The 57084-nt window shown below is 48.3% G+C and carries 60 protein-coding genes and 2 pseudogenes (1 of these 62 only partly in view); 31 read left to right on the top strand and 31 right to left on the bottom strand.

Features of this window, described 5'->3' with window-relative positions; translation table 11 throughout:
* From rnb to fabI, 3 genes are all read right to left on the bottom strand, one after another.
* Positions 1 to 996, bottom strand: the 5' portion of a protein-coding gene (gene rnb / locus A1WG_RS01190) for an exoribonuclease II (RefSeq protein WP_001516485.1). 939 nt of this gene lie to the left of the window's left edge; only the first 996 of its 1935 coding nucleotides appear in the window; the start codon lies at positions 994 to 996; the stop codon falls past the left edge of the window.
* A 67-nt stretch (positions 997 to 1063) separates the two neighbouring features.
* Positions 1064 to 2203, bottom strand: coding sequence for a CMD domain-containing protein (locus A1WG_RS01195; protein WP_001516484.1), 1140 nt, complete (start codon positions 2201 to 2203; stop codon positions 1064 to 1066).
* Positions 2204 to 2345: 142 nt separating this feature from the next.
* Positions 2346 to 3134, bottom strand: a complete 789-nt coding sequence (fabI, locus tag A1WG_RS01200; RefSeq protein WP_000506507.1) for an enoyl-ACP reductase FabI — start codon at positions 3132 to 3134, stop codon at positions 2346 to 2348.
* A gap of 423 nt (positions 3135 to 3557) precedes the next feature.
* Here fabI and A1WG_RS01205 point away from each other — a divergent pair, with 423 nt between their 5' ends.
* The 5 genes from A1WG_RS01205 to A1WG_RS01225 all read left to right on the top strand — a co-directional run bounded on the left by A1WG_RS01205 (position 3558) and on the right by A1WG_RS01225 (position 11050).
* Positions 3558 to 4124 (top strand): TetR/AcrR family transcriptional regulator, encoded by a 567-nt coding sequence (locus A1WG_RS01205; protein ID WP_000202112.1) that lies wholly within the window; start codon positions 3558 to 3560, stop codon positions 4122 to 4124.
* 148 nt (positions 4125 to 4272) lie between these two features.
* On the top strand, positions 4273 to 5394 hold the full coding sequence (locus A1WG_RS01210; protein WP_001516483.1) for an efflux RND transporter periplasmic adaptor subunit: 1122 nt from the start codon (positions 4273 to 4275) through the stop codon (positions 5392 to 5394).
* Positions 5394 to 8501 (top strand): efflux RND transporter permease subunit, encoded by a 3108-nt coding sequence (locus A1WG_RS01215; protein ID WP_001516482.1) that lies wholly within the window; start codon positions 5394 to 5396, stop codon positions 8499 to 8501. Before A1WG_RS01210 ends, A1WG_RS01215 begins: the two co-directional genes overlap by 1 nt.
* Before the next feature lie 3 nt (positions 8502 to 8504).
* Entirely contained in the window at positions 8505 to 9878 is a 1374-nt protein-coding gene (locus A1WG_RS01220) for an efflux transporter outer membrane subunit (protein WP_000946209.1), read from the top strand.
* A gap of 8 nt (positions 9879 to 9886) precedes the next feature.
* Positions 9887 to 11050: a multidrug effflux MFS transporter gene (locus tag A1WG_RS01225; protein ID WP_000135008.1), complete on the top strand. Its 1164-nt coding sequence runs from the start codon at positions 9887 to 9889 to the stop codon at positions 11048 to 11050.
* Between the two features lie 61 nt (positions 11051 to 11111).
* On the opposite strand, the gene sapF is transcribed toward A1WG_RS01225, so the two are convergent.
* The 7 genes from sapF to pspF all read right to left on the bottom strand — a co-directional run bounded on the left by sapF (position 11112) and on the right by pspF (position 18144).
* Positions 11112 to 11918, bottom strand: a complete 807-nt coding sequence (gene sapF / locus A1WG_RS01230; protein WP_000573415.1) for a peptide ABC transporter ATP-binding protein SapF — start codon at positions 11916 to 11918, stop codon at positions 11112 to 11114.
* Position 11919: 1 nt separating this feature from the next.
* The gene (sapD, locus tag A1WG_RS01235; protein ID WP_001128856.1) at positions 11920 to 12912 is read right to left on the bottom strand and encodes a peptide ABC transporter ATP-binding protein SapD; all 993 of its coding nucleotides are present in this window, start codon (positions 12910 to 12912) and stop codon (positions 11920 to 11922) included.
* Positions 12912 to 13802, bottom strand: coding sequence for a peptide ABC transporter permease SapC (gene sapC, locus A1WG_RS01240; protein ID WP_001146144.1), 891 nt, complete (start codon positions 13800 to 13802; stop codon positions 12912 to 12914). Before sapC ends, sapD begins: the two co-directional genes overlap by 1 nt.
* Positions 13789 to 14754 (bottom strand): putrescine export ABC transporter permease SapB, encoded by a 966-nt coding sequence (gene sapB / locus A1WG_RS01245; RefSeq protein ID WP_001516481.1) that lies wholly within the window; start codon positions 14752 to 14754, stop codon positions 13789 to 13791. Before sapB ends, sapC begins: the two co-directional genes overlap by 14 nt.
* On the bottom strand, positions 14751 to 16394 hold the full coding sequence (gene sapA, locus A1WG_RS01250; RefSeq protein ID WP_001516480.1) for an ABC transporter substrate-binding protein SapA: 1644 nt from the start codon (positions 16392 to 16394) through the stop codon (positions 14751 to 14753). The genes sapB and sapA overlap by 4 nt, the downstream gene beginning before the upstream one ends.
* A gap of 300 nt (positions 16395 to 16694) precedes the next feature.
* On the bottom strand, positions 16695 to 16940 hold the full coding sequence (locus tag A1WG_RS01255) for a YmjA family protein (RefSeq protein ID WP_001015094.1): 246 nt from the start codon (positions 16938 to 16940) through the stop codon (positions 16695 to 16697).
* 226 nt (positions 16941 to 17166) lie between these two features.
* Positions 17167 to 18144, bottom strand: a complete 978-nt coding sequence (gene pspF / locus A1WG_RS01260; RefSeq protein ID WP_001516479.1) for a phage shock protein operon transcriptional activator — start codon at positions 18142 to 18144, stop codon at positions 17167 to 17169.
* A gap of 165 nt (positions 18145 to 18309) precedes the next feature.
* Between pspF and pspA the strand changes: the two genes are divergently transcribed.
* The 8 genes from pspA to tyrR all read left to right on the top strand — a co-directional run bounded on the left by pspA (position 18310) and on the right by tyrR (position 24499).
* Positions 18310 to 18978, top strand: coding sequence for a phage shock protein PspA (gene pspA, locus A1WG_RS01265; protein WP_000511027.1), 669 nt, complete (start codon positions 18310 to 18312; stop codon positions 18976 to 18978).
* 54 nt (positions 18979 to 19032) lie between these two features.
* A complete protein-coding gene (gene pspB / locus A1WG_RS01270) occupies positions 19033 to 19257 on the top strand; it encodes an envelope stress response membrane protein PspB (RefSeq protein ID WP_001274965.1) in 225 nt (74 codons plus the stop codon).
* Positions 19257 to 19616 carry an envelope stress response membrane protein PspC gene (pspC, locus tag A1WG_RS01275; protein WP_001516478.1) on the top strand — a complete coding sequence of 120 codons (360 nt, stop codon included), beginning with the start codon at positions 19257 to 19259 and terminating at the stop codon, positions 19614 to 19616. Before pspB ends, pspC begins: the two co-directional genes overlap by 1 nt.
* 8 nt (positions 19617 to 19624) lie before the next feature.
* Positions 19625 to 19846 (top strand): phage shock protein PspD, encoded by a 222-nt coding sequence (gene pspD / locus A1WG_RS01280; protein ID WP_001516477.1) that lies wholly within the window; start codon positions 19625 to 19627, stop codon positions 19844 to 19846.
* A 74-nt stretch (positions 19847 to 19920) separates the two neighbouring features.
* Positions 19921 to 20235, top strand: coding sequence for a thiosulfate sulfurtransferase PspE (pspE, locus tag A1WG_RS01285; protein WP_000473116.1), 315 nt, complete (start codon positions 19921 to 19923; stop codon positions 20233 to 20235).
* Positions 20236 to 20354: 119 nt separating this feature from the next.
* Positions 20355 to 21752 carry a YcjX family GTP-binding protein gene (locus tag A1WG_RS01290; protein ID WP_001516476.1) on the top strand — a complete coding sequence of 466 codons (1398 nt, stop codon included), beginning with the start codon at positions 20355 to 20357 and terminating at the stop codon, positions 21750 to 21752.
* Positions 21749 to 22810, top strand: a complete 1062-nt coding sequence (locus A1WG_RS01295; protein ID WP_000138736.1) for a YcjF family protein — start codon at positions 21749 to 21751, stop codon at positions 22808 to 22810. Before A1WG_RS01290 ends, A1WG_RS01295 begins: the two co-directional genes overlap by 4 nt.
* A 147-nt stretch (positions 22811 to 22957) precedes the next feature.
* Entirely contained in the window at positions 22958 to 24499 is a 1542-nt protein-coding gene (tyrR, locus tag A1WG_RS01300; protein WP_001516475.1) for a transcriptional regulator TyrR, read from the top strand.
* A gap of 44 nt (positions 24500 to 24543) precedes the next feature.
* On the opposite strand, the gene tpx is transcribed toward tyrR, so the two are convergent.
* A complete protein-coding gene (gene tpx / locus A1WG_RS01305; protein WP_001516474.1) occupies positions 24544 to 25050 on the bottom strand; it encodes a thiol peroxidase in 507 nt (168 codons plus the stop codon).
* Positions 25051 to 25168: 118 nt separating this feature from the next.
* Here tpx and ycjG point away from each other — a divergent pair, with 118 nt between their 5' ends.
* Positions 25169 to 26134, top strand: a complete 966-nt coding sequence (ycjG, locus tag A1WG_RS01310; RefSeq protein WP_001516473.1) for an L-Ala-D/L-Glu epimerase — start codon at positions 25169 to 25171, stop codon at positions 26132 to 26134.
* On the opposite strand, the gene mpaA is transcribed toward ycjG, so the two are convergent.
* Positions 26109 to 26837, bottom strand: coding sequence for a murein tripeptide amidase MpaA (gene mpaA, locus A1WG_RS01315; RefSeq protein ID WP_001516472.1), 729 nt, complete (start codon positions 26835 to 26837; stop codon positions 26109 to 26111). The two genes, ycjG and mpaA, sit on opposite strands and share 26 nt — an antisense overlap.
* A gap of 182 nt (positions 26838 to 27019) precedes the next feature.
* On the opposite strand from mpaA, the gene mppA reads away from it, so the two are divergent.
* The 3 genes from mppA to A1WG_RS01330 all read left to right on the top strand — a co-directional run bounded on the left by mppA (position 27020) and on the right by A1WG_RS01330 (position 31833).
* On the top strand, positions 27020 to 28633 hold the full coding sequence (gene mppA / locus A1WG_RS01320) for a murein tripeptide ABC transporter substrate-binding protein MppA (protein ID WP_000682983.1): 1614 nt from the start codon (positions 27020 to 27022) through the stop codon (positions 28631 to 28633).
* Between the two features lie 188 nt (positions 28634 to 28821).
* Positions 28822 to 29904, top strand: a complete 1083-nt coding sequence (locus A1WG_RS01325) for a glycoside hydrolase family 25 protein (protein WP_233432056.1) — start codon at positions 28822 to 28824, stop codon at positions 29902 to 29904.
* A gap of 3 nt (positions 29905 to 29907) precedes the next feature.
* Complete coding sequence (locus A1WG_RS01330; RefSeq protein ID WP_001516471.1) at positions 29908 to 31833, top strand: GH25 family lysozyme; 1926 nt, start codon at positions 29908 to 29910, stop codon at positions 31831 to 31833.
* A gap of 58 nt (positions 31834 to 31891) precedes the next feature.
* Here the strand turns inward: A1WG_RS01330 and ynaI are convergent, their stop codons facing one another.
* Positions 31892 to 32923: a low conductance mechanosensitive channel YnaI gene (gene ynaI, locus A1WG_RS01335; protein ID WP_001516470.1), complete on the bottom strand. Its 1032-nt coding sequence runs from the start codon at positions 32921 to 32923 to the stop codon at positions 31892 to 31894.
* Positions 32924 to 33167: 244 nt separating this feature from the next.
* On the opposite strand from ynaI, the gene A1WG_RS01340 reads away from it, so the two are divergent.
* A complete protein-coding gene (locus A1WG_RS01340) occupies positions 33168 to 33425 on the top strand; it encodes a DUF2534 family protein (RefSeq protein ID WP_000605648.1) in 258 nt (85 codons plus the stop codon).
* A 51-nt stretch (positions 33426 to 33476) separates the two neighbouring features.
* On the opposite strand, the gene uspE is transcribed toward A1WG_RS01340, so the two are convergent.
* The 4 genes and pseudogenes from uspE to A1WG_RS25445 form a co-directional block, all read right to left on the bottom strand.
* Positions 33477 to 34436 (bottom strand): universal stress protein UspE, encoded by a 960-nt coding sequence (gene uspE, locus A1WG_RS01345; protein ID WP_001516469.1) that lies wholly within the window; start codon positions 34434 to 34436, stop codon positions 33477 to 33479.
* Positions 34437 to 34587: 151 nt separating this feature from the next.
* Positions 34588 to 35340: a fumarate/nitrate reduction transcriptional regulator Fnr gene (gene fnr, locus A1WG_RS01350; RefSeq protein ID WP_000611910.1), complete on the bottom strand. Its 753-nt coding sequence runs from the start codon at positions 35338 to 35340 to the stop codon at positions 34588 to 34590.
* Between the two features lie 194 nt (positions 35341 to 35534).
* Positions 35535 to 36050, bottom strand: coding sequence for a methylated-DNA--[protein]-cysteine S-methyltransferase (gene ogt, locus A1WG_RS01355; protein WP_001516468.1), 516 nt, complete (start codon positions 36048 to 36050; stop codon positions 35535 to 35537).
* Between the two features lie 10 nt (positions 36051 to 36060).
* Positions 36061 to 36215: pseudogene (locus tag A1WG_RS25445) on the bottom strand (p-aminobenzoyl-glutamate transporter); the annotation flags it as partial.
* 447 nt (positions 36216 to 36662) lie between these two features.
* On the opposite strand from A1WG_RS25445, the gene smrA reads away from it, so the two are divergent.
* The gene (gene smrA, locus A1WG_RS01360) at positions 36663 to 37226 is read left to right on the top strand and encodes a DNA endonuclease SmrA (RefSeq protein WP_001516467.1); all 564 of its coding nucleotides are present in this window, start codon (positions 36663 to 36665) and stop codon (positions 37224 to 37226) included.
* 30 nt (positions 37227 to 37256) lie between these two features.
* Here smrA and A1WG_RS01365 read toward each other — a convergent pair whose 3' ends face one another.
* Positions 37257 to 38489, bottom strand: a complete 1233-nt coding sequence (locus A1WG_RS01365; RefSeq protein ID WP_000207190.1) for a sensor domain-containing diguanylate cyclase — start codon at positions 38487 to 38489, stop codon at positions 37257 to 37259.
* Between the two features lie 195 nt (positions 38490 to 38684).
* On the opposite strand from A1WG_RS01365, the gene A1WG_RS25035 reads away from it, so the two are divergent.
* The 4 genes from A1WG_RS25035 (at position 38685) to dbpA (ending at position 41580) form a co-directional block, all read left to right on the top strand.
* Entirely contained in the window at positions 38685 to 38732 is a 48-nt protein-coding gene (locus tag A1WG_RS25035) for a hypothetical protein (protein WP_214678597.1), read from the top strand.
* A 13-nt stretch (positions 38733 to 38745) separates the two neighbouring features.
* Positions 38746 to 39729: a zinc transporter ZntB gene (gene zntB / locus A1WG_RS01370; protein ID WP_000452014.1), complete on the top strand. Its 984-nt coding sequence runs from the start codon at positions 38746 to 38748 to the stop codon at positions 39727 to 39729.
* A gap of 274 nt (positions 39730 to 40003) precedes the next feature.
* A complete protein-coding gene (gene ynaL / locus A1WG_RS24925; protein ID WP_001296046.1) occupies positions 40004 to 40177 on the top strand; it encodes a proline-rich small protein YnaL in 174 nt (57 codons plus the stop codon).
* Positions 40178 to 40206: 29 nt separating this feature from the next.
* Positions 40207 to 41580 carry an ATP-dependent RNA helicase DbpA gene (gene dbpA / locus A1WG_RS01380; protein WP_000123768.1) on the top strand — a complete coding sequence of 458 codons (1374 nt, stop codon included), beginning with the start codon at positions 40207 to 40209 and terminating at the stop codon, positions 41578 to 41580.
* 94 nt (positions 41581 to 41674) lie between these two features.
* On the opposite strand, the gene ttcA is transcribed toward dbpA, so the two are convergent.
* The 10 genes from ttcA to kilR all read right to left on the bottom strand — a co-directional run bounded on the left by ttcA (position 41675) and on the right by kilR (position 48891).
* Positions 41675 to 42610 (bottom strand): tRNA 2-thiocytidine(32) synthetase TtcA, encoded by a 936-nt coding sequence (gene ttcA, locus A1WG_RS01385; RefSeq protein ID WP_016242657.1) that lies wholly within the window; start codon positions 42608 to 42610, stop codon positions 41675 to 41677.
* A gap of 51 nt (positions 42611 to 42661) precedes the next feature.
* Entirely contained in the window at positions 42662 to 43897 is a 1236-nt protein-coding gene (locus A1WG_RS23965) for a tyrosine-type recombinase/integrase (protein ID WP_000040852.1), read from the bottom strand.
* Between the two features lies 1 nt (position 43898).
* Positions 43899 to 44114, bottom strand: coding sequence for an excisionase XisR (gene xisR, locus A1WG_RS01390; RefSeq protein ID WP_000079604.1), 216 nt, complete (start codon positions 44112 to 44114; stop codon positions 43899 to 43901).
* A gap of 78 nt (positions 44115 to 44192) precedes the next feature.
* Complete coding sequence (rcbA, locus tag A1WG_RS01395; RefSeq protein WP_000276809.1) at positions 44193 to 44402, bottom strand: double-strand break reduction protein RcbA; 210 nt, start codon at positions 44400 to 44402, stop codon at positions 44193 to 44195.
* Positions 44395 to 44589, bottom strand: coding sequence for a type I toxin-antitoxin system endodeoxyribonuclease toxin RalR (ralR, locus tag A1WG_RS0122530; protein WP_001317028.1), 195 nt, complete (start codon positions 44587 to 44589; stop codon positions 44395 to 44397). The genes rcbA and ralR overlap by 8 nt, the downstream gene beginning before the upstream one ends.
* A gap of 56 nt (positions 44590 to 44645) precedes the next feature.
* Positions 44646 to 45455, bottom strand: coding sequence for a recombination protein RecT (gene recT, locus A1WG_RS01400; RefSeq protein ID WP_000166319.1), 810 nt, complete (start codon positions 45453 to 45455; stop codon positions 44646 to 44648).
* Entirely contained in the window at positions 45448 to 48048 is a 2601-nt protein-coding gene (recE, locus tag A1WG_RS01405; RefSeq protein ID WP_000105139.1) for an exodeoxyribonuclease VIII, read from the bottom strand. Before recE ends, recT begins: the two co-directional genes overlap by 8 nt.
* 101 nt (positions 48049 to 48149) lie before the next feature.
* Positions 48150 to 48425 carry a protein RacC gene (locus A1WG_RS01410; RefSeq protein WP_000632297.1) on the bottom strand — a complete coding sequence of 92 codons (276 nt, stop codon included), beginning with the start codon at positions 48423 to 48425 and terminating at the stop codon, positions 48150 to 48152.
* A gap of 74 nt (positions 48426 to 48499) precedes the next feature.
* Positions 48500 to 48670, bottom strand: a complete 171-nt coding sequence (locus tag A1WG_RS01415) for a YdaE family protein (RefSeq protein WP_001352098.1) — start codon at positions 48668 to 48670, stop codon at positions 48500 to 48502.
* A complete protein-coding gene (gene kilR, locus A1WG_RS01420) occupies positions 48670 to 48891 on the bottom strand; it encodes a killing protein KilR (protein WP_000560223.1) in 222 nt (73 codons plus the stop codon). The genes A1WG_RS01415 and kilR overlap by 1 nt, the downstream gene beginning before the upstream one ends.
* A 441-nt stretch (positions 48892 to 49332) precedes the next feature.
* Between kilR and A1WG_RS0122525 the strand changes: the two genes are divergently transcribed.
* A complete protein-coding gene (locus tag A1WG_RS0122525; RefSeq protein WP_001312793.1) occupies positions 49333 to 49821 on the top strand; it encodes a superinfection exclusion B family protein in 489 nt (162 codons plus the stop codon).
* Here the strand turns inward: A1WG_RS0122525 and A1WG_RS22695 are convergent.
* The 3 genes from A1WG_RS22695 to racR form a co-directional block, all read right to left on the bottom strand.
* Positions 49818 to 49973 (bottom strand): YdaF family protein, encoded by a 156-nt coding sequence (locus A1WG_RS22695; RefSeq protein WP_001169151.1) that lies wholly within the window; start codon positions 49971 to 49973, stop codon positions 49818 to 49820. The two genes, A1WG_RS0122525 and A1WG_RS22695, sit on opposite strands and share 4 nt — an antisense overlap.
* A 10-nt stretch (positions 49974 to 49983) precedes the next feature.
* Complete coding sequence (locus A1WG_RS25220) at positions 49984 to 50118, bottom strand: phage protein (RefSeq protein ID WP_000233809.1); 135 nt, start codon at positions 50116 to 50118, stop codon at positions 49984 to 49986.
* Positions 50119 to 50426: 308 nt separating this feature from the next.
* The gene (racR, locus tag A1WG_RS01425) at positions 50427 to 50903 is read right to left on the bottom strand and encodes a DNA-binding transcriptional repressor RacR (RefSeq protein WP_000948460.1); all 477 of its coding nucleotides are present in this window, start codon (positions 50901 to 50903) and stop codon (positions 50427 to 50429) included.
* A gap of 123 nt (positions 50904 to 51026) precedes the next feature.
* On the opposite strand from racR, the gene ydaS reads away from it, so the two are divergent.
* From ydaS to A1WG_RS0122520, 7 genes and pseudogenes are all read left to right on the top strand, one after another.
* On the top strand, positions 51027 to 51323 hold the full coding sequence (gene ydaS, locus A1WG_RS01430) for a toxin YdaS (RefSeq protein ID WP_000712069.1): 297 nt from the start codon (positions 51027 to 51029) through the stop codon (positions 51321 to 51323).
* 22 nt (positions 51324 to 51345) lie between these two features.
* A complete protein-coding gene (locus A1WG_RS01435) occupies positions 51346 to 51768 on the top strand; it encodes a toxin YdaT family protein (RefSeq protein ID WP_000693797.1) in 423 nt (140 codons plus the stop codon).
* Positions 51769 to 51780: 12 nt separating this feature from the next.
* The gene (locus A1WG_RS01440) at positions 51781 to 52638 is read left to right on the top strand and encodes a YdaU family protein (RefSeq protein ID WP_000899746.1); all 858 of its coding nucleotides are present in this window, start codon (positions 51781 to 51783) and stop codon (positions 52636 to 52638) included.
* Between the two features lie 6 nt (positions 52639 to 52644).
* Entirely contained in the window at positions 52645 to 53391 is a 747-nt protein-coding gene (locus tag A1WG_RS01445) for an ATP-binding protein (RefSeq protein WP_016242656.1), read from the top strand.
* A 22-nt stretch (positions 53392 to 53413) separates the two neighbouring features.
* Entirely contained in the window at positions 53414 to 54163 is a 750-nt protein-coding gene (locus tag A1WG_RS01450; protein ID WP_016242655.1) for a DUF1627 domain-containing protein, read from the top strand.
* A 253-nt stretch (positions 54164 to 54416) separates the two neighbouring features.
* Positions 54417 to 56486, top strand: a complete 2070-nt coding sequence (locus A1WG_RS01455; RefSeq protein WP_016242654.1) for a P-loop ATPase, Sll1717 family — start codon at positions 54417 to 54419, stop codon at positions 56484 to 56486.
* A 117-nt stretch (positions 56487 to 56603) separates the two neighbouring features.
* Positions 56604 to 56711, top strand: a pseudogene (locus A1WG_RS0122520) (Hok/Gef family protein); the annotation flags it as partial.
* Positions 56712 to 57084 lie beyond the last annotated feature (373 nt).

Below are 57084 nucleotides of genomic sequence, written 5' to 3'. Positions count from 1 at the left end.
CGCATCACTTTCTGGCTGCCAGTCGCCGGTGTTTTCCAGCCAGTCGGAAACCTGGTCATAAACCAGTTTGGCTTTGGATTCGATGGTAGCGGCAAAAAATTCGATGTTGTCTTCAATGGTGCCATCAGCAGACAACGTCATCCGACATGCCAGTACCGGGCGCACTTCATTGGCACGCAGTGAGCAGAGATCGTCAGAAAGCTCGCGCGGCAGCATCGGGATGTTGAAGCCCGGCAGATAGTTGGTGAATGCGCGAATTTTCGCTGCTTTGTCCAGCTTGCTGCCTTCGGCAATCCACGCGGTTGGATCGGCAATTGCGACAATTAACTGCAGTTTGTCATCCGGTAACGCCTTCGCGAAGAGGGCATCATCCATATCTTCCGTGCTGGCACTGTCGATGGTGACAAAGTCCAGCGCGGTGAGATCTTCACGAACCAAACCCTCATCGAGCATTTCGGTGGCGACGCCATCTGGTGCTTCTTTTTCCAGATTATGGCGCGCCAGGGTTACCCACCAGGGCACGAAGTGGTCATCACCAAAAGTGATGTATTGAGTCAGGTCGGCGTAGAAAGAACGATCGCCTTTCAGCGGATGGCGGCGCATTTCGGCAACCGCCCAGTCGCCTTCTTTAAACTCATGATTCAGCCCGCGGGCAGCGCGGCAAGGAATAGCGTCTTTTAAGAGTGGATGATCAGGCACGATGGCCAGACGGTCATTCTTGCCCTGAACTTTACCCACGAAACGAGTCAGAAACGGTTCAACCAGTTCTTCTGGCTCTGCGGATTCACGATCTTTTTCACTGTGGATCACCGCGATAATTCGGTCGCCATGCATGACTTTTTTCATCTGCGGCGGCGGAATGAAATAACTTTTCTGTGCGTCGACTTCCAGGAAGCCAAAGCCTTTTTCAGTGGCTTTTACCACCCCTTCAGCGCGGGGCGTCTGGGAGTGCAGTTGCTGTTTAAGCTGCGCTAGCAGCGGGTTGTCCTGAAACATAATTGTCTATTTTGGTGGCCATTAGAGCGGCTGACAGTTTTACGCGATTCTGCCTGACGCAGCAAGGTTAATGTGTCTCACCCAACGCGATTTTTAAGCGATTTATCCAACCACAAAACCCGCTCCATACCAGCAGATTGATAACCTGCGCTGATGATGTTTCATGTTCGAGTAACGGGCTAAACTGGGCGGCGCTAAAGCGATCGGGTGCTCGTGTCAGCCATTGTATCGCCTGAACCGTGGCACGCTCAACAAAATGGCAGTCAGCCCACTGGTTTATTTCGTTTTCGCCCTGACGCAGAATGGATATTGCTTCTTTATATTCAAATGTTGAATGTATGAGAGAGGTGAAACAGGCAGCACTGCCGTTAATTCGTGCGCTGAGTAAAGCAGCAAGTTGATGGCTGGATTTTGTTGTTACCAACGAGCTGGATAACAACGCCACAAAGAGTGAAAACGAGGCAGGATGCAGATTCAGGATTGCTGCCAGTTGGCGAAGTTCAGAGCCTGGCAACAGGAGAGCATTCGTCTCTTGCTCTCCAGAGAATTTTTCCCCTTCGTAGCAGGCACGCCAGCCGGTTGATACTTCAGCAAAAAGTGAGCTGTCAGCGTAGCTTTGCACGTCCAGACCGGGTAACCAGCGTACAGGTTGTCCAAGATAAGCCTGAAAAGTCGCAATTGCTCGCGCCTGAAAACCAACAAAACCAATAATTTGATTGATAATCACACAGTCCCGGGCGGTAAGCCCGACATCGTGAAGATGCTGGCGCGATCGGTTGTCGATAATCGATGGAGAGCCGGCCAGTTGACGGGCATATTGCGTGATTTGTGCCAGACGATGATTACTTTCCCTGGAGGAGTCTGGTCCGGGAAGCGGTGTCAGACGCGCGGAATAGTAGTTGCATAAACGCTGGACGCCGCAGACCTGAGCAACGGTCAGAGCGGTCGACAGGCGTTCATAGGCGGTGAATGTCTGTAAACGGGTCGCCGCAAGCTGATTGGGAAATAGCTCTACAGCAAGAGTACGCGCCGGGATCAGCCACGAATGAAAGGGATCAAGTGTTTCTTCGTCAAGGATCACGTCGAGCAGAAAAGGATCGGTAACCTGTGCAGCTTCCGGAACCAGAGGCAGAACGTCATGTTCTGCAGTGCTGGATTGCGTTTCGTGATACCAGTGGCTTTTGCCTGAACTGTGGCGTTGTTCCATGGGCGTTCCTTGGTCATAACGGAAATCGTTATCCTGACGCAAGGCGGAGAGGGGAGAAAGACGGATCGGTGATAACAAATATCAGAAAGGTATAACAGAGAAATGGGCGGCGCAACGCCGCCCATCATTACCCACAGAACGATTATTTCAGTTCCAGCTCGTTCATTGCAGCGATGCTGAAACCGCCGTCAACGTGAACCACTTCACCGGAGATACCGGCAGAGAGATCGGAACACAGGAACGCTGCGGAGTTACCCACATCCTCAATGGTAACCGTACGACGAATCGGAGTAACCGCTTCGCAGTGTGCCAGCATTTTACGGAAGTCTTTGATGCCAGAAGCGGCCAGAGTGCGGATCGGGCCAGCAGAGATGGCGTTAACACGCACACCTTCCGGACCCATCGCGTTAGCCATATAGCGCACGTTCGCTTCCAGAGACGCTTTCGCCAGACCCATAACGTTGTAGTTCGGGATAGCGCGCTCAGCGCCCAGATAGGAAAGAGTCAGCAGGGCAGAACCCGGATTCAGCATAGAACGGCAAGCTTTTGCCATTGCAACGAAGCTGTAAGAGCTGATGTCGTGGGCAATTTTGAAGCCTTCACGAGTCACGGCGTTAACATAGTCGCCATCCAGCTGATCGCCAGGTGCAAAACCAATAGAGTGTACGAAACCGTCAAATTTCGGCCAGACTTTACCCAGTTCTGCGAACATGGTGTCGATGCTGGCATCTTCGGCAACATCGCACTGCAGAACGATGCTGGAACCTAATTGAGCGGCAAATTCTTCTACGCGGCCTTTCAGTTTATCGTTCTGGTAGGTGAATGCCAGTTCAGCTCCTTCGCGGTGCATCGCCTGAGCGATACCGTAGGCGATGGACAGTTTACTGGCAACACCGGTTACCAGAATGCGCTTACCGGAAAGAAAACCCATAGCTTTAATCCTTATTGTTGATGCTTGTTGTGCCTGAAAATCAGGCGATTCGTCGTTTTAGTAAACAGTACGAACAGATAAACGGTTATTATAATCAACCTGGCTGTGGGTGGCTATAGTTGCGCTTTCTGTACGGGGGAGAAGCTACAGTACAGAACATTTTGTTCTATCTGATCCTGACATCTTCAGGGGCAGGTTATGGGAATATCTCATAGAATCTGGCGACAACACGTCGCTGCCTTTCTCTGATGAACTGACATCAACGTAATATTTCAACCATCTTCACAGAATCTCCACAATCTCTTCATTATCAGAATATGCATCATGAATAAGATAAAAATACTTTCCATTACTTTGGAGAAACGTATAATTAGCCAAAATGAGAATGATCATTCTCACTAAGTGGAAGGCCAGGAGACAGAAATGACTAGCAAGCTGGAGATACGTCACAAACAGCGCCAGGATGAAATCATCAACGCCGCCCGTCGGTGTTTTCATCGCTGCGGTTTTCATGCCGCCAGTATGTCGCAAATTGCCAGCGAAGCTCAGCTTAGCGTCGGGCAGATCTACCGTTACTTCGCCAATAAAGACGCCATTATTGAAGAGATGGTTCGCCGTATCATCGACTTTCGTATTGCTCAGATGGACATTGACGCGCGTACCGATCGCTTCCCGGAAGTCCTTGCCTTGCGGAAATCCTTAAATGAAGACGACGACGCGTTGATGCTGGAAGTGGCTGCAGAAGCAACACGCAACCCGCGGGTGATGGCAATGCTCGAGGAAGCTGACGCCAGAATGTTCGCTAACGGTTGTGCGCATATGAAAAGAATGCATCCCCATCTTAGCGATGAGCACATTCGTTGTTGCGTTGAGGTGCTCGCCACTATGATGGAAGGTACGGTTTATCGTCGTTTAACACCGCAAAAAAGCGATCCACAACGTCTGCAGGAAATATATCAGGATATTATTAGTATGTTGATAAATAAATAAGAACAGAATTAACCGATAGCGGGGGATATTAATCCCCCTTATTTCATTGCGAAATTTATTTCGCGATGCGGGTTCGTTATATCTGAATATCCCTGACATATCCTCATTAATTTTAATGAGGAGGGTATTGTTCACCCTGGAGAAAATAATGAAGTATATAGCAACGTCTGTAGTGGCAATGCTGCTCTTATCTGGTTGTGATAATACGCAAAATAACAATTCATCCCCGTCGGAAACAGAGGTGGGCGTTGTTACGCTCAAATCTCAACCGGTTTCTGTAGTCAGTGAATTAACCGGGCGCACCAGTGCGGCACTCAGTGCTGAAGTACGTCCGCAGGTTGGGGGAATTATCCAGAAACGCTTGTTTAAGGAAGGTGATCTGGTTAAGGCCGGACAGCCGCTCTACCAGATTGATTCGGCCAGTTATCGGGCGGCATGGAATGAAGCCCGTGCTGCGTTGCAACAGGCGCAGGCACTGGTAAAAGCCGATTGCCAGAAAGCGCAGCGTTATGCCCGACTGGTGAAAGATAGCGGCGTGTCACAACAGGATGCTGATGATGCTCAGTCTACCTGTGCACAAGATAAAGCCAGTGTAGAAGCGAAAAAAGCTGCACTGGAAACCGCGCGAATTAATCTTGACTGGACCACGGTCACCGCGCCGATTTCCGGGCGCATAGGCATTTCGTCGGTGACGCCTGGCGCACTGGTAACCGCGTCGCAGGATACGGCGTTAACGACTATTCGTGGTCTGGAAACGATGTACGTTGATCTCACTCGCTCCAGTGTCGATTTACTGCGTCTGCGCAAACAGTCGCTGGCAACCAACAGCGATACCATGAGCGTCTCACTTATCCTGGAAGATGGTACAACGTATAGCGAAAAAGGTCGGCTGGAACTCACCGAAGTGGCCGTTGATGAATCTACCGGTTCGGTGACATTACGGGCGATTTTCCCTAATCCACAGCAGCAGTTGTTACCGGGTATGTTTGTTCGCGCTCGTGTCGATGAAGGCGTGATGGAAAACGCTATTCTCGCGCCGCAACAAGGTGTTACGCGTGATGCTAAAGGTAATGCTACCGCGCTGGTGGTGAATAAAGACAATAAAGTAGAGCAGCGCACGCTCGAAACGGGAGAAACCTACGGTGATAAATGGCTGGTGTTGAACGGCCTGCACAACGGTGACCGACTGATTGTCGAAGGTTCCGCCAAAGTAACTTCAGGGCAGACCGTCAAGGCCGTTGAGGTTCAGGCTAATGGAGGCAATGCCTGATGTTTTCGCGTTTTTTTGTTCGCAGACCCGTCTTTGCCTGGGTTATCGCCATTTTGATTATGTTGGCGGGGATTCTGGCCATTCGCACATTACCCGTCGCGCAATATCCTGATGTTGCGCCGCCGACCATCAGAATTTCAGCTACTTATACCGGTGCTTCTGCCGAAACGCTGGAAAACAGCGTAACTCAGGTTATCGAACAACAACTTACCGGGCTGGATAATTTGCTCTACTTCAGTTCCACCAGTAGTTCGGATGGCTCAGTCAGTATTAATGTGACGTTTGAACAAGGCACTGACCCTGATACCGCGCAGGTGCAGGTACAAAATAAAATACAGCAGGCGGAGTCACGTTTACCGAGCGAAGTACAGCAAACCGGTGTCACGGTGGAGAAATCACAAAGCAACTTTTTGCTGATTGCTGCCGTATATGACACTACCGACAAAGCGACCAGTTCCGATATTGCTGACTGGCTGGTGAGTAATCTTCAGGACCCGCTGGCGCGTGTTGAAGGCGTAGGGAGTCTGCAAGTTTTTGGGGCTGAATATGCGATGCGCATCTGGCTTGATCCAGCCAAACTGGCCTCATACTCGCTGATGCCATCCGATGTACAAAGTGCAATTGAAGCGCAAAACGTGCAAGTTACTGCCGGGAAAATCGGTGCTTTACCGTCATCGAACACGCAACAATTGACGGCAACAGTTCGTGCTCAGTCACGCCTGCAAACCGTTGAGCAATTTAAAAATATTATTGTTAAAAGCCAGTCAGACGGCGCGGTTGTTCGCATCAAGGATGTGGCTCGCGTTGAGATGGGTAGCGAAGATTATAACGCCATCAGTAAGTTGAACGGTCATCCGGCCGCAGGGGTAGCCGTGATGCTCTCACCGGGAGCGAATGCGTTAAACACGGCGACGCTGGTAAAGGATAAAATCGCAGAATTTCAGCGCAACATGCCACAGGGATACGACATCGCTTACCCAAAAGACAGCACTGAATTTATTAAAATCTCCGTAGAGGACGTAATTCAGACGCTGTTTGAAGCCATCGTACTGGTGGTTTGTGTGATGTATTTATTCCTGCAAAACTTGCGCGCTACGCTGATCCCGGCGTTAGCCGTGCCGGTCGTCTTGCTGGGGACGTTTGGCGTTCTTGCGTTGTTTGGCTATTCGATTAATACCCTGACGTTATTTGCAATGGTACTGGCGATCGGCCTGTTGGTGGACGATGCCATTGTAGTGGTGGAGAACGTCGAACGTATTATGCGTGACGAAGGACTGCCTGCGCGTGAAGCAACGGAAAAATCAATGGGCGAAATTTCTGGCGCTCTGGTTGCTATTGCTCTGGTACTGTCTGCCGTATTTCTGCCAATGGCGTTCTTTGGGGGATCTACGGGGGTAATTTATCGTCAGTTTTCGATAACCATTATTTCCGCCATGCTGCTTTCCGTGGTGGCCGCATTAACGCTGACTCCTGCGCTTTGTGGTTCTGTCCTCCATCATGTTCCACCGCATAAAAAAGGTTTTTTCGGCGCATTCAACCGCTTTTACCGTCGTACTGAAGAAAAGTACCAGCATGGCGTCCTTTATGTTTTGCGTCGTGCGGTGCGGGCTATGGGTGTCTATGTCGTGCTGGGCGGTGGAATGGCTCTGATGATGTGGAAACTGCCGGGCAGTTTCTTACCCACTGAAGACCAGGGCGAAATCATGGTGCAGTACACGCTGCCAGCCGGAGCGACCGCAGCTCGTACAGCAGAAGTAAACCGCCAGATTGTTGACTGGTTCCTGGTAAACGAAAAAGCAAACACTGATGTCATTTTTACCGTTGATGGTTTTAGTTTTAGTGGTAGCGGGCAGAACACCGGGATGGCGTTTGTCTCGTTGAAAAACTGGTCACAACGTAAGGGTGCAGAAAATACCGCCCAGGCCATTGCCTTACGGGCAACCAAAGAGTTGGGGGCAATTCGTGATGCTACGGTATTTGCCATGACTCCACCTGCGGTTGATGGTCTGGGGCATAGCAATGGCTTTACGTTTGAATTAATGGCAAGTGGTGCTACTGACCGTGAAACCTTACTTCAAATGCGTAACAAGTTGATTGAACAGGCTAATCAAAGCCTCGAGCTGATTTCTGTACGTGCCAATGACCTGCCGCAAATGCCGCAATTGCAGGTAGATATTGATAACAATAAAGCTGTATCGCTGGGTTTGAGTTTAAGTGATGTCACCGATACGCTGGCCAGCGCGTGGGGCGGTACTTATGTGAATGACTTTATTGACCGTGGCCGTGTGAAAAAAGTCTACATTCAGGGCGACAGTGAGTTTCGTTCTGCGCCGTCAGACTTAGGGAAATGGTTTGTGCGCGGTAGCGATAACGCCATAACGCCATTCTCTGCTTTTGCTACTACGCGCTGGATCTATGGCCCGGAAAAACTGGTGCGTTACAACGGCTCCGCGGCTTATGAAATTCAGGGGGAAAACGCGAGTGGTTTTAGTTCTGGCGACGCGATGGCAAAAATGGAAGCTCTGGCAAACAACCTTCCGGCAGGGACAACCTGGGCCTGGAGTGGCTTGTCATTGCAGGAGAAACTGGCCAGCGGTCAGGCACTGAGTCTGTATGCGGTCTCTATTCTGGTGGTTTTCCTCTGCCTTGCAGCACTGTACGAAAGTTGGTCAGTTCCGTTCTCGGTCATTCTGGTGATCCCGCTGGGGCTGCTCGGTGCGGCGCTGGCGGCCTGGATGCGTGATTTAAACAACGACGTTTACTTCCAGGTGGCGCTATTAACCACTATCGGTTTGTCGTCGAAAAACGCCATTCTGATTGTGGAATTTGCCGAAGCGGCGGTTGCTGAGGGCTATTCCCTGAGTCGTGCGGCATTACGCGCGGCGCAGACCCGTTTACGTCCAATCATCATGACCTCGCTGGCGTTTATTGCGGGGGTTATGCCGCTGGCGATGGCGACCGGTGCAGGTGCGAACAGCCGCATCGCCATTGGTACGGGCATTATTGGCGGTACGCTGACCGCTACATTACTGGCCATCTTCTTCGTTCCTCTGTTTTTTGTGCTGGTTAAACGTTTGTTTGCCGGTAAACCGCGCCGTCAGGAGTAAGTTATGTTGCGTCGTTCTCTAATTTTTCTGGTGCTGTTGAGTGCGGGATGTGTCTCGCTCGATCCCCACTACAGCACGCCCGAATCCCCAATCCCGGCGAGCTTGCCGGGAGCACAGGGGCAGGGGAAGGCAATCAGCCATGACTGGCAACAGGTGATCCACGATCCCCGATTGCAGCAAGTGGTGACCATTGCACTGAACAGTAACCGCGATGTGCAAAAAGCGATTGCTGATATTGACTCAGCGCGGGCGCTCTATGGGCAAACTAATGCGTCGTTATTCCCGACGGTGAATGCAACCTTAAGTTCGACCCGCAGTCGTTCGCTGGCGAATGGCACGGGGACCACTGCTGAGGCTGACGGTACGGTGTCCAGTTTTACGTTAGATCTGTTTGGTCGTAATCAGAGTTTGTCACGGGCGGCGCGAGAAACCTGGCTTGCCAGTGAATTTACAGCCCAGAACACCCGTTTAACGCTGATTGCCGAAATCAGCACCGCCTGGCTGACCCTGGCGGCCGATAACAGCAACCTGGCTCTGGCAAAAGAAACGATGGCCAGCGCAGAGAACTCATTGAAAATTATCCAGCGCCAGCAGCAGGTTGGCACGGCGGCAGCGACAGATGTCAGCGAGGCGATGAGTATCTATCAGCAGGCGCGCGCCAGCGTTGCCAGCTATCAGACGCAAGTGATGCAGGATAAAAATGCCCTGAACTTACTGGCGGGTACAACACTTACGGAAAATCTGCTACCGGGAACACTGGAAAGCCTGCCGGAGCAGATGATAAGCCTGGTTCCTGCGGGAGTGTCATCTGACGTTTTGCTGCGTCGCCCGGATATCCAGGAAGCGGAACATAATCTGAAGAGCGCCAATGCTGATATTGGTGCCGCGCGGGCTAACTTTTTCCCGACGATTTCGCTGACTGCAAGTGCTGGCGTCGGCAGCGACGCATTATCGTCGCTGTTCAGCCACGGAATGCAGGTCTGGTCATTTGCGCCCTCGGTAACATTACCGCTGTTCACCGGCGGTAGTAATCTGGCGCAGCTTCGTTACGCAGAAGCACAAAAGCGCGGGCTTATTGCCACCTATGAGAAAACCGTTCAGAGCGCTTTCAAAGATGTTGCTGACGCGCTGGCTCGTAGAGCAACAGTTGAAGAACAACTGGATGCACAGCGTCAGTATGTTAAAGCTGAACAACAAACGGTCGATATTGGCCTGCGCCGCTATCAGGCCGGTGTCGGTGATTACCTGACCGTGTTGACGGCACAACGCACTTTGTGGAGCGCACAGCAGGCGTTACTGGCATTGCAACTGACTGATTTCACAAACCGGGTAACACTCTGGCAGTCGCTGGGCGGCGGCATGTCATCACTTAAGTAAGGAATAGTATGGCTAGAGTCTCTCTTTTATGGGCATTGATTCTTGGTCTTTTAGCCGGTATCGGCCCGATGTGTACTGACCTTTATTTGCCCGCATTACCTGAGATGTCGGAGCAACTGGCGACAACCACGACCATAACGCAATTGACGTTGACCGCGTCACTAATCGGTCTTGGCGTAGGGCAACTGTTATTTGGCCCTCTGAGCGACAAAATAGGGCGTAAACGCCCGTTAATCTTGTCGTTACTATTGTTTATTGTCTCCTCCATTTTGTGCGCGACAACTAACAATATTTACTGGCTGGTGGTCTGGCGTTTTATTCAGGGGATCGCGGGGGCAGGTGGTTCGGTGCTCTCTCGTTCTATTGCTCGTGACAAATATCAGGGGGTAACGCTGACCCAGTTCTTTGCACTGTTAATGACGGTGAATGGCCTGGCTCCGGTATTGTCGCCAGTGCTGGGAGGTTACATTGTCAGCACCTTTGACTGGCGCACTTTATTCTGGGTAATGGCTGAAATTAGCACCGTACTGTTGCTGGGCTGTCTGTTATTTATCCATGAGACATTGCCAGAAAATAAAAGGGGCTCATCATTACTATTAACCGGACGAAGTGTGGTGCAGAACCGCCGTTTCATGCGTTTTTGCCTGATTCAAAGTTTTATGCTGGCTGGCTTGTTTGCGTACATCGGTTCTTCGTCTTTCGTATTACAGAAAGAATTTGGCTTTAGCCCAATGCAATTCAGCCTGGTGTTTGGCCTTAACGGCATCGGGCTTATCATCGCTTCATGGGTCTTCTCACGACTGGCCCGACGACTTAACCCGATGAAATTGTTGAGAGGCGGCCTGGTAGCGGCGATTCTGTGTGCATTGCTCACTGTCTTATGTGCATGGTTGCAGTTACCCATTCCGGCACTGGTGGCATTATTTTTCACCATCGCATTTTGTAGCGGCATAGGCACTGTTGGTGGGGCTGAGGCAATGAGTGCTGTAGGGACGCAAGAATCAGGAACGGCATCTGCGCTGATGGGGATGAGTATGTTTGTCTTTGGCGGTATAGCTGCGCCGTTATCGGGAGTAGGTGGGGAAACTCTGTTAAAAATGAGTCTGGCGATTACGGTGTGTTACACGTTGGCATTGCTGGTTGCTCTCACCAGAATCGACAGTCAGAAGTAATGGATTAATGAATGCCTCATTCTGACGGGGATTTCCCCCTGTCAGAATGAGGCGCCGAAGATTAACGATCTTTGCGCCACGCATCTGCCGTCAACGCTTCGCCAAAGTGCCCGGAAATGAGCCGCTTGGTGAGTTCATGTAGCGGCGATGCCAGCACGTCAGCCGTACTGCCGCGCTCGACCACTTCGCCCTGATGCATGACCAGAACCTGGTCGCTGATATGCTTCATCATCCCGATGTGTTGGGTAACATAAATATAAGAAATGCCCTGTTTTTCTTGTAACTCCAGCATCAGGTTAATCAACTGCGAACGCATCGACATATCCAGCGAGGCGAGAGCTTCATCCGCGATAATGACTTTAGGGCGCAATATTAGTGCGCGAGCCAGACCCAGACGCTGTTTTTGCCCTGGTGCCAACATATGCGGATAGTAACTGACGTGATCCGGCAGCAGTCCGACCATACGCATCGTTTCAATAATCTGTTTGCGCCGCTGCTCAGGCTCGAGGTCAGTGTTCAGGCGCAGCGGAAAATCCAGGATCTGCGAGATACGCTGACGTGGATTCAACGAGGTCGACGGGTCCTGAAAGATCATGCGAATCCGCTGGCTGCGGAAAGAGTAATCGCCAAAATGCAGCGGATGATCGTCAATCAATAACTCACCGCTGGTTGGCTCAATCATTCCCGCCAGCATTTTCGCCAGCGTCGATTTTCCGGAACCGTTCTCGCCAATAATCGCCAGCGTCTGGCGTTCACGCAGCGTAAAGCTCAAGGGTTTTACGGCTTCTACGGTCTGACGACGAAACCAGCCGGTTCGGTAGCGGAACGTTTTGCTTAAATTACGCACTTCGAGCAGGGTTTCTATCATCTCACTCTTTCTCCATGTTCAGCGGGAAATGACAGGCATAGAGATGATTTTTCGCCCCCGTCAAACGCGGCGTCACAATACATTCTCGTTGTGCATACGGGCAACGTGGTCCCAGACGACAGCCAATCGGTAATTGTTCCAGCAGAGGGATGGCACCGGGCAGCGTATTGAGGCGACTTTTATGCGGCATCGCGCTGCCGAAGTCCGGTATCGCGCGGATCAACGCCTGGGTATAAGGATGATGCGGCATCGTCACCAGCTCCTTACTTGGCGCGGATTCCACCGTTTGGCCACAGTAAAGCACGTTAATTTTATCCGCCCATTGGCTAAGCATTTGTAAGTCATGGCTGATAAGCAAAATGGTGGTGTTACTGTTCTGATTCAGACGCGTCAGCAGGCGAAAAATTTGCGCCTGGGTGGTTGGCTCCATCGAGTTTGTCGGTTCGTCAGCTATCAGCAGACGTGGTTGATTTGCCAGCGCGATGGCAATCATCACTTTCTGGCATTCACCTTCGGTTAACTCATACGGAAAGCTGCGCATCGCATCTTTGTGATCTTTAATCCCCACACGGTGCAGCAGCTCAATGGCACGGCGTTTGCGCCAGCCAAAACGCTGCCACCAACGCCCTTTGTAGGTCCAGGCCGGGATGTTTTGCATCAACTGACGACCCACACGTTCAGAAGGGTCGAGACACGATTGCGGTTCCTGAAAGATCATCGATACATTGTGCCCAACCAGCTTGCGCCGTTCGCGCGCGGAGAGACGCAACAGATCGATATCATCAAAACGCATACGGTCAGCGGTAACACGCCAGTTATCTTTATTAACGCCACAAATCGCTTTCGCAATCAAACTTTTGCCGGAGCCAGACTCGCCAACAAGGCCACGGATTTCACCTTCGGTTAAGGTCATACTCACGCGGTCAACGGCTTTAACCCACTCATCACCGGTTTTAAATTCAATGGTCAGGTTACGAATATCCAGTAACGGCATTATTCCACCCCCGCAATAATCGCACGACGTACACCATCGCCAAGGAGGTTAACCAACAACACGCTGATCATAATTGCCGCTCCCGGCAGCATCACGGTCCACGGGGCGACATAAATCAGCTCCAGTGCATCGCCAAGCATCGCTCCCCATTCAGGCGAGGGGAGTTGCGCGCCGAGATCGAGAAAGCCCAGCGCGGCGATATCAAGAATTGCCATCGACAGTGCGCGGGTGATCTCTGTGACCAGTCCGGCGGTAATGTTCGGCAACACGGCAAACCAGAGAATATTCAGCGTCGTTGCGCCATCCAGACGGGCAGCAATAACGTACTCTTTTTCCAGCTCATCATGCACCATGCTGTAGACCGAACGCACCATACGCGGCAGTAACGCCAGCCAGACGGCAAACATTGCGTGCGACAAACTCGGCCCGGCAAACGCGACGACGATAATCGCCAGCAGCAGGGACGGGATCGCCAGTAAAGTATCCAGAATATGGTTAAGCACCGCTGACCGTAAACCATGCGTAGCACCGGCGAAGGTGCCGAGCACAAGACCACAGATTGTCGCGGCAAGCGTCACCACAAATGCGCCGCCGACGGTAGGCGCAGCACCGCTCAGTAAACGGCTTAAAACATCGCGACCAAGGTCATCGGTGCCGAGGAAAAAAGAGACTTCTCCGTAGCGCGACCATGACGGCGGCAACAATTGATAACCGAGAAATTGCTGGTCGATGTCGTAAGGCGCAAACCAGCCGCCAAAAATACACAACACAGCCAGCCCCGCGCAGCCGTACAGGCCGACCATTGCAGCGGCATCACCATAGAATTTGCGCCAGGCGGTACGCAGCGTGCCGGGCGGGCGCTTCTCGCTGTATACGCTATCGTAAGGCATACCATTCCTTATGTTTCAGAGGGTTAGCCATGGCACCCAAAATATCAGAAATCACGTTAACAATAATGACCAGTGAACCGCAGACCATCACTCCGGCGGAAATGGCTGCGTAATCCTGCTGGCGGATGGCGTTAATTAACCAGCGGCCAAGTCCAGGCCAGCTAAAGACCATTTCGGTGATCATCGCCAGTGTCAGCATGGTGGAGAACTGTAATCCCAGGCGAGGGATGACAGGAGGTAACGCGTTATGTAACACGTGGCGACGCAAAATAGTAAAGCGCGACAAACCGCGGGTTGCCGCTGCTTTCACATAGTTCTGGTCATACACTTCGATGGTGCTGATACGCATCAGACGGATCACTTCGGTAGTCGGTGCAACCGACAGGGTGATGACTGGCAATACCATATGACGCATTGCGCTCATGATCATTTCATCCCGCCACGGTGAGTCCGAAAGCCAGGCATCAATCAACGCAAAACCGGTAATCGGTTTCACTTCGTAGAGCAGATCGAAACGCCCTGAAACGGGCAGCCAGCCTAATGTAAGCGAACAAAACAGCGTCAACAGAAGTGCCAGCCAGAAAACAGGGATTGAAAAGCCCAATAACGCGATGGCGTTGATCAAATTATCCTGCCACTTATGGCGTGTAATTCCGGCAATCATCCCCACGGGGATCCCAACAATCAGCGCAAAACCGAAGGCGAGAATGCACAGCTCCATCGTCGCCGGGAAGACCTCTTTTAACTGCTCGGCAATCGGCTGACCGTTAATGCTGGAAACGCCAAAATCCCAGTGGATCAGGCCGTTAAACCAGAACACCCATGCATTCCACAGCGACGCGCCTTGTAACGGCGCATGTGGCGTGAAATAGCTCAAACTGAAGCCAACAAAGGTCAGCAGGAACAAGGTCACGATCAATAACAAAACGCGGCGTAAGGTGAAGATAATCATGGTTTTTTCACCTCATTTTGCTTTTCGCGGTACACCCCTGCGAAGGAGGCGTTACCAAACGGGCTAAGAACCAGCCCTTTGATATCGTAACGGTAGGCCTGCAAGCGCAGTGACGAGGCCAGCGGCAGAATGGGCAACTCCTGCGCCAGAATACTTTGCGCTTCGTCATAGGCTTCAATACGCGCAGCCAGTTGCTGCGAGGAGAGCGCCTTACGCAATACGCTGTCAAATTTCGGATCGCACCAGTGGGCAAGGTTGGTCTGGGAGTGAATGGCCGCACAGCTCAGTAACGGACGGAAGAAACTGTCCGGATCATTACTGTCCGTCGCCCAACCGGATAACGTCAGATCATGGCTCATATCCATCAATCGCGCCTCCTGAAAACGACCTTCTACCGGTACAATCACCACTTTCACGCCGACCTGCGCCATATCCGCCTGAATGAGTTCGGCGGTCTTCAGCGGGCTGGGGTTCCACGCCTGTGAGCGCGTCGGCACCCACAGTTTCAGCGTTAAGTTTTCCAGCCCCAACGCCTTCAACTGTTCGCGTGATTTCGCTGGATTGTATTCGGTAATTTTAGCCTCGTTGTCATAAGCCCACGAGGCGCGCGGTAAAATTGAGGCCGCAGTTTCAGCCGTACCGTAATAGATAGATTGCATCAGGCGCTGGTTATTGATCGACAACGCCAGCGCGTGGCGGACTGCTGGATTATTTAGCGGCGGTTTGGCGGTGTTAAACGCCAGATAGGCAACGTTCATCCCCGGACGCAGCGTTAAACGCAAACGCGGGTCATCGCGCAAAATAGATAGCTGACTGGCAGCGGGCCAGGCCAGAACGTCACATTCACCGGTCAAGAGTTTCGACAGCCGTCCGGTGCCGCCAGAGCCTAAATCCACCACCACCTGCGGCATCAACGGCTTGCCTCGCCAGAATTCATCATGACGTTGTAAGCGAATATATTGCCCCGTGCGATTTTCCGACAGTTTATACGGTCCGGTGCCGACGGGCTGGCGGTCGAGTTGCTCCTGGCGATCTTCTTGCTCTAACTTCTGGGCGTATTCGGCAGACATTACCGACGCATAGTGGGTTGCCAGGTGCCATAAAAAGGAGGCGTCAGGCTGGGACAGACGGAACTCAACGGTGTGATTATCCAGCTTGCGGACGCTTTTAACGTTGTCGGCAAATTGCAGACTGTCGAAATAGGGGAAGTTGCTACCGTTGACGTTATGCCACGGGTTGCTGCGGTCAAAAACTCGCTGGAAGGTAAACACCACATCATCGGCATTCATTTTGCGTGTGGGAGTAAACCAGGCCGTTTTTTGAAACGGGACATCGCGGCGCAGGTGGAAGCGATAGGTCGCGCCGTTGTCGAGCACTTCCCAGCTTTCGGCAAGTTCCGGCATCAGACGATAGGTATAAGGATCGACATCCAGCAGTCGATCATAAAACTGGGCGGCAAGGGTATCGACAATTAACCCACTGCTCGCTTTGGATGGGTTAAAGGTGTTGACTTGTCCGCTGACGCAATAGACAAAACCGCTGTCGCGGATATCAGCGTGCGGGGCGGGTTCAGGCGCGGCTATTGCCTGACCACTCACAAGTCCAGCAATCACCAAAAGAGACGATAATACCTGGCGCATAATATTAAGGAATTTTATGTAAAGAGGCTATCTTACTAATATTTAATGACATTTGCCATTACCGTTTGTGTTCAGGGGTCGTAATGAGGGCCGTGTGGTTGGTCGTTGAACAGGTGGCGTCGCCATCTGTTCAACATTCGTCCCCATGATTTCTTTATAACTATAACTCACAGAACAACTTAGCGAGGTGCAGACAGGCGCGATCGTGAGACTGACTGCAGATTGCTGACAAGGTGTGTCTCATTTTTAGCCGGATGCGGTACGGCCTACAATCCTGGCCGGGCGTCCACTATTAAATGATTACTCATTACCCCATTGATTCAAGAACTCTGCGATCTCATCAATGTGCGCGGGATTAATCCCTGCTTCAGCGGCCATTTCATGCTGGGCTTCTTCGCTGATCTCTTCATTGTTCATCAAACGGGTGAGCAGTAACTGGAAGTAGTGGGCCAGCGCCGTGCGCTCAGATTCTGCGACAGATTTTGCGCATTCGCTCGCGTATTCATCGGCAATATCGAAATATTTCAGTGGGATATCGTGGTTCATGGTTTACCCTGGGGTTAATGCGTTAAGCATAGGGGCGGATGATAGCACTCGTGATCCGGGTCATACATCTTTTTATAGATAACGGCGCTGCGCACCGCCAGTGCGCCAGGCTGCGTCTGGCGAAACCCGTATCATGCACTAGCTGACAGTATATTGAATTTAAACGGTTTTGTTGGTCGAACAGGACGTTTACGCCGCATCCGGCAAGTGACATTGCCTAACCCCGCTAAATCTGGTGCTTTTTCAACAATGCTCGGAACTGATGATAGGTTAATCCCAGTAATTCAGCCGCGCGTTTCTGGTTATATTTCCCCTGTTGCAAACTGAGCTGAAGTAACTCTTTTTCCTGCAGCATCTGAAATTCGCGCAAATCCACCGGCAACGCCGGAAGTGATGTCGTTTCTGAAACGGCGATAGCTTCTTCCGGTGGACGCTGTTTAAAGGGATCAATAATGATGTCATCAAGCGGATAATCGCTGGTGCCGTGGCGATACACCGAACGTTCCACCACGTTTTTCAATTCACGAATATTTCCCGGCCAGCGATAATTTAGCAGCGTTTCTCTGGCGCGTTCCGTAAAACCCGGGAATAGAGGCAGTTTGATTTCCCGACACATCTGGATGGCAAAGTGTTCCGCCATCAGCATAATATCGCCTTCACGCTCACGCAGCGGCGGCAGTTGCACCACGTCGAAAGCCAGACGGTCGAGCAGGTCGGCGCGAAAAGTGCCTTCATTGACCATCGCCGGAAGGTCGGCGTTCGTGGCACATACCAGCCGCACATTGACCTGTAATGGCTGACTACCGCCGACGCGTTCCAGTTCACCATACTCGATCACGCGCAACAATTTTTCCTGCACCATCATCGGTGCCGTAGCGAGTTCATCAAGAAACAACGTGCCGCCGTCTGCGCGTTCAAATCGTCCCGGATGACGTTTTTGCGCGCCGGTAAACGCGCCAGCTTCATGGCCAAACAGTTCGGAATCCAGCAGATTTTCATTTAACGCCGCGCAGTTAAGAGAAATAAACGGCCCTTGCCAACGCGAAGAAAGGTAGTGCAGGCGGCTGGCGATCAACTCTTTACCGGTGCCGCGCTCGCCAATAATCAACACTGGTTTGTCCAGCGGCGCGAGATGCGAAACCTGTTCCAGCACTTCGAGAAAGCTGTTCGCTTCACCGAGTAAGTTATCTTTGTATTCAGCCATGATGAAATTCGCCACTTGTTAGTGTAATTCGCTAATTCATCCTGGCATGTTGCTGTTGAATCTTCAATCAGATCTTTATAAATCAAAAAGATAAAAATTGGCACGCAAATTGTATTAACAGTTCAGCAGGACAATCCTGAACAAAGAAATCAAGAGGACAACATTATGGGTATTTTTTCTCGCTTTGCCGACATCGTGAATGCCAACATCAACGCCCTTTTAGAGAAGGCGGAAGACCCGCAGAAACTGGTGCGTCTGATGATCCAGGAGATGGAAGACACTTTGGTTGAAGTGCGTTCTACTTCGGCGCGTGCGCTGGCGGAAAAGAAACAACTGACTCGCCGGATTGAACAAGCGTCGGCTCGTGAAGTTGAGTGGCAGGAAAAAGCCGAACTGGCACTGCTGAAAGAGAGAGAAGATCTTGCGCGTGCAGCGTTAATTGAAAAACAGAAACTGACCGATCTGATTAAGTCCCTGGAACATGAAGTGACGTTGGTGGACGATACGCTGGCGCGCATGAAGAAAGAGATAGGCGAACTGGAAAACAAGTTGAGCGAAACCCGCGCTCGCCAGCAGGCATTAATGCTGCGTCATCAGGCGGCGAATTCGTCGCGCGATGTGCGCCGTCAGTTGGATAGCGGAAAACTTGATGAAGCGATGGCGCGTTTCGAATCTTTCGAACGTCGTATCGACCAGATGGAAGCAGAAGCAGAAAGCCACAGCTTTGGTAAACAACGATCGCTGGATGAGCAATTTGCTGAACTGAAAGCCGATGACGCAATCAGCGAGCAACTGGCGCAATTAAAAGCCAAAATGAAGCAAGATAATCAATAATAACACCCCAGGCGGCGTCTGAACGCGCCGCCGCTCATCGTCTAAGGAGTACTTATGAGCGCGCTATTTCTGGCTATTCCGTTAACCATTTTTGTGCTGTTTGTTTTGCCTATCTGGTTATGGCTGCATTACAGCAACCGCTCCAGCCGTGGTGAATTGTCGCAAAGTGAACAGCAGCGATTAGCGCAACTGGCAGATGAGGCAAAACGGATGCGTGAGCGTATTCAGGCGCTGGAGTCCATTCTTGATGCTGAACATCCGAACTGGAGGGATCGCTAATGGCGGGTATTAATCTCAATAAAAAATTATGGCGCATCCCACAACAGGGCATGGTGCGTGGTGTCTGCGCAGGGATTGCCAATTATTTTGATGTGCCCGTAAAACTGGTGCGTATTCTCGTGGTGCTGTCGATATTCTTCGGCCTGGCGCTGTTTACCCTGGTCGCTTACATCATCTTGTCATTTGCCCTTGACCCGATGCCGGACAACATGGCGTTTGGTGAACAGCAACCTTCCAGTAGCGAACTGCTGGATGAAGTCGACCGTGAACTGGCGGCCAGCGAAACGCGTTTACGCGAGATGGAACGTTATGTCACTTCCGACACTTTCTCGCTACGTAGTCGTTTCCGTCAACTGTGAGGAAAGTTATGAATACTCGCTGGCAACATGCCGGGCAAAAGGTAAAGCCTGGTTTCAAATTAGCAGGCAAGCTGGTACTTCTTACCGCACTGCGCTACGGCCCGGCGGGCGTTGCTGGTTGGGCGATAAAATCTGTTGCTCGTCGGCCGCTGAAAATGTTGCTGGCTGTGGCGCTGGAACCGCTGTTAAGTCGGGCCGCTAATAAACTGGCACAGCGCTATAAAAGGTGAGGGGAGTTTCGCAAAAATTGTTAAATCTCAGGCGTATAATGGATAGCAATTTTCATCCATAGAAGGACGCTTACATGTTTAAAAAAGGGTTACTAGCGCTGACGCTGGCGTTTTCACTGCCTGTTTTTGCCGCTGAACACTGGATCGATGTTCGTATTCCAGAACAGTATCAGCAAGAGCACGTTCAGGGAGCCATCAATATTCCCCTGAAGGAAGTGAAAGAGCGTATTGCCACCGCCGTTCCGGATAAAAACGACACCGTTAAAGTGTATTGCAACGCAGGGCGTCAGTCCGGACAGGCAAAAGAAATCCTCAGCGAAATGGGGTACACCCACGTTGAAAACGCCGGTGGTCTTAAAGATATTGAGATGCCGAAGGTCAAAGGTTAAAAGAATTACTCATTGAGCGGTGTAAATAACACCGCTTATTTATTTGATAAATCAAAATTAACCCACATTATTACCTCCAGCATCTCATCCTTTCTACAGCTTTCTGGCACAGGACAGCAATGAAGCGACTCAAAAATGAACTTAATGCGCTGGTGAATCGTGGTGTCGACAGGCACTTGCGACTGGCCGTAACCGGTCTTAGCCGCAGTGGGAAAACAGCGTTTATCACCGCGATGGTTAATCAGTTGCTCAATATTCATGCCGGAGCACGTTTGCCGCTATTAAGTGCGGTGCGTGAAGAGCGTCTGCTGGGCGTAAAACGCATTCCCCAGCGTGACTTTGGCATTCCGCGCTTCACCTATGATGAAGGTCTGGCGCAATTATATGGCGATCCTCCGGCCTGGCCGACGCCAACGCGCGGCGTCAGCGAAATCCGCCTGGCATTGCGTTATAAATCGAATGATTCGCTGCTGCGTCATTTCAAGGACACCTCCACGTTGTATCTGGAGATTGTTGATTATCCCGGCGAGTGGCTACTCGATTTGCCAATGCTGGCACAGGATTATTTAAGCTGGTCGCGGCAGATGACGGGCTTGCTTAATGGTCAGCGTGGCGAGTGGTCGGCAAAATGGCGGATGATGTGCGAAGGGCTGGACCCGTTAGCTCCTGCCGACGAAAATCGTCTTGCGGACATTGCCGCCGCGTGGACCGATTATCTCCACCATTGCAAGCAGCAGGGGCTGCACTTTATCCAGCCTGGTCGCTTTGTCTTGCCTGGCGATATGGCGGGAGCGCCTGCGTTGCAGTTCTTCCCGTGGCCGGATGTTGACGCCTGGGGTGAGTCCAAACTGGCACAGGCCGATAAACACACCAACGCCGGGATGCTGCGTGAGCGGTATAACTATTACTGCGAGAAAGTGGTGAAAGGTTTCTATAAGAATCACTTTCTGCGCTTCGACCGCCAGATTGTACTGGTGGATTGCCTGCAACCGCTCAACAGTGGTCCGCAGGCTTTTAACGATATGCGCCTGGCGCTGACGCAACTGATGCAGAGTTTTCATTATGGGCAGCGCACGCTGTTCCGGCGCTTGTTCTCGCCGGTTATCGACAAATTACTGTTTGCTGCGACGAAAGCGGACCATGTGACCATCGATCAGCACGCCAATATGGTTTCATTACTGCAACAACTGATTCAGGACGCCTGGCAAAATGCGGCGTTTGAAGGGATCAGCATGGATTGTCTGGGGCTGGCCTCAGTTCAGGCGACCACCAGCGGCATTATCGACGTTAACGGTGAGAAAATTCCGGCGCTGCGCGGCAATCGATTGAGCGATGGTGCACCGCTCACTGTTTATCCTGGCGAAGTTCCCGCACGTTTGCCCGGTCAGGCGTTCTGGGATAAGCAAGGTTTCCAGTTTGAGGCGTTTCGTCCGCAGGTAATGGATGTCGACAAACCGCTGCCGCATATTCGTCTTGATGCCGCGCTGGAATTTTTAATAGGAGATAAATTGCGATGACCGAACCGTTAAAACCACGTATTGATTTCGACGGTCCGCTGGAGGTCGATCAGAACCCTAAATTCAGGGCGCAGCAGACCTTTGACGAAAGTCAGGCGCAAAATTTTGCACCGGCGACGCTCGACGCAGCACAGGAAGAAGAAGGGCAAGTTGAAGCGGTGATGGATGCCGCATTACGCCCGAAACGCAGTCTGTGGCGCAAAATGGTGATGGGCGGGCTGACGCTGTTTGGCGTGAGCGTTGTTGGTCAGGGGGTGCAGTGGACGATGAATGCCTGGCAAACCCAGGACTGGGTGGCGCTGGGCGGTTGTGCCGCTGGGGCATTGATCATCGGCGCTGGCGTTGGCTCTGTGGTGACGGAGTGGCGGCGGTTATGGCGCTTGCGCCAGCGTGCTCATGAGCGTGATGAAGCGCGAGATTTGCTGCATAGCCACGGTACTGGAAAAGGGCGAGTTTTTTGTGAAAAGCTGGCGCAGCAGGCGGGGATCGATCAGTCGCATCCGGCGCTGCAACGCTGGTATGCCTCGATCCATGAAACGCAGAACGATCGCGAAGTCGTCAGTTTGTATGCCCATCTGGTTCAGCCGGTGCTGGATGCGCAGGCGCGCCGCGAAATCAGCCGTTCAGCGGCAGAATCTACGCTGATGATTGCCGTCAGTCCGCTGGCGCTGGTGGATATGGCGTTTATTGCCTGGCGCAATCTGCGGTTGATTAATCGCATCGCCACGCTGTATGGCATTGAACTGGGTTATTACAGCCGTTTGCGTCTGTTTAAACTGGTGCTGCTGAATATCGCTTTCGCCGGGGCCAGTGAACTGGTGCGCGAAGTGGGGATGGACTGGATGTCGCAGGATCTCGCCGCACGCTTGTCGACGCGCGCTGCCCAGGGGATTGGTGCCGGGCTACTGACTGCGCGTCTGGGAATTAAAGCTATGGAACTTTGCCGTCCGTTGCCGTGGATTGACGATGACAAACCCCGTCTGGGTGATTTCCGTCGTCAGCTTATCGGTCAGGTAAAAGAGACGCTGCAAAAGGGCAAAACGCCCAGCGAAAAATAACGCAATATCGGGTACTGATCGGATATCTTTACGCCGAAGTGCCCGTTTATTCGTCTTTGTGTCAATGTTTGTTGACAGAAACCTTCCTGCCACTCGAATAGTGTCATATCATCATATTAATTGTTCTTTTTTCAGGTGAAGGTTCCCATGCGTCTGGAAGTCTTTTGTGAAGACCGACTCGGTCTGACCCGCGAATTACTCGATCTACTAGTACTAAGAGGCATCGATTTACGCGGTATTGAGATTGACCCAATCGGGCGGATTTACCTTAATTTTGCCGAGCTGGATTTTGACAGTTTCAGCAGCCTGATGGCGGAAATTCGCCGTATAGCAGGTGTTACCGATGTACGCACGGTGTCGTGGATGCCTTCCGAGCGTGAACATCTGGCGCTGAGCGCATTGCTTGAGGCATTGCCTGAACCCGTGCTTTCTGTCGATATGAAAAGTAAAGTGGACATGGCGAATCCGGCGAGTTGTCAGCTATTTGGTCAGAAACTTGAGCGTTTACGCAATCATACCGCTGCGCAATTGATTAACGGATTTAATTTTTTACGTTGGCTGGAGAGTGACCCGCAGGATTCGCATAACGAACATGTGGTGATCAACGGGCAGAATTTCTTGATGGAGATAACGCCGGTCTATCTTCAGGATGAAAATGACCAGCACGTTTTGACTGGTGCGGTGGTGATGCTGCGTTCGACGATTCGTATGGGGCGTCAGTTGCAAAATGTGGCTGCGCAGGACGTCAGCGCCTTTAGCCAGATTGTCGCCGTTAGCTCGAAAATGAAACACGTTGTCGAGCAGGCGCAAAAACTGGCGATGTTAAGCGCGCCGCTACTGATCACGGGTGACACGGGTACAGGTAAAGATCTCTTTGCTTATGCCTGTCATCAAGCCAGCCCTCGTGCCGGTAAACCTTATCTGGCGCTGAACTGTGCATCTATTCCGGAAGATGCCGTTGAGAGCGAACTGTTTGGGCATGCCCCGGAAGGGAAGAAAGGGTTCTTTGAGCAAGCGAACGGCGGTTCGGTGCTGCTGGATGAGATTGGTGAGATGTCGCCACGGATGCAGGCTAAACTGCTGCGTTTCCTCAATGATGGCACCTTCCGTCGGGTTGGCGAAGATCATGAAGTGCATGTTGATGTGCGGGTGATTTGCGCGACGCAGAAGAATTTGGTTGAGCTGGTGCAAAAAGGCGTATTTCGGGAAGATCTCTATTATCGCCTGAACGTGTTGACGCTGAATCTGCCGCCGTTGCGTGACTGCCCGCAGGATATCATGCCGTTAACCGAATTGTTCGTCGCGCGCTTTGCCGACGAGCAGGGAGTGCCGCGTCCGAAATTGGCTGCCGATCTGAATACCGTGCTGACACGTTATGGTTGGCCGGGTAACGTGAGGCAATTGAAAAATGCGATTTACCGTGCGCTAACGCAACTGGATGGCTACGAACTGCGCCCACAAGATATTTTGCTGCCAGATTATGACGCTGCTACCGTCCCTGTGGGGGAAGATGCGATGGAAGGTTCGCTGGATGAGATCACCAGCCGATTTGAACGATCGGTATTAACCCAGCTTTATCGCAATTACCCCAGCACGCGCAAACTGGCAAAACGTCTGGGTGTTTCCCATACCGCGATTGCCAACAAATTGCGTGAGTACGGCCTGAGTCAGAAGAAGAGCGAAGAGTAAACACGTAAAATGCCTGATGGCGCAATACCATCAGGCATAATAACTTACGCTTTCAGTACAGCCAGAGCTGCGTCGTAATCCGGCTCGGTGGTGATTTCATTCACCAGTTGGCTGAAAATCACATTGTCATTTTCATCAATTACGACAACTGCGCGCGCTGCCAGGCCTTTCAAGGGGCCTTCAGCGATCTCAACACCGTAAGCTTGCAGGAATTCGCTATTACGGAAAGTGGAAAGGGTGATTACATTGTTCAGACCTTCCGCACCGCAGAAACGAGACTGGGCGAATGGCAGATCGGCAGAAATACACAGTACAACGGTGTTATCGATTTCTGTCGCCAGTTGGTTAAACTTACGTACTGATGCGGCGCAAACACCGGTATCAATACTCGGGAAAATGTTCAGCACTTTGCGTTTACCCGCAAACTGACCGAGGGTGACGTCAGACAGATCTTTTGCCACGAGAGTAAAAGTCTGCGCTTTGCTACCCACTTGCGGGATGGAATTGGCGACTGTAACCGGGTTGCCCTGGAAATGAACGATTTGTGACATGATTATCTTTCCTGTTTACATATAGTTAACGTCACATCTAGTTTATGCTAACTGTCAATAACACAGCAAACGCTATTTGCGCTTAATCCGCAAACCACCGCGGCAACAAGGAGTAAAGATGAGAACCGTAAAGGTATTTGAGGAAGCCTGGCCGTTACATTCCCCGTTTGTGATTGCGCGAGGTAGCCGTAGTGAAGCGCGTGTGGTGGTGGTTGAACTGGAAGAGGATGGTGTTAAAGGCGTAGGGGAATGTACTCCCTATCCGCGCTACGGTGAAAGCGATGCTTCGGTAATGGCGCAAATTATGAGTGTTGTGCCGCAACTGGAAAAAGGACTGACACGAGAAGAGTTGCAAAAAATTTTGCCCGCTGGTGCGGCACGCAATGCGCTGGATTGTGCGTTGTGGGATCTCTGTGCGCGTAAACAACAGCAGACGTTAGCTGAATTTATCGGCATAACGCTTCCCGACACTATTACCACGGCGCAGACAGTGGTTATTGGTACGCCGGATCAGATGGCCAGCAGTGCATCAGCACTCTGGCAGGCGGGGGCGAAATTGCTGAAAGTGAAGCTGGATAACCATCTTATTAGCGAGCGGATGGTGGCGATCCGCGCAGCGGTTCCGGATGCGACGTTGATTGTTGATGCTAATGAATCCTGGCGCGCGGAAGGGTTGGCGGCGCGATGTCAGTTGTTGGCTGATTTAGGCGTCGCTATGCTGGAACAGCCGCTCCCGGCACAGGACGATGCGGCGCTGGAGAATTTTATTCATCCGTTACCCATTTGTGCTGATGAAAGCTGCCATACCCGCAGTAACCTGAAGGCGCTGCAAGGGCGCTATGAGATGGTTAACATCAAACTCGATAAAACCGGCGGGCTAACAGAAGCGCTGGCGTTGGCGACCGAAGCGCGTGCACAAGGTTTTAGCCTGATGTTGGGCTGCATGCTATGTACTTCACGCGCCATTAGCGCCGTTTTACCGCTGGTGCCGCAGGTCAGTTTTGCTGATCTTGATGGCCCGACCTGGTTGGCGGTGGATGTGGAGCCGCCGCTACAGTTTACGACCGGCGAATTGCATCTTTAGGATGCCAACGCAGTAAATTCGCCATTGCAAAGAGATACTTTTCGCTGGCTTCATCTGAGGAGACAGGCGGAAACTCGGCGGTAATACAGTGCAAGTTCAGATCAGCACACCAACTGCCGAAGGAGCCGGGCGTTTCATAGCCGACGCTGGTCACCAGCGGTAATTCAAACGCCTGAGCCAGCCATTCACCTAATTCACTGTGCCTGGGATCTTCAATACAAGCCAGCGGATCGTGAAAAGAGACTATCCAGGCGGGTTGGATACGATGAATGAGCTGGCACAACGCCTGGGTTTCAGGTTCTGAGCCTGGTTTATCTCCGGTCAGCAAGACCACGTCGCGCTTTTCGGCGGCGCTGTTCCAGCGGTACACCGTTTCACCTTCTTTCCAGTTCGCTGCAGGAAAGTTTCTGTTCAAATCCACACCATTAGCATTGGCTCGTAAACCAAGCTGGCAACCGTCAGGATTCACACAGAGCACGACATGATGGCGGCGCAGAGAAGGGGTTAATGTGCGTAATGCGCAGGAGAGGGTGACGACGGAAGAATTTTCGTCGCCGTGGGTGCCAGCCAGAATCAAACCACTTTCGCTGCTGGCTGCAGACGCCGGAAACCAGATCAATGGCGCACCTAATAATGAACGTCCGTAATGTTCTGTTCCTGGCGGAAAAGCGCCCCGTTCGGCGCGCGGGCGGGTCACGGTCATAATCGTCTCGAATATAAGAAGTATTACAGGCAGTGTTGTGCAAATTTTGCGGATTATCAAATCCTTTTCGACAACGATATGTTATCGATCCTTTATCACTTTTTTACCGGAAGTTATTTGCATTTCTTCAAGGAGAAACAAATAATTACGCATCAATCTTAACATCGTTTTGAGGGTATCTTATGAAGCACTCTGTTTCAGTCACTTGTTGTGCGCTGTTAGTCAGCAGCATTTCCCTGTCGTATGCTGCAGATGTTCCGGGCGGCACAGTACTGGCAGAGAAACAGGAGTTGGTGCGCCACATTAAAGATGAGCCTGCATCATTAGATCCCGCGAAAGCCGTGGGTTTGCCAGAGATTCAGGTCATTCGCGATTTGTTTGAAGGGTTGGTGAATCAGAACGAGAAAGGCGAGATTGTGCCTGGCGTTGCTACCCAGTGGAAAAGTAATGACAACCGCATCTGGACTTTTACCCTGCGCGATAACGCCAAATGGGCCGATGGTACACCGGTAACGGCACAGGATTTTGTCTATAGCTGGCAGCGTCTGGTGGATCCGAAAACGTTGTCTCCGTTTGCCTGGTTTGCCGCACTGGCTGGAATCAACAACGCCCAGGCAATTATTGATGGTAAGGTTACGCCAGCTCAACTTGGCGTCACCGCTGTTGATGCCCATACTCTGAAAATTCAGCTTGATAAACCGTTGCCCTGGTTTGTGAATTTAACCGCTAACTTTGCTTTTTTCCCGGTGCAAAAAGCCAACGTTGAAAGCGGTAAAGAGTGGACGAAGCCCGGGAATCTGATCGGCAATGGTGCTTATGTACTTAAAGAGCGCGTAGTAAATGAAAAGCTGGTCGTGGTGCCGAATACCCATTATTGGGATAACGCTAAAACGGTGCTGCAGAAAGTGACTTTCCTGCCAATTAATCAGGAGTCCGCCGCGACCAAGCGCTATCTTGCAGGTGATATTGATATCACTGAATCCTTCCCAAAAAATATGTATCAGAAACTACTGAAGGATATTCCAGGGCAGGTTTATACGCCGCCGCAGTTGGGGACGTATTATTATGCATTTAACACGCAAAAAGGGCCAACGGCAGATCAACGTGTCCGTCTGGCATTAAGCATGACGATTGATCGTCGTCTGATGGCAGAAAAAGTATTAGGTACAGGTGAAAAGCCGGCATGGCATTTTACGCCAGATGTTACCGCCGGATTTACGCCAGAACCTTCGCCGTTTGAGCAAATGAGTCAGGAAGAACTGAATGCCCAGGCGAAAACATTGTTGAGCGCTGCCGGATATGGTCCACAGAAACCGTTGAAACTTACACTGCTGTATAACACTTCGGAAAATCACCAGAAAATTGCTATTGCCGTCGCGTCGATGTGGAAAAAGAATCTTGGTGTAGATGTCAAATTACAAAATCAGGAATGGAAAACCTATATCGATAGTCGTAACACCGGTAACTTTGATGTTATTCGCGCCTCGTGGGTCGGGGATTATAATGAACCATCGACTTTCTTGACGCTGTTAACATCAACGCACTCAGGGAATATTTCACGTTTTAACAATCCGGCATACGACAAGGTACTGGCTCAGGCATCGACTGAAAATACCGTTAAAGCGCGCAACGCCGATTACAACGCGGCAGAGAAAATCCTGATAGAACAAGCACCGATTGCGCCGATTTATCAATATACCAATGGTCGGTTAATCAAACCGTGGTTGAAAGGTTATCCAATTAATAACCCGGAAGATGTGGCGTATAGTCGGACTATGTATATAGTGAAGCATTAATATGATGTCATCTGGCGCGGTTAAGCGCGCCAGATTTAACAATCCCGATAAAATCCCTTCTTTTTTTAAATCCTCCCTATAAAAAATCATTCCAACGATGGAATTTTGAAATTTTCTGGCAATATCGAACATAAATAATAATCAAATGTTTTATTTGTCAGGTGTATTACATACGCTGAATATAAGCTGTGCTTTACTTTTCTTTACAACGTAAAGTGAATTGCATTCCTGGTGAAATATCTTCATTAGAAAACAGACATACAGCTAAAAAATGGGGTGGTAAAATGAAAAAACTTTCAGCTATTCCGTTAGTTATCTCGTTATTATTCATTAATTATTCCTCTTTAACGCTGGCCGCAGAATCACTGCCCGATGCCTCATCGCTGGGACTGGAAAACTTAACGAATGATCTCTCCCGGCAAGAATTGTTTGTGAAAATTCTGGAATCGGATCCTTCGCGTGATAAAGAGTTTGATTCCTTTGCTGTAAAAAAATATTTTAAATTTCCGGCTGATGTTGCTTACGATTCAGTATTGAATCAACCACGACCCAGTTCTTTATTTGGTGTGGATATCAGCCATCATAACGGCAGGAACTTCCCGATCGAACTGTTGGCAAAAAATAAGTCTGTGTTCTTGTATATGAAGTCCAGTCAAGGAACACGTTATGTTGATCCTGAATTCGCCGGCTTTTGGCAGCGGGCCGGCGATACTGAACGAGGGATAAAACTTCACCGTGGAGCCTACCACTTTCTTTCCAGCGGTACACCGGCAGACGACGCAGAATTGTGGGGACGCAAGCAGGCAATGACGTTTGTCAAAGTTATCAAAGCTAACGGTGGGCTAAGGGCGACAGACATGCCACCGGCAGTGGATGTTGAGTGGGATGTGGATTCATTAACGGGTAAGGACCGCTGGCAGAAGCGCAAACCTGCGGAAATTATAACAATGATCAAGGCTTTTACCGCGCAGGTAGAAGCCGATTTAGGGCGTAAACCGGTTATCTACACTGCACGTGCGTGGTGGAAAGATGCCGTTGGTGGGGAAAATAGTTTCGCCCAGGTCGCAGAACATAAACTGTGGCTGGCTGATTACTCTAATCAGGCACAGGCCAGTGAAACCCCGCGTTCAATTAACCAGACAAAATGGGCAATCTGGCAGTTTACCGATGCTGCACAGCTTAATTTGGGATCGAGTAAGAAATTCGATGCCAGTATTTATAAAGGACCGACTGCTGAGTTTTATTCCACTCTTGGTGTTCAGGAGTTTTAAATTATGAACAAACGATGGCTAATTTTATGTAAATCGGCCCTTGGGCTGTTCATTGCAGGAATATCACTGGGAATGACTGACGTCCTGGCAGATGATATTTGCAAAAATGGCGCAATGGTCCCTGATGAATATTGTCATTTTTTTATCCATTATGGCTCTGAGAACCCTGGGAGACTGGATATCCGAATCAGTGACGCATTAAAAATACCTGATCAGGATGCAGCAAAAACTCGCTCCATCGGGTTGATTATTGCAATTTCAAAATATCCACTTTTGCATGAGGATATTCCTGCCGCAGCGGTAGATGGCCAAAGAATGGCTGATTTTCTTATCAACGGACAGAAGTTTGATGAGGTTATTTTATTAAAAGATCAGGATGCATCGCTGGATAATATTAATTATTTTTTGAAAGAATATCTACCTGCCAGAGGGACGATGTTTGATAAGAAAGCCCGTTTGTTAATTGCTTATTCAGGACATGGGCGTTTTGGTACTCAAAATGGTAATTCTGATAAAGCACCGGCATTTGTTTTGAGTAATGCTACAGATATCGATGGTTCAAAAGGGATGTATGAAATGCCAGCGCTGAATGCACAGCTTAATATTCTGGCAAAGCGTTATTTCCATGTTCTGACTTTAGTCAATGCTTGCTTTGGTTCTGGCTTGTATGGCATGACCATCGGAGCGGGTAACTCTAACTCGTACAGTAATCCGGGTGCGTATGCAATAGCTGCCGGTGACGATAAAACAGAGGTTTACTCGCTGGATGCAAAGCGCGGAAGTGTCTTTTTTGATACAATTATCAAAGGGGTAACGAATGGTGTTGCCGACGAACGTTTTGGTAAGTCATATATGGTAAAGGTAGATGGTAAGAAAGAATACTATGCCGGAATAACCAGAACGTTGAGTTTATTTATCTATGTTAACGATCAATATTCAGATATTAATGAAAAGCTGGATGAACAAGGGAAGGGATTACATTTAAGTGATGCCTGGATTGGTGCAACAGAAATACCCGCAGGCCCTGGGGGATTCTTCTTCATCAATGAGCCTGCGGCAAGTCGTCTGGATAATAAGACTCAACTGGCTGCGGGAAAAGCAGGAGAGTTTACTAATATCGATGTGGCATCATTCTCTATTGATAAGCCAGATTCTTCCCCCGCAGATAATCAAGAAAAAGATAATAAATCAATTGAGATTCCTTATGGTCCCGTAAGTGCAATTCCCAATCGTCCTGATATTCGTATTTTTAAAACGCCGGAGATTTATCCGATCCATGGACATGATATTTCATCTAATGATGGTGAGATCGACTGGAAATTGTTTCAGGAAAAATCGTCTGCGCGTTTTGTATATACGAGAGTAGTTGGCTGGAGAGGTCCTGATTCATCATTTAAGTCTCACTGGAAACAATTAGCTGATTCAAAATTTGACCGTGGAGGTTATTTCAAATTTGATTTTTGTCGCACTCCTGAAGCACAACTGGAAACGGCAAAAAGCCTCCTGCCTGCTGATCCAAATATGTTACCGCCCGGTATTTTATTGGTAAATCCTGAAGGTGAAGATACAACTCAACTAGCCTGTTTTAAAAAATCGGGAATGGCGAAAGCACGTAATGATATTTTGCACTTTGCTGGTCTGGTCTATCAAAATTATCATAAGACCCCCATATTTTATGGCAATCATAATAATCTGTCCCACTTCATGGATAGTCGATTCGAGCAGTATATGGTGTGGATGGGGTATTGGGGACAAGCTGGCGTGAAGCTTGAGGGGCGCAATCCCTGGACGCTTTGGCAATATTCAGGGAATGAAACTGTACCGGGGATCGGCCACAGCACTGAGTCGGAAGTTTTCTTTGGTACTGAAGAACAGTATGTTCAGTTTAAAGCGGGTGAGAATAATGTAGCACTGGCTGCTGTTAATTGAAAAAATAAATAAGACTGGATGGCAAATATGTATATCGCCATCCAGTTTCTGCGGGTTGTTACTTCATCTGATCCGGCGGTGTAATATTATCCATATACAACGTCTGGCTTGGGAAGGCAAAATCTGCGCCATGCGACTGTACAATATCGATAATCTTCAAATAAACATCCTGTTGGACTGCCAGCCATTCGGCCCATACCGTGGTTTTGGTAAAGCAATAAACCATGATATTTAATGACGAGTCAGCAAACTGGTTGAAATAGACCAGTAAGGTTTGTCGCTGATCGATGTCGGGGTGATTTTTCAGCATTTCGCGTACTGCTTCGACAACGGCACCCACTTTTGCCGCGTCTTCATAACGTAAACCGATGGTCGTAGTAATACGACGGTTGGTCATGCGTCCCGGGTTTTCTACGCTGATAGACGAAAACAGCGAGTTTGGCACGTACAGAGGACGGTGATCAAAGGTGTTTATTTTAGTGATACGCCAGCCAATTTCTGCCACCGTACCTTCGATATTTCTGTCCGGTGAACGGATCCAATCGCCAATGCTAAAGGGACGATCGAAATAGAGCATAATCCCGGAAAAGAAGTTACTCAAAATATCTTTACCGGCCATACCGACAGCAAGACCACCAATACCACCGAAGGTCAGCAACCCGGAAAGGCTCATACCAAAATGTTCACCGTAAAGCAGAACAATCACCACAATTATGCAGATTTTGATGATACGTGACATAATCCGCGCACTGGTGATATCACGGCCTTTTTTTATCTGTTGTTTTTCAAACTGGTTAATCAGAAGGAATAACTTAACCGTCAGAATAAGCGCAATCAGTGACGTACAAATAAAATCGACGGCGTCTGGTGTGATAAATTTGAGTTTGTAATTTTCAATGACATAATTAATGATGCTGCCAACAGCACTAATAATTATGGTGTAGATCAAAAATTGAACCGCATGGAATAAGAATCCTTTCTTGTTACGATTCCCACGACGAAACAAAAAGCTCATCAGAATCAATGCTGCGCAGCTACCGAAAATAATGACCAGATTAAGCGCATTATTTGTAAACAGTTCAGCGATCATTGTTTTATCAGGCTCCTCCAGATTGGTTGAAGTCATGCCGGAAACCCCTGGCGGGGCTATTTTACCGCGACAAATGATTCATATCATCAATAGTAAGGGAAGGAAGTAGCAACATCAGCGAATTGATCAATAGATTGATGATATAAACGTCAACAATCTGACGCCTTCAGAGCAGACAACGACAAAATGTCATGGTATTGTTACGCGTAAGTAACAGAGAGTTTGTTTGCACAAGGATTACATTATGATCATGATGAAATTAAAGTCAGCGAGGGGAAGAAAGTTTCTCTTAGGCTTGTTGGCGGTTTTTATTATTGCGGCGTCGGTGGTGACTCGCGCAACCATTGGTGGTGTTATTGAACAATATAATATTCCGCTGTCTGACTGGACGACATCAATGTATGTGATTCAATCTTCGATGATTTTCGTGTACAGCCTGGTTTTTACCGTGTTGCTGGCAATCCCGCTGGGAATTTATTTCCTCGGCGGCGATGAGAAATAAGCAAGAAGAAAAGGCCCGAAGTATCGGGCCTCGTGAGTAATTAAAGAACGATTAATCGTCGTCGTCTTCTTCTTCGTCATCCAGTTCAACTGGCGTCTGGTATTGATCGGGTTTGATTACCAGCAGGTCGCAACGGAGATGATCAATCACCTGTTCCGCCGTATTGCCAAGGAATGCCGCGGAAATTCCGGTTCGTCCTACGGTGCCAAGAACGACAATTCCTGCCTGCAAATGTTCCGCCAGATCAGGAATCACTTCTTCCGGCAGACCTTTTTCGACGTGCGTCATGTTTTCATTAATACCGAATTTCTGCCGCAGGGCTTTCATCGCCAGCAAATGTTGTCCGCGGATAGCGTCGTTATAAACGCTTGGATCAAATTCCGGCAGCTCAATAGCAATATTAATAGGAGTAACGGGATACGCGCCAACCAGATGGACTTCGGTGTGATTCACCTGTGCAGCCAGTTCAATCGTCTCTTTCACCAGTTTTTCATTGAGCGCATTATGATACGGCTCTTCGCTGGCGAGATTTACTGCCACCAACGCCTTACCGCCTTCCGGCCACGGTTGATCTTTCACCATCCACACCGGACTTGGGCATTTACGCAACAGATGCCAGTCGGTAGGGGTAAAGATAACCGCTTCCAGACGATCATGTTGGTGTGCCATTTTCAGGACTAAATCGTGCCCACCGCTGACCACTTCCTGAATGATGGCTTCGAAAGGACGGTTATGCCAGACCACTTTGATTTCAATGGGGACGCCAGCGTTAAGATAATATTTCGCCTGCTCGTGTATCCACGCAGTTCGCTGACTGATAACACCCTGACGCATGGCGGTGCGCTCGTCCGGGGAGAGCAGGGTAGTCATTTCGTATGAGAAATCATAAATCGGCAAAAAAGCTTTAATTTTGCCACCAATCCGTTGATGTAAATAAACAGCTCGCCGTAATGCTGGTTGATCGTCCTGGTTAGGATCGATAACAACGAGCATGTTCTGATACATAGCCATACAGGGTCTCCTTACAACAACTGTCAATGCAGTTTGTAATTAAAAGATTAACCCATATCTGGTGAATGAAACAGTGATGAACCTTCTGCCAGATCAATAAATCAGAAAAATTTAATGATATGACAGAAGGATAGTCGATTATGCGGAAAAATCAGGCGACGTTGCGCGTATGACCAGCAAGCAGGGCCAGCGCATCGTTATTTTCGATGGTGATGTATTTACCTTTGACTGCCAGCATGCCGCTTTTTTGGAAGCGTCCCAGCAGACGGCTGATGGTTTCTACCGTCAGGCCCAGGTAGTTGCCGATATCGCCACGAGTCATCGTCAGGCGGAATTCACGAGGGGAGAAGCCGCGTTGGGCAAAACGACGGGACAGGTTGTAGATAAAAGCAGCCAGACGTTCTTCTGCATTTTTCTTCGACAGCAGCAGAATCATGTCCTGATCGCCTTTAATTTCACCGCTCATCAGACGCATCATCTGCTGACGCAGATTCGGCATTTTACCAGACAGATCGTCCAGTGTTTCGAACGGGATTTCACATACCATTGACGTTTCCAGCGCCTGGGCGAAGCTAGGGTGATGACCGCTGCCAATAGCGTCAAAACCTACCAGATCGCCTGCTAAATGGAAGCCAGTGATTTGCTCGTCGCCTTGCTCTGTGATGGTATAACTTTTAATCGTACCGGAGCGGATGGCATAAAGCGATTTAAGTTCATCACCAGCCTTAAACAGCGTCTGGCCTTTCTGAATAGGCTTCTTTCGCTCAATGATATTATCAAGCTGATCAAGCTCATGTTCGTTTAGTGTGAACGGGATGCAAAGCTGACTGATGCTGCAATCCTGGCAATGGATAGCACAACCGCCAGACTGAATGCGCCGTATAATTCGCTTTTCCGGGATCATAGGTCTGCTCAAGCCGTAATTGATATTTGTCAATTTTAACATCTTTTTAGGGAGCAAGTAAGTCTAAGCAAACCTTAACAGCGGAGAATTCCGATAATAGATGTAAATATATATCTATCTACTTGAAAATTCTTAAATTATTAAGGATGGCTTTACATAAAACTGTGAGCAAACCGGCACAAATTGTTTAAGGTCTACAGCAGCAGATAGCCTTCATGGCGCAATAACCATTCTTTTCGCTGCACTCCGCCTGCATATCCGGTCATCGTGCCGTTTCGTCCAATAACCCGGTGGCAAGGTACGACAATACTGATCGGATTTGAACCGTTCGCCGCGCCAACGGCGCGCGCTGCGCCCGGACGACCCAGATGTTCTGCCAGTTGACCGTAATGCATTACCTGGCCACAAGGAATAGTGCGCAATGTTTTCCACACTTCCCGCTGAAATGGAGTACCACCAGTAGCGGTAGGAAGGGTATCAATAATGCTAAGATTACCGGCAAAATAGTCGCGAAGTTTGTCGCTAAGACCGCCGGGATTGGTTGCGGAAATTCGCTCATAACCTTCTTTGCGATAATGGATGTCCAGCAATTGCACCATGCGATCACTGTACTCTTCCCATTCAACCGCCCGCAGACGGAATTGTTCATCGCAAATCACCCATAGTGGACCCAATGGGGTGGCAATTTTTTCTTCAAGTAATCTCAGCATCCGTTCTCTCTCAAGACAAACGTGGGTAAAACCCGGACTAATCAGTAGACCGACAAGATACCATGCCAGCAATATCAGCAGCCATACCACCAAGAATATAAGAGGAGACAGTAAGGCTAACAAATTGTAGGTATCCAGTTTGGCGACTGGCTTATATCGTTGCAGGAGTCAGAGAAACAGAGATATTAGTGCTGATGGTTATATAGAGGTGCAAACAATGCAAAAAAGGGGGCAGGCAGCCACTGCTGATCGCGTTTTTAGTCTGCGAATGTGATTATCTTCTGCGCACGCATAAAAAAATAGAGCCTGTCGACATCCGCCAGACTCTACAGTACACACAGCAGTGCATCCGCGTCTTTATTCCGGCCTGGGTTCCTGTCTGCCGGTGACAGTGTTATAACGGTTTTACCACTCTGTTGCCAATTTTCTTCAGTGACCGGTTTCACGAAAATATAAGTTAAATCAGCCGCTATACAACTGAGTCATCATGCATTAATGCTTCGCCGTAATATATGTTGTTCCTAATCTGCATACGGGAAATTGCGCCAGACCGTTGTCGGCCTGATAGGGCACAGTTATTATATCGCGCTCTGTATTGCGTGAGGATGCTACATGAACCCTGACGACAAATCGCTGTTTCTTGACGCCATGGAAGATGTCCAGCCACTGAAATGCGCTACTGATGTCTACTGGCATCCAACGCGTAACCAACGTGCGCCGCAGCGTATAGATACGCTGCAACTTGATAATTTTCTCACCACCGGATTTCTTGACATTATTCCACTAAACCAGCCGCTGGAATTTCGTCGGGAAGGGTTGCAACATGGGGTGATTGATAAGCTACGCAGCGGCAAATATCCGCAGCAGGCCAGCCTGAATTTACTGCGCCAGCCGGTGGAGGAGTGCCGTAAAATGGTATTCAGTTTTATTCATCAGGCGCTGGCGGACGGCTTGCGAAATGTGCTTATTATTCATGGCAAAGGGCGGGAAGATAAATCACACGCGAATATTATTCGTAGCTATGTGGCGCGTTGGCTGACGGAGTTCGAAGACGTACAGGCCTATTGCACCGCACTACCGCATCATGGCGGTAGTGGGGCATGTTACGTCGCGCTGCGTAAAACGGTGCAGGCGAAGCTGGAAAACTGGGAACGCCACGCTAAACGTAGTCGATAATTAAATGACGCTTCCGCGTTTTTGAATATATCAGGCGGCTAACACGCGGTTGCGTCCGTCATTTTTTGCCCGATACAAGGCATCATCAACACGCTTAAACAGTTCATCGATGTTTTCATTTCCTTCGTGATGCGCCACGCCAATACTGACTGTGAAGCGCGGTAAGCCCGAAATACTCACTTTTGCCACGCTCAAGCGGATAGTTTCAGCCAACGAAAGTGCAGTATCCAACGGGGTTCTCGGCAACAATAAGACGAACTCTTCCCCCCCCCAACGAAACACCAAATCGCCTTTGCGGGCGCAACTTTCAAGAGTATGGGCAAGCGAGCATAACACTTCATCTCCTTTCTGATGACCGTATAAGTCATTGATATGCTTAAAACGATCGGTGTCGATGAGCAACAAACTATAATCCTGAGCTATTGCCAGGTGCTGCATCTGTCCGGGGTCGGTTATGTGATAAAACTGCCGACGGTTGAGTAATCCCGTTAGTGCATCATGGTGGGCTGCATGTTCCAGTTGTTCCTCCAGCCGTTTTTGCTCTGTAATATCATGTACGATGCATAACATTAACCTGTCGCCGTAAATCTCAATTGGCCCGGCATAAGTTTGCACATGCCGAATGGAGCCATCTGCCAGTTTATGGACAAAATTGAGAGGCTTATGGCCGCCGGGCAACCGTGAAATTTCATGCATGACTGGCATGATGCGACGCCCAAGCATATTTATTTCCCAGGTGTGCTTCTGACACATTGTTTCATGGTTGTAGCCGTAGAAATTGAGCGCGGCCAGATTAGCATCGACGATTTGGCCATCACGTGAGGGATCAATTAACAGCATCGGTGCAGAATTGGTCAGAAAAAAACGAGCATAAAACCCTTGTTTTTTACGCTGATAATTCGCTGAACGACTGGCTTTTAACCCCAGTGTTGCTGGAGTTTCCATTCCTTCGAAGATAATTACTTTTCCCGTCTCACTCATCTCTTTGAGGGTCAATCGGCAGCTTAATGCCGCCTCTTCACCATTACGCTGGACAGTGAGAATTTCTACAATATCGAGCTGGTTATGCAAGTCTGTGAGGTATTTAGGAAGCTCGTTTTGCGAGGAGATGGAATAGAGGCCGGTACGTAGCTGACTAAAGGTGAGTTCTTGCATCAAAAGTCGCGCTGCACTATTGGCATAAATTAATTGTTCTTCAAAGGGTGAAACGATCCAGACAGGACTGGTTAATAAGTCCAGAGTATTGAAGTTGTGCGTAGTCATTGAAATCCCGTTATTTTTATCAATCTTTTGTTACTACCTGATCGCAAAAATGCCACGACAAATGATCAGATAATTCTGATAATGATAGACGCTATTTAACGCTTTACACGTTTTCAAATCAGGAAAAGTATTTTGCTTTCTGTATTTAATTTTGACAGGATTTTATTAATCATTTCAGGGTAATGGGGTGATGAGATGTTGCGTAAGATGACCAGAAGACTAGACTACAAAATAATGCGTTGACAATGGAGGCACTGTGGAAGTGATTAAGGGAGCGGACGTAAATGTCCCGGATGCAGTATTTGCCTGGATGTTGGATGGTAAAGGCGGAGTTAAACCGCTGGAAAATACAGATGATATAGATGAAGCGCATCCTTGCTGGCTCCACCTCAATTATGTGCACCATGACAGTGCCCAATGGCTGGCGACAACACCCTTGTTGCCAAATAACGTACGCGATGCGCTGGCGGGGGAAAGCACGCGGCCCAGGGTCAGCCGTCTTGGGGAAGGGACGTTGATTACTTTACGCTGCATTAATGGCAGTACTGATGAACGTCCCGATCAACTGGTCGCCATGCGTGTTTATATGGATGGACGGTTAATTGTCTCGACCCGACAACGTAAAGTGTTGGCGCTGGATGATGTGGTTAGCGATCTGGAAGAGGGAACCGGCCCGACCGATTGTGGTGGCTGGCTGGTGGATGTGTGTGATGCGTTAACCGATCATTCCAGTGAGTTTATAGAACAACTGCACGATAAAATTATCGACCTGGAAGATAATCTGCTCGATCAACAAATACCACCGCGCGGTTTCCTGGCGTTGCTGCGTAAACAATTAATTGTGATGCGTCGCTATATGGCACCGCAGCGTGATGTTTATGCTCGCCTTGCCAGTGAGCGTCTGCCGTGGATGAATGACGACCAACGCCGCCGAATGCAGGACATTGCCGATCGTCTCGGACGCGGTCTGGATGAGATTGACGCCTGTATTGCCCGAACCGGCGTGATGGCAGATGAAATCGCTCAGGTCATGCAGGAAAATTTAGCGCGTCGTACTTATACGATGTCGTTGATGGCAATGGTCTTTTTACCCAGTACGTTTTTAACTGGGTTATTTGGTGTCAACCTCGGTGGTATTCCTGGCGGGGGATGGCAATTCGGCTTTTCGCTTTTTTGTATTCTGTTAGTTGTTCTTATTGGTGGTGTTGCTTTATGGTTGCATCGTAGTAAATGGTTGTAACAAAAGAAAATTTGTCTACTTCCTGTATATAAAAACGCCGTAAAGTTTGAGCGAAGTCAATAAACTCTCTACCCATTCAGGGCAATATCTCCCTCGCAGGTGAATGCAACGTCAAGCGATGGGCGTTGCGCTCCATATTGTCTTACTTCCTTTTTTGAATTACTGCATAGCACAATTGATTCGTACGACGCCGACTTAGATGAGTCGGCTTTTTTTTGCCTGTAATTTTTCAGCGTCTACCCTTTAAGAGTCCACCCCATGACCGGAGGGAAATATGACGACACTCATTTATTTGCAAATTCCTGTCCCTGAACCCATTCCTGGCGATCCCGTACCAGTGCCAGATCCCATCCCTCGTCCGCAACCCATGCCAGACCCGCCGCCAGATGAAGAACCGATTAAATTGTCGCATCGTGAGCGTAGATCTGCGAGGATACGCGCCTGCTAATTTTGCGTCGATGACCACGAGAATAGATTGTGACCGCTTTTTCTACCCTGAACGTTTTGCCTCCCGCCCAGCTCACTAACCTTAATGAGTTGGGCTATTTAACCATGACGCCGGTGCAGGCCGCCGCGCTTCCGGCGATCCTTGCCGGAAAAGATGTTCGCGTGCAGGCGAAAACTGGCAGCGGCAAAACGGCGGCATTTGGCCTTGGCTTGTTACAGCAAATTGATGCGTCGCTGTTTCAGACCCAGGCTTTAGTGCTGTGCCCGACCCGTGAACTGGCGGATCAGGTTGCCGGAGAGTTGCGCCGGCTGGCGCGTTTTCTGCCGAATACCAAAATCTTGACCTTATGCGGCGGCCAGCCGTTCAGCATTCAGCGCGATTCGCTGCAACATGCGCCGCATATCATCGTGGCAACGCCGGGTCGTTTGCTCGATCACCTGCAAAAAGGCACTGTATCGCTGGATACCCTGAATACGCTGGTAATGGATGAAGCCGACCGTATGTTGGATATGGGATTTAGCGACGCAATTGATGACGTCATCCGTTTTGCGCCTGCTTCTCGCCAGACGCTTCTGTTTTCTGCAACCTGGCCGGACGCAATTGCCGCGATTAGCGGTCGTGTACAACGCGATCCTTTAGCGATTGAGATTGATACGTCAGATGCTTTACCGCCTATTGAACAACAATTTTATGAGACATCCAGCAAAGGCAAAATTTCGTTGTTGCAGCGGTTATTAAGCTTGCATCAGCCATCATCTTGTGTGGTGTTCTGTAATACAAAAAAAGATTGCCAGGCTGTGTGTGATGCTCTGAATGAAGTAGGGCAAAGTGCATTGTCGTTACATGGCGATCTGGAACAACGCGACCGCGATCAGACGTTGGTTCGTTTTGCCAATGGCAGCGCACGTGTGCTGGTGGCGACCGATGTCGCGGCACGTGGTCTGGATATCAAATCTCTTGCGCTGGTGGTGAACTTTGAGCTGGCGTGGGACCCTGAAGTTCATGTACATCGCATCGGGCGTACTGCGCGAGCGGGGAATAGCGGTCTGGCGATCAGTTTCTGTGCTCCGGAAGAGGCGCAGCGGGCGAATATCATTTCTGACATGTTGCAGATAAAACTTAACTGGCAAACGCCACCAGCCAGCAGCGCCATTGTGCCGCTGGAAGCAGAAATGGCGACGTTGTGCATTGATGGTGGGAAAAAAGCGAAAATGCGTCCAGGCGATGTGCTGGGGGCGCTGACGGGGGATATTGGTCTGGATAGCACAGATATTGGCAAAATTGCCGTTCATCCAGCACATGTCTACGTCGCAGTGCGTCAGTCTGTTGCCCATAAGGCATGGAAACAGTTACAGGGCGGAAAGATTAAAGGGAAAACGTGCCGGGTGCGGTTATTAAAATAACGAAATGTTGAATTGCCGGATGCGACGCCGGTTGCGTCTTATCCGGCCAGCACAAGAATAGCCCGATAAGCTTGCGTATCGGGCGCTATCCTGGTTATTTTACTTCAACCACATTCAGGCGTAACTCATCCAACTGATTTTCATCTTCTTCAGGCTGCCAGCCCGCGGGTTGTAGTGGTAGCTCTTCGCGATCAAACGCCAGATCACCGCCGTTAACCACTTCAGAACCGTGGGTAATGCCTTTGAAATCGAACAGATTGGTATCGCACAGATGTGACGGCACCACATTCTGCATCGCGCTGAACATTGTCTCAATACGCCCTGGATAACGCTTATCCCAATCACGCAACATATCGGCAATCACCTGACGTTGCAGGTTAGGCTGTGAACCGCACAGGTTGCACGGAATAATCGGGAACGCTTTCGCATCGGCAAAACGCTGAATGTCCTTTTCACGGCAATAAGCCAGCGGACGAATTACGATATGTTTGCCGTCATCGCTCATCAGCTTTGGTGGCATACCTTTCATCTTGCCGCCGTAGAACATGTTTAAGAACAGCGTTTGCAGGATATCGTCACGATGGTGACCCAGTGCGATTTTCGTCGCGCCCAGTTCTGTTGCCGTGCGGTAAAGAATACCGCGACGCAGACGAGAGCAGAGTGAGCAGGTGGTTTTGCCTTCCGGGATCTTTTCTTTCACGATCCCATAAGTATTCTCTTCAACAATTTTGTACTCAACGCCCAGCTTTTCAAGATACTCCGGCAGGACGTGCTCCGGGAAACCGGGCTGCTTCTGGTCGAGGTTAACGGCAACCAGCGAAAAACTGATTGGCGCGCTTTGCTGCAAATTCCGCAGGATCTCCAGCATGGTATAGCTGTCTTTCCCCCCGGAAAGGCAAACCATAATGCGGTCGCCATCTTCAATCATATTGAAGTCAGCAATGGCTTCGCCCACATTGCGGCGCAGGCGTTTTTGTAATTTGTTCAGGTTGTATTGTTCTTTCTTTGTAATTTGTTGATTTTCTTGCATTATTTCAGTTCTCTGGTACTAAATGGGGCAAATTGGGGGCAAACTTTGCAACTACGATAACCGCGCATTCAACATGGCTATCTGTTCGTCGTTCATGTCATCAATCCACATACCGTAAATTTCATACACCATCTGCGCAGTTTCATGCCCCATTTGGCTGGCTATAAATGCCGGGTTCGCTCCTGCCGTCAACAGCCAGCAGGCAAAAGTATGCCGCGTATGGTACGGATTACGGCGGCGAATACCAGCACGTTTTACTGCTGCATTCCACCTTGCCCCCAAACTGCTTACCGAGTAATAAGGTTTTTGTTTTCCGTTACACACCCTGGGCATGAAAACAAAATGCAGTTTTTGCTTTTCGGTTCTGCCGTACTCCCGATGATAAAAGGTGATTTCGCTTTTGCGATGATGCCCGGTCAGTTTGTATTGCTCCTTCAGTGCTTCAAGAGCAGGCTGCAGTAGTGTTACTGTTCGGATCCCGGCATTTGTTTTTGGGGGACCGAACATATCAAGTATCGTCAGGTTTCTTCTGACATTCACTATTCCCTTTTCGAGATCCACATCCTCCCACGCCAGAGCTGCCAGTTCCCCGTGACGAAGTCCTGAGTAAACGGCAAATTTCCACAAGTTCTGGCTCTGTCCTTTTTCACTTTCCATTAATGCATTGAATTCTGTTTTAGATAACGGATCAGGCTTTATTCTGTTTCGCTGTAATTTTTTTACTCCTTCAAATGGTTTGGTTGATATAAATCCCGACTGATACGCAAAACGCAACAGCGAACAGAGCAGGGCGATATAGTTATCAACTGTGCGCACGGTTCTTCCTTTTTTGTTGGATCTTGGATTATCCAGGTAAAGCGTTTCTCCATGCAGCAGTTCATTCCGGTAGTTTAAGATATCGCTATAACGAATATGTGATATCGGGGTACTTTCACAAATTATTATTCTGAGTGTTTTTAATTGTGATTTCGTTTTCTTCATTGTGTTTGTTGTTAACTCTGTCTCTTTAATTTTTGTCCAGATATCACAAAGCTCTCCGAACGTTTTTATGACTCTCGTTGTCACCATTTTTGCCCCAGTGCTGGACTGGGGAAAACGTCTTAAATACTCAAATTCACCGGAGTTTATTTCATGAACTATCAGCGCTCTTAAATTTCCGGCCTTTTTAATATTACTGTTTGTAATCTCCCAGCCTTTTAATGTTTCCCGACATCGTTTTCCTCGAAACATGAACCAGATGCGAATGTATCTACCTCTAATCTCGACACCTGTTGGTAATTTAGACATATCATGAGTCTTTGATAAACTGATTTATCTTTGGATAGTTGTACCAGATAATCCCTCGTTTGCTGTCTGGCTTACCTAAAGGAGATACTCGTTTGAAGTGGAAGCCCTCCACCCAACAGTTCTGGCGGTATGCTTCAATTTGTCTGGCCCCCAGACCAGTGCGAAGCATCAGGCCGTATTCAACCATCCACTCTTCATTAAAGATTACTTGTGCCATCGCATCACCTCTGGCAGGCGCCAATGTTAGACTGAAATTGACGCCCGATGTTGATTATTAATAATCAGCTATGAAGTTTTAATTTGAATACAATGCAATTCTCGAGGACTGAAGTTTCTCGCAATTAAAATTTATCAGTTTTACTTTCTGCTCTCTGGAAACGCCTGCTTCTTTTTTACCTGAGAGCATTTTTTCGCATTCTGATTTCGTTAGTTTAGATTTTGAATATCTTGTCCAGTTAGTAGGAGTGCCACCTTCCTTTTCAATAGTGGCGGTAATTTTATACATGAACACCTCCATTATTATTTCCAGTGGTTCGTTTATTCCATCTTTCGAGTGCTTCTTTTTCACTTCCACCATAACCGGTTCGGGATTCGCATCCGTTACACTTCGCTCGGTAATATCCTGAAATGGCTTTCACCGTTACTGATGGACAACCACAAAATGGACATGGTTTAACATTGTCATATCTCATAATTTTTCTCATAAAAAATATTTCAAGTTGGCGGTGCATTACACCGGCAGGCTGAATTATTCCTCTGAATTATCGATTACACTGTATTCCCCGGTTAATACAGAGGAATCTGCAGGATCGATTGTCAGTGGTTCCTTTTCATCCATTGATACTGCACGCTGGATCTCAATTGATACGGGCAGATATTTGAACAGGCGACGAATAGCCGTTTTCTTTGCCATTTCTTCCCAGTGAGTTACCCACGGCCCGTTATTACCAGCTTTACTCAGGCTGCGCACCAGCTCAATCTGTTTGCGCGTCATAACTTCAAACTGAGTACCTCCGTCTTTCAGTCTTGCGACAGCATAGACGTGGGTAACCGGGGCATCTTCGTTTTCTCCCGGGCGGTGTATTAACTTTTCATCAAGGCCAAATTCGAAGCTAAACTCGTCACCTTCACGGACAACACGGGCTGACAGGCTGGCGATTTGACCAGAACGGCGAGCCAGATCAATCATGCCGCGATAGCCAATGATTAGCTGAACGTTCTTTTTACCGCTCTTTTCGTTTTTATTACCAAAAGGCAGTAAATATGCATGACCGAGGGCGCTACCTGGCTCAAGTCCGAGCTGTGAACACTGTACGATCGCACTGACAAAACTCATAGTGTCACAGTTTCCTAACGCCGGAACTTTACGAATTTCTGTGGTGGCGATACGGATCATACGTTCAGCCGTCATATGGCGTGGAAGAGCTGCTGCCAGTTGCTCTTTCATTGATGGCTGGTTAATAAAACTAATCACGTCGCTATTTTTAACTGCTGCTGGTGCACGGTTTCCCTGAGTTTTTTGCAGATCGGCTTTTGCGATTGGTGGTTGCTTAGTCATTTGCATATTCCTTAGCCCAGCGGGGCAGTGATAATGTCTTAATAGCTGGCCATTCATCGGTATTCAGGCAGTCAGACAGGGTTCGCAGATTGCGGTGATATTCCTGTTGACCTGCCAGTTTTGCTTCTTCGCCCATCATGAAAATTTCAACCGGATAACGTCCGCATTCAATAGTTGTGCTGGCAACCAGAAAAACGAAAGTTGGCTGCACTCCAAACTGTGCTTCATAACCGTCACTGTAGAATGCATCCTGAACGTGATAGCGGTAGTCGTAATAAGCGGTTTTGAATCGTTGAATATCCGCCGTAGTTTTCACGTCCATGATCCAGTGAAATTCAGGGATAATTTTGTCCGGACGGCACCGACACAAAATTCCTGTTTCAGGATCTTCCCAGTAAATTGATGATTCAGCGTGTCCGGCGCTTTCAACAAGCCATTGCCCCAGCGGCAAAGCCATAACGCTTTGATACATGAGTTCAATTTTCCGGCCTTCTTCCGCAGTGATAACCGTTTTTCCTGTGCTTGCGCATTCCATCAGAAACGCTTTCTCTTCTTCTTTTCCGGCGTTTGTACGGCGGTTAAATTCAGGTGCTACGATAAAGCGGTTACTGAATTCTTCCGGTTCAAGTACCCGGCAGTGGAAAGCAGTTCCTAAATCGAGCGTTTTTGTCTTTGTGGTGTCCACGGGGGCATTTTTACGCCACAAATATAGTGCCGGAGTATCAGCAATGTCATCGAGCTGAGACTTACTGATACCGGGACCCGCGTGGTAATTCTCATTCGAAATTCCGTAATAAATACCTGGCTCTATGTCTTCTACGATTACGGGATCTGCGACTTCGCCAGTTTCATCACTGCAATCGCGATGCGGATCGCTGCCAGCATTCTCATTGTGCGGATGTTCAGCGCCTTCCATTTCCTCCGGATCATTTTCCTTAGCTTCAACCTGACTCTCTTCATCGAATGTTTCCTGGTATGTTGCGTCGCCCATCACCGCACCACAGTCAGGGCAGTTATCCCCGCCAGTCTGGCCGCAGGCATTGCAGGCTATTTCCGGTTCCTGTTGCACTACTGGCTCAGGTTGATTCATATCTGGGCTGGTTTTTTCCGTTTCTGGCTGGTTCTGGTACACACAATCGCGAGTCTGGATCCCCTTTACCCATTTCGGATCGTTCGGGTCGCTAATTCCGTCAACAAATTCACCACGTGATGCAGCAAGCAATTTATCGGCATCGACAGGATTTTTTGATGGAATGTTTTTCCGGGCTTCATGGAGTTCTGCCCGCAGTTCCTGATATTTCGCATCAACAGAATTTACCTGTGACTGAGCATCCAGCGGCTGCGTGTCCTGATGATGTTCAGTTGCGTCCGGTTCCATTGTTTCAGCCTCTCCCTGTTCAACTGCCGTTGTTCCAGATGGTTGCGGTTTTTCTTCATCATCCTGTTTTCCTTCTTCTGTTACTCGCTGCGGCATCGGGGCAGAGGAGCGACCGCAGGCAATATCCACGATTTCCGGATCAGGGTTGGCATGATCGGTTTCAGTCAGTACTTTGTTCAGATATTCAGTGACGTGCGCGGGGATGACCTCGATCCCAATTGGTGCTTCTTTTACGGACGCAACCACGATGGCGCGGGAATAATCCAGCCCGCCAGGCATGGTGATGAATTTGTCGCGGAAAACAGAAAAGGGCGGTTTATTTTCAGCGATAATTTCCTCAATGCGTTTAGCGTGTGCCGGATGAAGGTTATAGATGTCCAGATCCATTGAACGGGCCAGTACGCCAGTGGCTACGTCGCGCGCCAGTGACGTCAGATCGTGTACGAAACCTTCGCCGCGATCGGTGAGGTTTCCGCCGCCAGCATTAGCACCGGAAGCCGTGCGAGTGATGTGTGAAACACGATTACCCTTCATCCACTCTTTTGTCAGCAGTCCTCGATCGGTGTAGTCAGCGTTCAGGTATGCTTCGAAAAAAGCAGTTATCAGTCCCAGGTTTGAATTACCAGGATTAGGGAAAACTTTGTCAGTGTCACGAACCAGTTTGTGGAGTTCGCGAATTTCCAGCGGGTCGAGCAGGCTGGTTTTGTGGGAAACAGCCAGGGCAGTAACAGCCGGTAGTTCTTCAGCCCGAGCAATGTGTAATGCCTGGAGTCCGTCGCGTGAAACGTGCGTTACCGGTTTTTCGCTGCCGTGTTGAGCAAGCCAACGAATGGGCAGTTCCTGGCCAGAAATTGGGAGTAGCATATTCTCCTCAATCTCAGTCATGTCTTCGCCGTTGACGTTGGTATTGCCTTGATAGTGAGCGTTGTCTGGTGCTGCTCCCGGTTTTAGTTCCCATGTCATGGAGTCTTTGCTGAGTTGATAGCGTTCACTCCAGGTAAAATCGATCTCACCTTCAGCGGGCAGGTCATTAACGACAGGAAAATTCGTGGCAACAGCTTTAAAATAGCTGCTCAGTTTTTTACCTGACTTAACGATCAGGTAGTCCAGAGTGGCACAGGTCGATTCAAAATCGTTGCTTGCCCACAGGACGACGTCAGGTTCACCGGATGATTTTTTCGCTTTCCGTAACAGGAAGAGTGGTTTTGTGCTCATTATTTTTTAACCTCAACTCAGATTAAAATTCGTTTTGTTCAGTGAATGATCTTGCCGGATACACACTGTTCATAGCCTGCGCCATACGCAGGCTATTTCTTTCAGATTTCACCTTTTAATTTCATTGCAATTAGAGTTGCCAGAAATTCGGCTTTTTTTTCTGCGGGCAGATTCTTTCCGATATGCACCAGGCACATTTTTTTGACACCTTCATCAAGTGTTTTTACGTTGCCTGATGGACCATCGATATCAACCACAGTGAATGGGGTTTCTTTATTTTCTGTTTTAATTACGTAGCCAATGCGCTTTCCTTCCAGATTCACCTCGTGAACAATGTCATCGGTAGTTACAACAGTGGCTTCATAATTGGTAATCATGTTTTTCTCCTTAATTAAGGTTGAGCGAATACCTGCCATTTCTGGCATAAATTCAGTTTCGAATAGTCAATTAATTAAAGTTCATGTGCCATCTGGTCTTTTTCGGCACAAGCTTCACTGCAATATTTTCTCGGTTCGTCTTTTGATAAAATCCCGTGCATGAAGTGAAGCATTCTTTCAATAGCTTTGCTTTCTTCAACGTCTTTTTTGCAAAGGTGGTAAGCACATTTTATTTTCTTAGTCATCACCATGACTCCGCCTTTACAGGTAAACCATCACGACCGAGGAAGACTTTAATCATGCGGTCAGTAATGCATGTTTTTGTGGTCAGGTTACGAATATATAGTTTTCGCTTTTTAATATTGTTTGCCGAGGCAATATATGTCCGGCCTTCATGAAGAACATAATCGCCAGGAGTCACACACTGACGTGGTATTTCATCAGTTCCGAAGTGATGTGCAATCATAATTATCTCCATTTTTACAAATGAACTTTGTTGATGCGGTGCCTGGTGCCTCCAGGTGACTGCAACCAGTTAACAATTACAGTCGGCTTTCCCACCCAAACCAATAAGGACTAACATGACTTTTAACTGTGCCACGTGCGCTTAGCCGCATTCACCGCATCACAAAATTCACTTTAAAAAGGGCGGACATCAGCCGAACTTCAAGAAAAAAACTGATGCCGCCAGGACTACACACAGTAATGTCGTTATTTACAACCGGAGGCGCACTCCCACCATTTAAATTTAACAGACAAGACCGACTCTTTATGGATATCGGAAATGCGCCTTCGTGTTGTGCCCGGTTTTATTTCACCACCTCCGGGCTTCGGTGGTCTCGGCTATACCCCTACAGCGAGAGCTTGTGTTAACATTTCAATACCCTTACAGTTGAGAGTTATTGATATGTTGGATGTATTTACTCCATTGTTGAAACTTTTTGCTAACGAGCCACTCGAAAGACTTATGTATACGATTATCATTTTTGGTCTCACTCTCTGGCTGATACCGAAAGAGTTTACTGTCGCATTCAATGCTTATACTGAAATACCTTGGCTCTTTCAGATTATCGTTTTTGCCTTTTCTTTCGTGGTCGCCATTTCCTTCTCAAGATTGCGAGCACATATTCAAAAGCATTATTCATTACTACCAGAGCAACGAGTATTGCTTCGTTTATCTGAGAAAGAAATCGCTGTATTTAAAGATTTCCTTAAAACAGGAAATCTTATTATCACTTCTCCTTGCCGTAACCCGGTTATGAAAAAATTAGAACGGAAGGGCATCATTCAACATCAGAGTGATAGCGCAAACTGTTCTTATTATCTCGTCACCGAAAAATACTCCCATTTTATGAAGTTATTCTGGAACAGCAGGAGTAGACGTTTTAATCGTTAGCTTACTGTGTGCTTCTCCAACCATCGGCGCGCACCAGTTTCGGTTTTAAATGTTTTGCTTTTGGTATACGTCATGGCAGTGAACGTTCCATCCTGGTTGGGGAACACGCCGCACACCAGGGATTCGTTGTTGCCGAGGTCGATTTTTTGCATTTTGCGAATCTCACATCTTGTTGCTACGTATAGCGACTTCTGCCTGCCAGAGATCCCAGTCGTTGCTGCGTAAAGCCTGCACAGCCTGGTTGTAAGTGATACCGCAACAATCCATCAAATACTGAACTACTTCGTAATGCACCATCTTATCTCTCCCCTTAACGCCGGGTGGCGGAACTAACTGCTGCACTGCAAAATTTGAATCCCGCCGTCATGTTCATACGCCTCGGGCTGGCTACTTAACCCCTTACCACTGCCTGGTAACTCGAAGTATTGCCCGGCGTTCTGTGGGGCGGGGTGGGTGGTATGCTGGAACTATAGGTAATGCCTAATTGATTGTCAATAGGCTATGCCTAATGTTTTGAGCGTAACCTAATAGGTGATGGCGACAGCAGAAAGTGATGGGGGGGTTAAATAACGGAATCCAGGAGTTTTCCGTCAGACCATATAAGTTTAAGTTCCAGTTTTTGTGATGTTCTGGCTTTTCCGTTCAGATTCTAGAGCTTTCAGATACTTACCCACTTTCATTTCCATCGCTGCTATATAGGCGCGAACATCGTGGTCAACCCAATCTGGTTCTGTAGCATTTCCAGATAACAGGAAAGCTACAATCGCTCTTATTTCATCAGAGGCTGCTCGATAAAGGTTGTTTATATCTAAAAGTTCACTTTTTGTATCTGAATTGGTGGGGGTTGGTATGGGGTATTCGTTAAGCCCCCAATGCTCTGGACCAACAACATCAGAAAAGAAACGCCATAATTCTGGAAGTTTATCTTTACTTATAGAGCCTTTCTTAATCCAGTCATAAATTGATGGTGGTTGGACTTTGAAGTGGCGTGCGACCTCCGCCTTTGATTTGACGGATCCCGATGCGATTTTTTTGTTAATGGCCTGCTCTATCGCTCGGCCTAAGTCTTTACCACTAAGCATTGCTTAATATTCTCCTATGCGCATTACATTAGGCAATCCCTACCCTTACCGCATTAGGCACAGCCTATTGACAATTGCGTTAGGCGTCGCCTAATATTTCTGTGTGTTTTTGGAGTTCATTCGATGAAAAAAGAGAACTATTCATTCAAGCAAGCTTGTGCTGTTGTCGGTGGGCAATCAGCAATGGCTAGGCTTTTAGGTGTATCACCTCCAAGCGTAAATCAATGGATCAAAGGGGTACGTCAATTGCCTGCCGAGAGATGTCCAGCAATTGAACGTGCAACAAGAGGTGAGGTTCTGTGCGAAGAACTTCGTCCTGATATTGACTGGTCATATTTACGACGTTCGGCATGTTGTTCGCAGAATATGTCAGTGAAGCAACTAAATGACAGTAACAAATCCTCATTTGATCATACCTGAAACATCAAGAGGCAAATGATTCATGAAAATCAAGCATGAGCACATCGAATCAGTGTTGTTTGCCCTAGCAGCCGAAAAAGGGCAGGCATGGGTAGCCAATGCAATTACTGAAGAATATCTGCGCCAGGGGGGCGGCGAATTGCCCCTGGTTCCAGGCAAGGACTGGAACAATCAGCAGAATATCTATCACCGTTGGTTGAAAGGTGAAACGAAAACGCAAAGAGAAAAAATTCAGAAGCTGATCCCAGCAATTCTGGCAATCCTTCCGCGCGAGCTGCGTCACCGACTCTGCATCTTCGATACCCTGGAACGCCGTGCATTACTGGCGGCGCAGGAAGCGTTAAGTACGGCAATTGATGCGCATGATGATGCAGTCCAAGCCGTTTACCGGAAAGCGCATTTCAGCGGCGGCGGTTCTTCCGACGATTCTGTCATTGTTCATTAAGCAAAAGTTTCCATGCTGTTTGTGCTTATTCTAAGCCACCGGGCAGCATCATACGGGGCAATTATGGCCGCATTACCATACATGCAACTGTACATAGCTGATTACCTGGCTGACACCATGCATTTGTCAGCAGAGGAGCATGGTGCGTATTTGTTGCTGATGTTCAATTACTGGCAAACAGGAAAGCCAATACCTAAAAACAGGCTGGCAAAAATTGCCCGTCTGACTAACGAGCGATGGGCTGATGTTGAACCATCCTTGCAGGAGTTTTTTTGCGATAACGGCGAGGAATGGGTGCATCTTCGGATTGAGGAAGATCTGGCATCAGTCAGGGAAAAATTAACCAAAAAATCAGCCGCAGGAAAAGCATCTGTTCAGGCCAGAAGAAGCAGAAAGGAAGCAGATGTTCAAACAAAACAAGAGAGAAATTTAACAGGTGTTCAAACAGATGTTGAAGTGGTGTTTGAACATGATGTCAACACAAAGGCAACTAATAAAGATACAGATAAAGATCTAAAAACAGATCCCCCCCTAAATCCCCCCCGGGGGAATCGAGGTGTCAAAAAGTTTGACCCTCTGGATATTGCTTTGCCGAACTGGATTTCTGTCTCGCTTTGGCGTGAGTGGGTTGAATTTCGCCAGGCATTGCGAAAACCGATTCGAACGGAGCAGGGCGCTAACGGGGCGATACGGGAGCTGGAAAAATTCCGCCAGCAGGGTTTTTCACCTGAGCAGGTGATTCGACACAGCATCGCCAATGAATACCAGGGCTTGTTCGCGCCGAAAGGTGTTCGACCTGAGACGTTACTCCGACAGGTTAACACCGTCTCGTTACCGGATAGTGCGATCCCGCCAGGCTTCAGGGGGTAACTGACCATGAAAAATATTGCGACAGGCGATGTTCTTGAACGTATCCGCAGACTGGCCCCGTCACATGTAACCGCGCCATTCAAGACGGTAGCGGAGTGGCGCGAGTGGCAACTTTCCGAAGGCCAGAAACGTTGTGAGGAGATCAACCGTCAGAATCGTCAGTTGCGGGTGGAAAAAATTCTGAATCGCTCTGGCATCCAGCCATTGCACCGCAAATGCTCGTTTTCGAATTACCAGGTGCAGAACGAAGGGCAGCGATACGCGTTGAGTCAGGCGAAATCCATCGCTGATGAACTGATGACCGGGTGTACAAATTTTGCGTTCAGCGGAAAACCTGGTACCGGAAAAAACCATCTGGCGGCGGCTATCGGGAATCGCCTGCTGAAAGATGGTCAGACAGTGATTGTGGTTACCGTGGCTGATGTCATGAGTGCCCTACACGCCAGCTATGACGACGGGCAATCAGGCGAAAAATTTTTGCGGGAACTGTGCCAAGTGGAGCTGCTGGTTCTTGATGAAATTGGCATTCAGCGCGAGACAAAAAACGAGCAGGTGGTGCTGCACCAGATTGTTGATCGCCGGACAGCGTCGATGCGCAGCGTGGGGATGCTGACAAACCTGAATTATGAGGCCATGAAAACATTGCTCGGCGAGAGGATTATGGATCGCATGACCATGAACGGCGGGCGATGGGTGAATTTTAACTGGGAGAGCTGGCGTCCGAATGTCGTCCAGCCAGGAATTGCGAAGTAATTTTTACCGGGAGAAAAATTTAATGGAGACTGTTTTTGACGCACTGAAAGCAATGGGAAAAGCCACATCCATAGAACTTGCTGCGCGACTTGATATCAGCCGTGAAGAAGTGCTGAACGAACTATGGGAACTGAAAAAGGCTGGTTTTGTTGATAAAAGCGCGTACACCTGGCGTGTGGCTGATAACAACGTTCAGCAGGAACAGCCAGCGCCGGCAGAACTGCCGGAAGAAACTACCACGGCAACAGTCGCGAAAATTTCAGAGAGCGATTTAACTGCGACGATTGAACAACGTGGTCCACTAACTGCGGATGAACTGGCTACGTTGTTCGGTACCACATCCCGCAAAGTGGCTTCAACGCTGGCAATGGCAATCAGCAAAGCTCGTCTGATTCGCGTTAATCAGAACGGTAAATTTCGTTACTGCATGCCGGGCGGTAATATACCAGCAGAGCCGAAAGCTGCATCGGTAGCGGAAACAGATGGTAAAGCCTTTCCTCAGCTAGCCGGTGTTGCGTTACCAGTACAGGAAGCTGCAACACAGGAAGATATTAAAACAGAAACTGTGGCGGACATTGTGCAGTCGTTGCCATCGTTTACTGAAACGCAAGCGGATAACCTGATTTTACCATCGCTGCATATGGCAAACCGTGAACTGCGTCGGGCGAAAAATCATGTCCAGAAGTGGGAGCGAGTCTGCGCCGCGCTGCGGGAGCTGAACAAGCACCGGGATATTGTCCATAAAGTTATTGCAGCAGGTATGGAGAAATAAATACTCCTGATTATATGAGTCATCCTGCTGCAGTTGTGACCAATATGATCGGTTGTGCAGAGTTCTTCAGATAGGGGTAATGAAAACTGCGGTGATTTGTATTCGCTGCAGTTAATATAAACTCGTTGAATTTTTTCATGAAATGTGATCTTAGTCATATTTATATCACGTCTATTTATCAGGTTCTGATGAAATCATCAGGTGTTAAGATACTATTTGTGCTGTCACCTCAATGGGTTAAAAAGGAATCTGGATGAAAGGTAATATTCTTGGGGATATCCGAGCTGAACATGACGAAAAGATGTTGGAAGCTTCATTTTGGCAAACAACTGATTATAAAGCTCTTCTCGAATCCTACGATCGATGCATCATTGTTGGCCGCAGAGGAACAGGAAAAAGTGCTCTGGTGCATATGCTTTCCAAACATTGGCATGCTAAGCCAAAAACCTATGTGATGACTATTAGTCCGGTTGAAGAACAAATTATTGGATTAAGGGATGTTATTTCTTTATTTGGTGAAAATTACTTACATATAAAAGCCGGTAGCAAGTTAGCATGGCGATATGCTATTTATATGGAGCTGCTTTCTGAGATCGCAAGTCATTACAAGATGAAAAACGATCTTGACTACAAAAGTGTAGAGTCGCATTTATTATCTTGGGGACCGAAGAGACAAAATATAAGTAGCAAAATAAGAAAAAAATTGAACGCTATTCTCGATGATAACAAAAATATAAAACCAGCTACAAGAATAGCCGAACTATCCGATAAATTTGAACTTGACTTATTGGAAGAGGTGATAGAAGAAGCAATTTCGAAGTCAAATAATCAATTTGTTATTTTTGCTGATAGGCTTGATGAAGGCTATACACCGGATAATCTTGGTGTTGCAATAGTTGATGGTTTCATTCAGGCTGTGATTGATATAAAACAAAATATGAATGAAAAGGTTATTGCCTTTGCATTTGTTAGAGATAATATTCATCGAGCCATATCAAAAATGGACCCTGATTTTACTCGAAATATTGAAGGGCAAGTACTGAGATTACATTGGGATGAATATAACTTATTTAATCTTGTATGCAATAGAATGAGGGTCGCTTTTAACTCAACCATTGAGAACAACACGAGGGTGTGGAATGCTTACACCGCAAATGAATTACAGTCTAATACCGGTTTTAAAGAAACATTGAAACTGACTCTATATAGGCCAAGAGATATTTTGGTTTTGTTAAATAATGCATTCTTGCGAGCAAACACACATGATCGTAATCGTATTGTCATTGATGACATTCAAGCAACAGCGAATACTATTTCACAAAATAGACTCAATGATTTGTTAAAAGAATATGAGAATGTATTTCCTGCATTAGATATATTTACATCACAATTTGCTAATAGCAAACCTTACTACAGAGTTTCTGAAGCGTCATCTAAGATACAATATGCCCTTGATCTCAATGGCGTTATTGACAAGATGAAAATGCAGGATTTACTTCTTTTTGAAGGGCCAATCCAGGTGATTCAACGACTTTACAGTGTTGGATTTATTGGGTTGTATAACCAGCAGTCATCTTCATATGTATTTTGCCATGACGGTAAGGAACCTGAAAAAGAATTTACACCAGATTCAAAATTGCTATTGCATCCATGCTACTGGCTAGCATTAAGTGTTCATGAATCAGAGATGACTCCCGATGCTGCTGATGATATTCATGATGAATATGATATTGAGGTCAGCTCTGTTTCCGAAGAGCAGAGGAAACAACGAATCGGTTCGTTGCTCCAAGAACTACATAATATACCTGAAGGACCTGAAGGTGCTGTCGATTTTGAAGCATGGGCGCTCAAAACTATAAAGTTACTATTTGCTACGAATTTAACAAACATTGAGTTGCATCCCAATAAAAATGGGTTGCAGCAAAGAGATATTATAGCGACAAATATAGCTGACACTCCAGTTTGGAAGAGAATTCTGACAGATTATCAGACACGGCAAGTTGTTTTTGAAGTGAAAAACTATAAAACATTAGGTGCTGCAGAATATAGACAGGTAAATTCCTATTTGTTTAAAGACTATGGGCGGATAGCTTTTATCATAAATAGAGATCACACAGAGAATTTAGAAAAACATAAAGAGCTTACGTGGGTAAAAGAAATTTATGATAATCATAATAAATTAGTTGTGAAGTTACCCTCTAAGTTCCTTGAAAGGCATCTGTCAAAAATGAGAAGCCCGCAAAAACATGACGAAGTTAATAAACAATTAGGTAAACTGCTCGATCAGTACATAAGGGTCTATTTAAATAATAAATGTAAGTAATTCAATCTTTACCGAAAGATCATGTATCTTTCGGTATTTTTAAGTGAGAGTAATCAAAATCGTAATGAGAGCTATATAATAATCTGTATAGATTAATTTACGAACGATTCAACATTTACCGTTATTATGACGGTGCAGGTTGCAAGGAAAGACCTCTGCGAGGTACGAATCCGAACCGACCAGACGGAGGTCGCTGTCTTCACAGCTTACGAACTTGGGGAGTAAGAGGACTAGCGGGGAGAAATCCCCGCAACCTCTGATGTATTATGCATCCTCAACGCAGCCACAGTTAACCTGATTGGCGGGTTTACTTCATCTGTAAATATTTTTATAAAAATAATGCCCACGCACAGCATAAAACAAAAAGTATTACAGATAAAAAAGGAACGTAATGTGCAGATTTGTTGTTTTCCATATTTACTCACCTTAATATGATTAACCCTGATAGGGTTGTTATTTCAGCGGTTTTCAAATGAGATATTATGGTGATCTGACAAATTTGCATAACATTAAAATTTAATTTGTTTAACCGCTTTTAATAATAAGCGTTGTTTGTATCCCAGCAATCTGTTGTTTGGTTTTTATTCCATTAAGGTGG

Origin of the sequence: Escherichia sp. KTE96 (assembly GCF_000408525.1) — a bacterium.
GTDB classification, from domain to species: domain Bacteria; phylum Pseudomonadota; class Gammaproteobacteria; order Enterobacterales; family Enterobacteriaceae; genus Escherichia; species Escherichia marmotae.
The sequence above is the reverse complement of the archived record's forward strand: the minus strand, read 5'-3'. Positions and strand labels throughout refer to the sequence as shown.

Coding starts and splice junctions, on each gene's coding strand:
- A1WG_RS01195 (WP_001516484.1), bottom strand. CDS start 2,203: ATGGAACAACGCCACAGTTCAGGCAAAAGCCACTGGTATCACGAAACG.
- fabI (WP_000506507.1), bottom strand. CDS start 3,134: ATGGGTTTTCTTTCCGGTAAGCGCATTCTGGTAACCGGTGTTGCCAGT.
- A1WG_RS01205 (WP_000202112.1), top strand. CDS start 3,558: ATGACTAGCAAGCTGGAGATACGTCACAAACAGCGCCAGGATGAAATC.
- A1WG_RS01210 (WP_001516483.1), top strand. CDS start 4,273: ATGAAGTATATAGCAACGTCTGTAGTGGCAATGCTGCTCTTATCTGGT.
- A1WG_RS01215 (WP_001516482.1), top strand. CDS start 5,394: ATGTTTTCGCGTTTTTTTGTTCGCAGACCCGTCTTTGCCTGGGTTATC.
- A1WG_RS01220 (WP_000946209.1), top strand. CDS start 8,505: ATGTTGCGTCGTTCTCTAATTTTTCTGGTGCTGTTGAGTGCGGGATGT.
- A1WG_RS01225 (WP_000135008.1), top strand. CDS start 9,887: ATGGCTAGAGTCTCTCTTTTATGGGCATTGATTCTTGGTCTTTTAGCC.
- sapF (WP_000573415.1), bottom strand. CDS start 11,918: ATGATAGAAACCCTGCTCGAAGTGCGTAATTTAAGCAAAACGTTCCGC.
- sapD (WP_001128856.1), bottom strand. CDS start 12,912: ATGCCGTTACTGGATATTCGTAACCTGACCATTGAATTTAAAACCGGT.
- sapC (WP_001146144.1), bottom strand. CDS start 13,802: ATGCCTTACGATAGCGTATACAGCGAGAAGCGCCCGCCCGGCACGCTG.
- sapB (WP_001516481.1), bottom strand. CDS start 14,754: ATGATTATCTTCACCTTACGCCGCGTTTTGTTATTGATCGTGACCTTG.
- sapA (WP_001516480.1), bottom strand. CDS start 16,394: ATGCGCCAGGTATTATCGTCTCTTTTGGTGATTGCTGGACTTGTGAGT.
- A1WG_RS01255 (WP_001015094.1), bottom strand. CDS start 16,940: ATGAACCACGATATCCCACTGAAATATTTCGATATTGCCGATGAATAC.
- pspF (WP_001516479.1), bottom strand. CDS start 18,144: ATGGCTGAATACAAAGATAACTTACTCGGTGAAGCGAACAGCTTTCTC.
- pspA (WP_000511027.1), top strand. CDS start 18,310: ATGGGTATTTTTTCTCGCTTTGCCGACATCGTGAATGCCAACATCAAC.
- pspB (WP_001274965.1), top strand. CDS start 19,033: ATGAGCGCGCTATTTCTGGCTATTCCGTTAACCATTTTTGTGCTGTTT.
- pspC (WP_001516478.1), top strand. CDS start 19,257: ATGGCGGGTATTAATCTCAATAAAAAATTATGGCGCATCCCACAACAG.
- pspD (WP_001516477.1), top strand. CDS start 19,625: ATGAATACTCGCTGGCAACATGCCGGGCAAAAGGTAAAGCCTGGTTTC.
- pspE (WP_000473116.1), top strand. CDS start 19,921: ATGTTTAAAAAAGGGTTACTAGCGCTGACGCTGGCGTTTTCACTGCCT.
- A1WG_RS01290 (WP_001516476.1), top strand. CDS start 20,355: ATGAAGCGACTCAAAAATGAACTTAATGCGCTGGTGAATCGTGGTGTC.
- A1WG_RS01295 (WP_000138736.1), top strand. CDS start 21,749: ATGACCGAACCGTTAAAACCACGTATTGATTTCGACGGTCCGCTGGAG.
- tyrR (WP_001516475.1), top strand. CDS start 22,958: ATGCGTCTGGAAGTCTTTTGTGAAGACCGACTCGGTCTGACCCGCGAA.
- tpx (WP_001516474.1), bottom strand. CDS start 25,050: ATGTCACAAATCGTTCATTTCCAGGGCAACCCGGTTACAGTCGCCAAT.
- ycjG (WP_001516473.1), top strand. CDS start 25,169: ATGAGAACCGTAAAGGTATTTGAGGAAGCCTGGCCGTTACATTCCCCG.
- mpaA (WP_001516472.1), bottom strand. CDS start 26,837: ATGACCGTGACCCGCCCGCGCGCCGAACGGGGCGCTTTTCCGCCAGGA.
- mppA (WP_000682983.1), top strand. CDS start 27,020: ATGAAGCACTCTGTTTCAGTCACTTGTTGTGCGCTGTTAGTCAGCAGC.
- A1WG_RS01330 (WP_001516471.1), top strand. CDS start 29,908: ATGAACAAACGATGGCTAATTTTATGTAAATCGGCCCTTGGGCTGTTC.
- ynaI (WP_001516470.1), bottom strand. CDS start 32,923: ATGATCGCTGAACTGTTTACAAATAATGCGCTTAATCTGGTCATTATT.
- A1WG_RS01340 (WP_000605648.1), top strand. CDS start 33,168: ATGATCATGATGAAATTAAAGTCAGCGAGGGGAAGAAAGTTTCTCTTA.
- uspE (WP_001516469.1), bottom strand. CDS start 34,436: ATGGCTATGTATCAGAACATGCTCGTTGTTATCGATCCTAACCAGGAC.
- fnr (WP_000611910.1), bottom strand. CDS start 35,340: ATGATCCCGGAAAAGCGAATTATACGGCGCATTCAGTCTGGCGGTTGT.
- ogt (WP_001516468.1), bottom strand. CDS start 36,050: ATGCTGAGATTACTTGAAGAAAAAATTGCCACCCCATTGGGTCCACTA.
- smrA (WP_001516467.1), top strand. CDS start 36,663: ATGAACCCTGACGACAAATCGCTGTTTCTTGACGCCATGGAAGATGTC.
- A1WG_RS01365 (WP_000207190.1), bottom strand. CDS start 38,489: ATGACTACGCACAACTTCAATACTCTGGACTTATTAACCAGTCCTGTC.
- ynaL (WP_001296046.1), top strand. CDS start 40,004: ATGACGACACTCATTTATTTGCAAATTCCTGTCCCTGAACCCATTCCT.
- ttcA (WP_016242657.1), bottom strand. CDS start 42,610: ATGCAAGAAAATCAACAAATTACAAAGAAAGAACAATACAACCTGAAC.
- A1WG_RS23965 (WP_000040852.1), bottom strand. CDS start 43,897: ATGTCTAAATTACCAACAGGTGTCGAGATTAGAGGTAGATACATTCGC.
- xisR (WP_000079604.1), bottom strand. CDS start 44,114: ATGGCACAAGTAATCTTTAATGAAGAGTGGATGGTTGAATACGGCCTG.
- rcbA (WP_000276809.1), bottom strand. CDS start 44,402: ATGTATAAAATTACCGCCACTATTGAAAAGGAAGGTGGCACTCCTACT.
- ralR (WP_001317028.1), bottom strand. CDS start 44,589: ATGAGATATGACAATGTTAAACCATGTCCATTTTGTGGTTGTCCATCA.
- recT (WP_000166319.1), bottom strand. CDS start 45,455: ATGACTAAGCAACCACCAATCGCAAAAGCCGATCTGCAAAAAACTCAG.
- recE (WP_000105139.1), bottom strand. CDS start 48,048: ATGAGCACAAAACCACTCTTCCTGTTACGGAAAGCGAAAAAATCATCC.
- A1WG_RS01410 (WP_000632297.1), bottom strand. CDS start 48,425: ATGATTACCAATTATGAAGCCACTGTTGTAACTACCGATGACATTGTT.
- A1WG_RS01415 (WP_001352098.1), bottom strand. CDS start 48,670: ATGACTAAGAAAATAAAATGTGCTTACCACCTTTGCAAAAAAGACGTT.
- kilR (WP_000560223.1), bottom strand. CDS start 48,891: ATGATTGCACATCACTTCGGAACTGATGAAATACCACGTCAGTGTGTG.
- A1WG_RS0122525 (WP_001312793.1), top strand. CDS start 49,333: ATGTTGGATGTATTTACTCCATTGTTGAAACTTTTTGCTAACGAGCCA.
- A1WG_RS22695 (WP_001169151.1), bottom strand. CDS start 49,973: ATGCAAAAAATCGACCTCGGCAACAACGAATCCCTGGTGTGCGGCGTG.
- A1WG_RS25220 (WP_000233809.1), bottom strand. CDS start 50,118: ATGGTGCATTACGAAGTAGTTCAGTATTTGATGGATTGTTGCGGTATC.
- racR (WP_000948460.1), bottom strand. CDS start 50,903: ATGCTTAGTGGTAAAGACTTAGGCCGAGCGATAGAGCAGGCCATTAAC.
- ydaS (WP_000712069.1), top strand. CDS start 51,027: ATGAAAAAAGAGAACTATTCATTCAAGCAAGCTTGTGCTGTTGTCGGT.
- A1WG_RS01435 (WP_000693797.1), top strand. CDS start 51,346: ATGAAAATCAAGCATGAGCACATCGAATCAGTGTTGTTTGCCCTAGCA.
- A1WG_RS01440 (WP_000899746.1), top strand. CDS start 51,781: ATGCTGTTTGTGCTTATTCTAAGCCACCGGGCAGCATCATACGGGGCA.
- A1WG_RS01445 (WP_016242656.1), top strand. CDS start 52,645: ATGAAAAATATTGCGACAGGCGATGTTCTTGAACGTATCCGCAGACTG.
- A1WG_RS01450 (WP_016242655.1), top strand. CDS start 53,414: ATGGAGACTGTTTTTGACGCACTGAAAGCAATGGGAAAAGCCACATCC.
- A1WG_RS01455 (WP_016242654.1), top strand. CDS start 54,417: ATGAAAGGTAATATTCTTGGGGATATCCGAGCTGAACATGACGAAAAG.